This window comes from Kaistella sp. SH40-3 (assembly GCF_030686865.1).
Lineage (GTDB): Bacteria > Bacteroidota > Bacteroidia > Flavobacteriales > Weeksellaceae > Kaistella.
Map to the genome: position 1 here is coordinate 1 of NZ_JAQYUS010000005.1, position 57,671 is coordinate 57,671.

At 35.4% G+C, this 57,671-nt stretch carries 47 protein-coding genes and 1 pseudogene (1 of these 48 running past the window's edge); 34 read left to right on the forward strand and 14 right to left on the reverse strand.

All coding sequences use genetic code 11. The features are described 5' to 3' along the window. Window positions 1-533: 533 nt before the first annotated feature. Window positions 534-1,577 carry a site-specific tyrosine recombinase/integron integrase gene (gene xerA / locus PUH65_RS09205; protein WP_305519718.1) on the reverse strand — a complete coding sequence of 348 codons (1,044 nt, stop codon included), beginning with the start codon at window positions 1,575-1,577 and terminating at the stop codon, window positions 534-536. 1,378 nt (window positions 1,578-2,955) lie between these two features. Here xerA and PUH65_RS09210 point away from each other — a divergent pair. The 14 genes from PUH65_RS09210 (at window position 2,956) to PUH65_RS09275 (ending at window position 18,930) form a co-directional block, all read left to right on the forward strand. Further along, window positions 2,956-3,357, forward strand: a complete 402-nt coding sequence (locus PUH65_RS09210) for a hypothetical protein (protein ID WP_305519719.1) — start codon at window positions 2,956-2,958, stop codon at window positions 3,355-3,357. 19 nt (window positions 3,358-3,376) lie between these two features. After that, entirely contained in the window at window positions 3,377-3,994 is a 618-nt protein-coding gene (locus tag PUH65_RS09215) for a DUF3347 domain-containing protein (RefSeq protein WP_305519720.1), read from the forward strand. 14 nt (window positions 3,995-4,008) lie between these two features. Continuing rightward, the gene (locus PUH65_RS09220; RefSeq protein WP_143852155.1) at window positions 4,009-5,292 is read left to right on the forward strand and encodes an efflux RND transporter permease subunit; all 1,284 of its coding nucleotides are present in this window, start codon (window positions 4,009-4,011) and stop codon (window positions 5,290-5,292) included. Window positions 5,293-5,294: 2 nt separating this feature from the next. Further along, window positions 5,295-7,253 (forward strand): efflux RND transporter permease subunit, encoded by a 1,959-nt coding sequence (locus PUH65_RS09225; RefSeq protein ID WP_305519721.1) that lies wholly within the window; start codon window positions 5,295-5,297, stop codon window positions 7,251-7,253. Between the two features lie 19 nt (window positions 7,254-7,272). Continuing rightward, entirely contained in the window at window positions 7,273-8,520 is a 1,248-nt protein-coding gene (locus tag PUH65_RS09230; protein ID WP_305519722.1) for a TolC family protein, read from the forward strand. Further along, a complete protein-coding gene (locus tag PUH65_RS09235) occupies window positions 8,517-9,755 on the forward strand; it encodes an efflux RND transporter periplasmic adaptor subunit (RefSeq protein ID WP_305519723.1) in 1,239 nt (412 codons plus the stop codon). Before PUH65_RS09230 ends, PUH65_RS09235 begins: the two co-directional genes overlap by 4 nt. An 11-nt stretch (window positions 9,756-9,766) precedes the next feature. Beyond that, entirely contained in the window at window positions 9,767-10,963 is a 1,197-nt protein-coding gene (locus tag PUH65_RS09240) for an efflux RND transporter periplasmic adaptor subunit (RefSeq protein ID WP_305519724.1), read from the forward strand. A gap of 18 nt (window positions 10,964-10,981) precedes the next feature. Next, the gene (locus tag PUH65_RS09245) at window positions 10,982-11,422 is read left to right on the forward strand and encodes a heme-binding domain-containing protein (protein WP_305519725.1); all 441 of its coding nucleotides are present in this window, start codon (window positions 10,982-10,984) and stop codon (window positions 11,420-11,422) included. A 3-nt stretch (window positions 11,423-11,425) separates the two neighbouring features. Continuing rightward, entirely contained in the window at window positions 11,426-11,992 is a 567-nt protein-coding gene (locus PUH65_RS09250) for an AraC family transcriptional regulator (RefSeq protein ID WP_305519726.1), read from the forward strand. 272 nt (window positions 11,993-12,264) lie between these two features. Then, entirely contained in the window at window positions 12,265-12,735 is a 471-nt protein-coding gene (locus tag PUH65_RS09255) for a DUF3347 domain-containing protein (protein WP_305519727.1), read from the forward strand. Between the two features lie 180 nt (window positions 12,736-12,915). Continuing rightward, window positions 12,916-15,411 (forward strand): heavy metal translocating P-type ATPase, encoded by a 2,496-nt coding sequence (locus PUH65_RS09260; RefSeq protein ID WP_305519728.1) that lies wholly within the window; start codon window positions 12,916-12,918, stop codon window positions 15,409-15,411. A 10-nt stretch (window positions 15,412-15,421) separates the two neighbouring features. Next, window positions 15,422-15,904, forward strand: coding sequence for a DUF305 domain-containing protein (locus PUH65_RS09265; RefSeq protein ID WP_143852139.1), 483 nt, complete (start codon window positions 15,422-15,424; stop codon window positions 15,902-15,904). Window positions 15,905-15,980: 76 nt separating this feature from the next. After that, on the forward strand, window positions 15,981-18,398 hold the full coding sequence (locus tag PUH65_RS09270) for a multicopper oxidase domain-containing protein (protein ID WP_370692035.1): 2,418 nt from the start codon (window positions 15,981-15,983) through the stop codon (window positions 18,396-18,398). A 283-nt stretch (window positions 18,399-18,681) separates the two neighbouring features. Further along, on the forward strand, window positions 18,682-18,930 hold the full coding sequence (locus PUH65_RS09275) for a (2Fe-2S) ferredoxin domain-containing protein (protein WP_147757017.1): 249 nt from the start codon (window positions 18,682-18,684) through the stop codon (window positions 18,928-18,930). A gap of 233 nt (window positions 18,931-19,163) precedes the next feature. Here the strand turns inward: PUH65_RS09275 and arsB are convergent, their stop codons facing one another. From arsB to PUH65_RS09300, 5 genes and pseudogenes are all read right to left on the reverse strand, one after another. Further along, on the reverse strand, window positions 19,164-20,210 hold the full coding sequence (arsB, locus tag PUH65_RS09280; protein ID WP_305519730.1) for an ACR3 family arsenite efflux transporter: 1,047 nt from the start codon (window positions 20,208-20,210) through the stop codon (window positions 19,164-19,166). A gap of 3 nt (window positions 20,211-20,213) precedes the next feature. Next, on the reverse strand, window positions 20,214-20,846 hold the full coding sequence (locus tag PUH65_RS09285; protein WP_305519731.1) for a protein-tyrosine-phosphatase: 633 nt from the start codon (window positions 20,844-20,846) through the stop codon (window positions 20,214-20,216). Window positions 20,847-20,860: 14 nt separating this feature from the next. Further along, complete coding sequence (locus tag PUH65_RS09290; RefSeq protein WP_305519732.1) at window positions 20,861-21,328, reverse strand: DUF6428 family protein; 468 nt, start codon at window positions 21,326-21,328, stop codon at window positions 20,861-20,863. Window positions 21,329-21,376: 48 nt separating this feature from the next. Continuing rightward, window positions 21,377-21,709 (reverse strand): helix-turn-helix transcriptional regulator, encoded by a 333-nt coding sequence (locus PUH65_RS09295; protein WP_305519733.1) that lies wholly within the window; start codon window positions 21,707-21,709, stop codon window positions 21,377-21,379. Window positions 21,710-21,803: 94 nt separating this feature from the next. Then, a pseudogene (locus tag PUH65_RS09300) lies at window positions 21,804-22,175 on the reverse strand (phosphatidylserine decarboxylase); the annotation flags it as partial. Between the two features lie 777 nt (window positions 22,176-22,952). Between PUH65_RS09300 and PUH65_RS09305 the strand changes: the two are divergent. The 9 genes from PUH65_RS09305 to PUH65_RS09345 all read left to right on the forward strand — a co-directional run bounded on the left by PUH65_RS09305 (window position 22,953) and on the right by PUH65_RS09345 (window position 34,557). Beyond that, complete coding sequence (locus PUH65_RS09305) at window positions 22,953-27,350, forward strand: CusA/CzcA family heavy metal efflux RND transporter (RefSeq protein ID WP_305519734.1); 4,398 nt, start codon at window positions 22,953-22,955, stop codon at window positions 27,348-27,350. A gap of 23 nt (window positions 27,351-27,373) precedes the next feature. After that, on the forward strand, window positions 27,374-28,570 hold the full coding sequence (locus PUH65_RS09310) for an efflux RND transporter periplasmic adaptor subunit (RefSeq protein WP_305519735.1): 1,197 nt from the start codon (window positions 27,374-27,376) through the stop codon (window positions 28,568-28,570). 87 nt (window positions 28,571-28,657) lie between these two features. Continuing rightward, entirely contained in the window at window positions 28,658-29,380 is a 723-nt protein-coding gene (locus PUH65_RS09315; protein ID WP_076387896.1) for a ZIP family metal transporter, read from the forward strand. 142 nt (window positions 29,381-29,522) lie between these two features. Further along, entirely contained in the window at window positions 29,523-31,481 is a 1,959-nt protein-coding gene (locus PUH65_RS09320; protein WP_305519736.1) for a heavy metal translocating P-type ATPase, read from the forward strand. Between the two features lie 88 nt (window positions 31,482-31,569). Further along, window positions 31,570-31,944: a metalloregulator ArsR/SmtB family transcription factor gene (locus PUH65_RS09325; protein ID WP_076387892.1), complete on the forward strand. Its 375-nt coding sequence runs from the start codon at window positions 31,570-31,572 to the stop codon at window positions 31,942-31,944. Further along, entirely contained in the window at window positions 31,941-32,540 is a 600-nt protein-coding gene (gene merTP / locus PUH65_RS09330) for a mercuric transport protein MerTP (RefSeq protein WP_076387890.1), read from the forward strand. The genes PUH65_RS09325 and merTP overlap by 4 nt, the downstream gene beginning before the upstream one ends. A gap of 1 nt (window position 32,541) precedes the next feature. Next, window positions 32,542-32,748: a GDCCVxC domain-containing (seleno)protein gene (locus PUH65_RS09335; protein WP_076387888.1), complete on the forward strand. Its 207-nt coding sequence runs from the start codon at window positions 32,542-32,544 to the stop codon at window positions 32,746-32,748. 662 nt (window positions 32,749-33,410) lie between these two features. Next, window positions 33,411-34,037, forward strand: coding sequence for a trans-aconitate 2-methyltransferase (locus PUH65_RS09340; protein ID WP_076387886.1), 627 nt, complete (start codon window positions 33,411-33,413; stop codon window positions 34,035-34,037). Between the two features lie 394 nt (window positions 34,038-34,431). After that, on the forward strand, window positions 34,432-34,557 hold the full coding sequence (locus PUH65_RS09345) for a hypothetical protein (RefSeq protein WP_262493368.1): 126 nt from the start codon (window positions 34,432-34,434) through the stop codon (window positions 34,555-34,557). 123 nt (window positions 34,558-34,680) lie between these two features. Here PUH65_RS09345 and PUH65_RS09350 read toward each other — a convergent pair whose 3' ends face one another. The 5 genes from PUH65_RS09350 to PUH65_RS09365 all read right to left on the reverse strand — a co-directional run bounded on the left by PUH65_RS09350 (window position 34,681) and on the right by PUH65_RS09365 (window position 38,528). Further along, window positions 34,681-35,658 (reverse strand): type II toxin-antitoxin system HipA family toxin, encoded by a 978-nt coding sequence (locus PUH65_RS09350; protein WP_305519737.1) that lies wholly within the window; start codon window positions 35,656-35,658, stop codon window positions 34,681-34,683. Next, window positions 35,645-35,980, reverse strand: a complete 336-nt coding sequence (locus PUH65_RS09355) for a HipA N-terminal domain-containing protein (protein WP_076387882.1) — start codon at window positions 35,978-35,980, stop codon at window positions 35,645-35,647. Before PUH65_RS09355 ends, PUH65_RS09350 begins: the two co-directional genes overlap by 14 nt. Next, window positions 35,980-36,189 (reverse strand): helix-turn-helix domain-containing protein, encoded by a 210-nt coding sequence (locus PUH65_RS09360; protein ID WP_076387880.1) that lies wholly within the window; start codon window positions 36,187-36,189, stop codon window positions 35,980-35,982. Before PUH65_RS09360 ends, PUH65_RS09355 begins: the two co-directional genes overlap by 1 nt. A gap of 852 nt (window positions 36,190-37,041) precedes the next feature. Then, on the reverse strand, window positions 37,042-37,233 hold the full coding sequence (locus PUH65_RS14925) for a hypothetical protein (RefSeq protein WP_370692033.1): 192 nt from the start codon (window positions 37,231-37,233) through the stop codon (window positions 37,042-37,044). A gap of 17 nt (window positions 37,234-37,250) precedes the next feature. After that, a complete protein-coding gene (locus tag PUH65_RS09365; RefSeq protein ID WP_305519738.1) occupies window positions 37,251-38,528 on the reverse strand; it encodes a T9SS type A sorting domain-containing protein in 1,278 nt (425 codons plus the stop codon). 99 nt (window positions 38,529-38,627) lie between these two features. On the opposite strand from PUH65_RS09365, the gene PUH65_RS09370 reads away from it, so the two are divergent. The 7 genes from PUH65_RS09370 (at window position 38,628) to PUH65_RS09400 (ending at window position 49,138) form a co-directional block, all read left to right on the forward strand. After that, window positions 38,628-40,730, forward strand: a complete 2,103-nt coding sequence (locus tag PUH65_RS09370; RefSeq protein WP_305519739.1) for a TonB-dependent siderophore receptor — start codon at window positions 38,628-38,630, stop codon at window positions 40,728-40,730. A 2-nt stretch (window positions 40,731-40,732) separates the two neighbouring features. Beyond that, complete coding sequence (locus tag PUH65_RS09375; protein ID WP_305519740.1) at window positions 40,733-41,830, forward strand: HmuY family protein; 1,098 nt, start codon at window positions 40,733-40,735, stop codon at window positions 41,828-41,830. Between the two features lie 36 nt (window positions 41,831-41,866). Continuing rightward, complete coding sequence (locus PUH65_RS09380; protein WP_305519741.1) at window positions 41,867-42,769, forward strand: DUF6607 family protein; 903 nt, start codon at window positions 41,867-41,869, stop codon at window positions 42,767-42,769. A gap of 251 nt (window positions 42,770-43,020) precedes the next feature. After that, window positions 43,021-45,195, forward strand: a complete 2,175-nt coding sequence (locus PUH65_RS09385) for a TonB-dependent siderophore receptor (RefSeq protein WP_305519742.1) — start codon at window positions 43,021-43,023, stop codon at window positions 45,193-45,195. A gap of 11 nt (window positions 45,196-45,206) precedes the next feature. Continuing rightward, the gene (locus tag PUH65_RS09390) at window positions 45,207-45,830 is read left to right on the forward strand and encodes a hypothetical protein (protein WP_305519743.1); all 624 of its coding nucleotides are present in this window, start codon (window positions 45,207-45,209) and stop codon (window positions 45,828-45,830) included. Window positions 45,831-45,989: 159 nt separating this feature from the next. Next, complete coding sequence (locus PUH65_RS09395) at window positions 45,990-47,141, forward strand: PepSY domain-containing protein (RefSeq protein WP_305519744.1); 1,152 nt, start codon at window positions 45,990-45,992, stop codon at window positions 47,139-47,141. Window positions 47,142-48,196: 1,055 nt separating this feature from the next. After that, complete coding sequence (locus PUH65_RS09400) at window positions 48,197-49,138, forward strand: hypothetical protein (RefSeq protein WP_305519745.1); 942 nt, start codon at window positions 48,197-48,199, stop codon at window positions 49,136-49,138. On the opposite strand, the gene PUH65_RS09405 is transcribed toward PUH65_RS09400, so the two are convergent. Both PUH65_RS09405 and PUH65_RS09410 read right to left on the reverse strand, forming a co-directional pair. Further along, window positions 49,130-50,347, reverse strand: a complete 1,218-nt coding sequence (locus PUH65_RS09405; RefSeq protein ID WP_305519746.1) for a DNA cytosine methyltransferase — start codon at window positions 50,345-50,347, stop codon at window positions 49,130-49,132. The two genes, PUH65_RS09400 and PUH65_RS09405, sit on opposite strands and share 9 nt — an antisense overlap. A gap of 147 nt (window positions 50,348-50,494) precedes the next feature. Beyond that, on the reverse strand, window positions 50,495-51,478 hold the full coding sequence (locus PUH65_RS09410) for a hypothetical protein (RefSeq protein ID WP_305519747.1): 984 nt from the start codon (window positions 51,476-51,478) through the stop codon (window positions 50,495-50,497). A gap of 222 nt (window positions 51,479-51,700) precedes the next feature. On the opposite strand from PUH65_RS09410, the gene PUH65_RS09415 reads away from it, so the two are divergent. Beyond that, complete coding sequence (locus PUH65_RS09415; protein WP_305519748.1) at window positions 51,701-51,958, forward strand: SemiSWEET transporter; 258 nt, start codon at window positions 51,701-51,703, stop codon at window positions 51,956-51,958. A gap of 30 nt (window positions 51,959-51,988) precedes the next feature. On the opposite strand, the gene PUH65_RS09420 is transcribed toward PUH65_RS09415, so the two are convergent. Further along, complete coding sequence (locus PUH65_RS09420) at window positions 51,989-52,750, reverse strand: helix-turn-helix domain-containing protein (RefSeq protein ID WP_305519749.1); 762 nt, start codon at window positions 52,748-52,750, stop codon at window positions 51,989-51,991. A 61-nt stretch (window positions 52,751-52,811) separates the two neighbouring features. Here PUH65_RS09420 and dinB point away from each other — a divergent pair, with 61 nt between their 5' ends. The 3 genes from dinB to PUH65_RS09435 form a co-directional block, all read left to right on the forward strand. After that, window positions 52,812-53,960: a DNA polymerase IV gene (dinB, locus tag PUH65_RS09425; protein WP_305519750.1), complete on the forward strand. Its 1,149-nt coding sequence runs from the start codon at window positions 52,812-52,814 to the stop codon at window positions 53,958-53,960. Window positions 53,961-54,250: 290 nt separating this feature from the next. Continuing rightward, complete coding sequence (locus tag PUH65_RS09430) at window positions 54,251-57,310, forward strand: DNA polymerase III subunit alpha (protein ID WP_305519751.1); 3,060 nt, start codon at window positions 54,251-54,253, stop codon at window positions 57,308-57,310. Window positions 57,311-57,354: 44 nt separating this feature from the next. Then, window positions 57,355-57,671 carry the beginning of a M28 family metallopeptidase gene (locus tag PUH65_RS09435; protein WP_305519752.1) on the forward strand. Its footprint extends 694 nt past the window's final position, so 317 of the gene's 1,011 nt are visible here — the first part of the coding sequence; its start codon is at window positions 57,355-57,357; its stop codon lies beyond the right edge, outside the window.

Below are 57,671 nucleotides of genomic sequence, written 5' to 3' on the forward strand. Positions count from 1 at the left end.
GATAGGCGCAGTTGCCTGTGTTGCGCCTGCGGCAGGCAATTGTGCTTATCGCTTGTTATGTGTTGTTTTATTCTTTGCTAAGATAATAAAAGCAAGCACAGTTTGAGGCATGAGGATCTTAATAAATGATTTAAAAATATTGCTCCTATCAGACCGTAATGATAGGTGCCGTTTTTTTAAATCCAGTCTAAATAAATCACTCTAAAACATGGGTTTTGAAATAGTTATAATAAAAAACTTGACTTTGTCATTTTTTTCTCATAACTTCACCAAGCCTTAAAGCGGCTTCGCTTTGAAAATAAAGTTTTCCGCAAATCTCATTTGTAAGGCTTGAAGAAAATACATCTATTTTCTTATTTCAAAACCCACCTTTTTACGTTTCATTAAAGACTGCTTTTATAAGAAGCCGAATCTCAAATTGCACATAACTTGTTTATATGTCTTACTTCGTCAGACAAATACAACGGATTTCGTAGGGATTTGTCTGATATTGGTGAGACTTATTTCTGATCACTAAGTTATATTTTTTTTCGTTACAAATCATCAAACGGACTTTTTATGTGTTGTAAACTTTTGGTGCTTACATGGGTGTAAATTTCCGTTGTTCTGCTGCTGTTATGTCCAAGTAATTCTTGAATGTAACGTAAATCTGTTCCGCTTTCTAATAAATGAGTTGCATAACTGTGTCGCAGCCAATGTAATGTAACTGGTTTTTTAATGTTGCATTTCTCTAAAGCTTGTTTTAGTACACTTTGAAGACTTTTCGCAGAATAAATAGTACCCGGTTCTTGGCCTTCGAATAAATACGTTTTGGGCTTGTAAATCTGGTAATATACCCGCAACGAGTCTAAAATCTTTAATGACAAAGGCGTAATTCGGTCTTTTTTTCCTTTCCCTTGTCTGATCAAAACAATATTCCTTTTCGAATCAATGTCAATCGGTCGTAGTTGAAGTAATTCACTACATCGCAAACCACAACTGTAGATCAATGACAGCATCATTTTGTGTTTCATATTCGCATGTGCTTCTAGGATATTCTTTACTTCTTCTTTGCTCAAAACATTTGGTAATGTTTTAGGCTTTTTGGGACGTTCAATTTTATCTACTTCTATTTTAGTTTTGCGAATTGTTCTAAAGTATAATTTTATAGCACTAGTGACTTGGTTTTGGTAAGATGCTGATAATTTCTTTTTCAAAATATAATCATTATTAAAGTCAAGTACATCTGCATTGGTGAGTTCACAAATATCATTCGCCTGATTATAAACCAGAAATGATCTTAATGCCTCCGAATAAGTTTTGATTGTATTTTGGCTATATCTTTTAGAAGAGAGCCAGCGAATGAATTGATTAAGATGTTGTTGTCCATCTTCGGAAAGTGTGGTGTCTTGTTTCTGTATGATTTTGAACCGTTCTCTATTTTCTCGCGTGTCCGGAATATGCCATAGTTTTTTCTGCTGACTCCATCGCGCTCCACTAATTAGTTTTATCCGTTGGATCATCTCTTTATCCTTCTCGAATTCTACACCAATTCGGTCTTCCTCTCTATGCTTTATTAATTTTGCAGACCAAATCATAATGCTCTGATTTTTAAAGATAAAGATATATAATTAATCGTTGTAAATTAAGTTTTATGTAGAATTGTAGATTTACTGATAAAGAAATCTGTTTCAGTTCCTCGAATATGTTATATTGGAGAGCGGAATCCGTAATAAATTTATCACACCTTAATAATCAATTTATGATCATTAGTCCCTATTTGTCTATAAGTTTTTGATTGTCAATTTTAAACACTTGAATATGACCGGATTAGGCAATCATTATAAAAGCCATTGAAAAAAAGAGAGACTAATATACGAAACCGTAATGTTTCCCATAAATTTGAATAATAGAATTAATTGAATAAAAATATTCTTTTTTTAATTGCCTTTAAACGGATTTTCTGTATTGATGGTTGAAATATTATATCGCAAAAATGAGGTCGTTGATTTCTCTTTATTAATACTAGTGGATTAATTGAACTTTTAAATCATTACCTTGTAAATTATAGGTTGCGGTTCTATACCAAAAAAAAAGTAGTCCTAATTTTTCGATCATTTTAATAGGATTAAAAATAAACTAGCATCAAAAAGATCACTTTTTTATTGGCAGTTAGTTATTTAATTATGATTTTTTATACATAAGAAGTTGCGGATCAAGTAGATTTACCTGTCTCCCTATTTTTGAAACTTTAAATTTTTATAGAATCCTTTTTTAAAAACTGATTCCTATCATAAAACAATCGTAGATTATGGTCTTTCAATACATTAAAATAACTATATTTGTAACGGATTACTAATAAATGCATATTAATTCTAAAATATTATTTTCCTGTTTTATACTGGTTTTATTTCTAGTACCTAATTTTGTATTCGGGTGCGTCATAAATAATAAGGCTGATAAAGTAGAAAAATCGTTGGTTGCATTAGAGTTCAGACAGTCATTCGTCGAGATACAGCCGGAATGTTCCAGCGGAGACTGTGAAGATGAATGTTGCCATCCTAAATCCCATCAATGTTCAACAGGCGATTGTTCTGGTAGTTGTAGTGGGAATACCTGCAATTCCTTTCAATTTCCAGTATTTGTTGATGGTAGTAAACTGATAAATTCTCAAAACAAGTTTGATTTTACTTCCAAAAGATCGCAATTCTATTATCTTAATCCGTTTTATTCTAATGGATTTCACACCATTTGGCAACCGCCAAAAATAGGTTAAATACCGTTCTTACAGCCCGAGTTATGCGATGTTCTAAAGTGCGTTTGTCCTTTATTAACTCGTTATACTTCTTGTGCTCAACTTTTTGATCCACCGAAATGCTACTATGGTCATATTCATAATAGTATACGATTAACTCGTAGAGCCAGTCTATGCGTCACGCATCTTCTAATTCAATCTTAATCTTAAATCTAAATTTCATGAAAAATTTGACATTTGGAATAATGGCCGTATTGGCCTTGTTTCTCTATTCTTGTAACAGTCCTGAAACCGGAAAAAACAATGCTGTGGTAAATGCTGCTGTTGTTAACAATCAGCCCAAAGTTGGCGACCTTCTTCCAAACGATGAAGTATGCATGGTGAATAATGCCTACATGGGTAAAAAACAACTGGAAGTAAAATATGACGGCAAAGTTTATTACGGCTGTTGCGCAGATTGTCAGGAGAAGATCCCGACTCAGGAAAGCGCACGTATTGCTTTGGATCCAGTATCTAAGAAACCTGTCGATAAAGCAACTGCGATTATTGCAAAGGCAGACGAAAATGATAATGTATTGTATTTCGAAAACCAATCCAACTATGAAACTTATTTCAATAATTAATAACTTAAAAATCAAAACAATGAAAATAGCAGTAATAGGTCTTTTGACCCTTGGCGCATTAACAGTAAGTGCCTGTAAAGAAAACAAAGAACAAACCGCTAATACCACCATGCAGCACGATATGAACGGCATGAAAGATGGCGAAACGATGGAGGGTATGTCCATGAATGAAAACATGACCGTTGTTGAAGCCAAAAAATCCTCCGCCAATCTGGATGATCTCACTTCAAACTATATGCAACTAACTTCAGCGCTCGCAGATGATAATGCTGGGGAGGCAGCTTCTTCCGGAAAAGATATGGTACAGTCGCTAGCGAAAATTGACCAAACCAGTTTTTCGACGGAGCAAAACAAAGAATACGCAGATATCGTCGCTGAGATTAAAGAACATGCAGAACACATCGCGGAAAATGCTGGAAATATCGAACATCAAAGAGAACATCTGGATTTGTTAAGTGCAGATTTTTATGATTTGGTTAAAGATTTCGGCGCTTCAAAGCCGGTTTATAAAGTCTTCTGCCCAATGTATAATGACAGCAAAGGTGCTTTCTGGTTAAGTTCTTCTAAAGACGTTAAAAATCCTTATTACGGTAAAGGAATGCTTACCTGTGGGGAAGTGCAGGAGGAAATTAAGTAAACTGATAAAATATCATGATTCAAAATTTAATAAGATTATCTCTTAAAAACCGATACTTTGTACTGCTGATTGCAGCAGGTCTGTTTATCTGGGGGATCTTTGCCGTCCGAAATAATCCGATTGATGCGATTCCTGATTTGAGTGAAAATCAGGTAATCGTCTTCACGGAGTGGATGGGAAGAAGTCCACAGATCATCGAGGATCAGGTAACTTTTCCCTTGGTCAGTAATCTGCAGGGGATTCCGAAAATTAAAAATATTCGAGCGTCCTCCATGTTTGGGATGAGTTTCGTGTATGTTATTTTCGACGATGATGTCGATATTTATTGGGCAAGAACACGGGTCATGGAACGGCTCAATTATGCACAGCGATTACTTCCACAAGATGTTACTCCAACGCTCGGGCCCGATGGTACAGGCGTAGGTCATGTGTACTGGTATCATTTAGATGCACCAGACATGGATCTGGGCGATCAGCGTGCCTTACAGGATTGGTATATCAAATTTGCCCTACAAACAGTACCTGGCGTTTCAGAAGTCGCCTCTTTTGGTGGGTTCGAAAAACAATACCAACTGGTGATCGATCCGGTAAAATTGCAATACTACAATATTTCCTTATTAGACGTAATGAAGGCGGTGAAGACCAATAATAATGACGTCGGCGGCCGAAAATTCGAGATGGCAGATATGGCTTACATCATTCGCGGTCTTGGTTACATCAATAATATTGAAGATATCGAAAACATTGGCGTCGGCAATAATCAGGGCATTCCAGTTCGTGTGAAAGATGTTGCATCAGTGCAAATGGGTGGCGATCTGCGGACGGGTATTTTTGATGTTGACGGCAAAGGTGAAGTAGTGGGCGGAATTATCGTTGCGCGCTACGGTGAAAACGCCGATAAAGTGATCAATGATGTAAAAGAGAAAATGAAAGAGGTAGAAAAAGGACTTCCGGAAGGGGTTACTCTAAAAACATCTTATGATAGAAGTACTCTTATAGAAGCAGCAATAGATAATATTAAAACCAAACTCGTTGAAGAAATGATTGTGGTGGCTATTATTGTCATTGTTTTTCTTTTTCACTGGCGCAGTGCTTTGAGTATTATTATTCAAATCCCGATCACTATTGCGATTGCCTTTATTTTGCTCAATGCTTTTGGACTTTCCTCCAACATCATGTCGCTTACAGGAATTGCCTTAGCAATTGGGGTTATCGTAGATAACGGAATTATAATGTCTGAAAATGCGTACAAAAATCTGTCGGATTGGCAGAATCATAATCAAAACAAAAACTCCTAATAATGAAGACCAATTGGTTTAAAAATATATTCCGGAAGAAAAGTAAAAAGCCGGATAGTTATAAAAAAATACCCGAAGATATTCGGATGAGTATTATTGAGAAATCATGCAAGCAGGTCTCAAGAGGCGTATTTTTTTCTACAGTGATCATTGTGGTTTCATTTCTCCCCGTATTTATGTTGACTGGGCAAGAAGGAAAACTGTTTCATCCTTTGGCTTATACTAAAACTTTCATACTGATAGTTGATGCGTTTTTGGTTCTTACTTTGGCACCAGTGCTCATATCCTTTTTTATGAAAGGAAAGTTTAAAGATGACAGTACGAACCCTATTAACAGAGGCTTGGAAAGGTTTTACGAACCTTTGATCAGATGGTGTATGAAGTGGCGAAAAACAACGCTGGGCATCAATCTTCTCGCTCTTTTAATTAGTATTCCGATGGTGCTGAATCTCGGTCGGGAGTTTATGCCGCCTTTGGATGAAGGATCGATTCTTTTTATGCCCGTAACACTGCCCGATATTTCGAATTCAGAAGCCAAAAGACTGCTGCAGGTTCAGGATAAAATTATTAAAAGTGTTCCAGAGGTAGATCATGTTTTAGGTAAAGCCGGTAGAGCGAATACTGCGACCGACAATTCGCCCATTTCCATGATTGAAACCATTATTTTATTAAAACCTCAAGATGAATGGAGAGACGGAACAACCAAAGAAAGTTTGATCAATGAATTGAATGCTAAACTTCAGATTCCAGGTGTCACTAATGGCTGGACAATGCCTATTGTCAACCGGATCAATATGCTTTCCACTGGAATCAGAACTGACGTTGGTGTTAAAGTATACGGTGAAAATTTAGATAGTATTTACGCCTTATCTCAACAAATTAAAAATGAACTTGTTGGTATCGATGGTATTCAAGACATGTTTGTAGAACCAATCACTGGTGGTAAATACATCGATATTGAAGTTAAAAGAGATGAAATCAGTAGATATGGTTTAAGTGTGGATGATGTAAACGCCGTGGTAGAAAGTGCTTTGGGTGGTATGAAACTGACCACGACCATCGAAGGTCGGCAGCGTTTTTCGGTGAATGCACGCTATGGGCAAGATTTTCGGAATAATATAGAATCGCTCCGCAGATTGCCTTTACAAACCATGAAATTTGGTTCGATCCCTTTAAATAATGTAGCAGATATACAACTCTCCGAAGGCCCTCCCATGATAAATTCAGAAAACGCCATGTTGCGTGGCGCAGTTTTATTCAATGTGCGAGACCGGGATTTGGGAAGTACAGTAGAAGAAGCCAAGAAAAGGATAGATACCAAAATGGCGAAAATGCCAAAGGGATATTATGTTGAGTGGAGCGGTCAATACGAGAATCTCATCCGTGGTGAGCAAACGCTCAAAATGATCATGCCACTCGTTTTAGTGGTCATTTTCCTCTCCATGTATTTTGCCTTTAACTCTTATCGCGAAGCCTTTTTTAATCTCATCAGTATTCCGTTTGCCCTAATTGGCGGCGTCTTCATGATTTCGATTTGGGGCGTAAACCTTTCAGTAGCAGTTGCCGTAGGATTTATCGCACTTTTCGGGCTCGCCGTAGAAACCGGAATTGTAATGGTCATTTATCTTAACGATGCCATGGTGCAATTGGTGGCTAAGAATGGAAACTCTCGGGAAACCATAACCAACGAAGAACTGCGTGAATACGTTATTTTCGGTGCTGCGAAAAGATTGAGACCCAAAATAATGACTGTTTGTGTCACACTTTTTGGTCTGGTTCCTATTCTTTGGAGTCATGGCGTAGGTAGTGATATGATGAAGCCCATTGTTTTGCCAATGGTAGGAGGTGTTTTCACTTCAGCGATTCATATTCTTTTGGTAACGCCTATTATCTTTTTGATGCAGAAAGAATGGGAACTGAATAAACTTGGGAAAATAGATGTGCTTGATGCTTCCCATTAAAACTTTAATGATAATTAAAATGAAGAAAATAACACTCCTACTAATAATTGCAATTTTTTCTGGCAAAATGGGAGCACAGCAAATGCCCTTGTCTGAAATTTTAGACAGTATTGCCGCCAACAATCCAGTGGTGAAAATGTATGATGCAGAAGTGAGATCAATGGATGCAGCCGCGAAAGGTGCCAGAAGTTGGATGCCACCGACGGTTGGTGCAGGTCTTTTGATGACTCCCTATAATCCACAGCGTTGGAGCAGAAAAGGCGAAATGCTGGGTATGGGTTCTTTTGCGGTTTCTGTGGAACAGATGATCCCGAATAAAAAGAAAATGGATGCCAATGAAAATCTAATGCTGGCGTTGTCATCTGTCGAAAGAGAAAAATTGACAGCCACTTTGAATGAAAACTTTCAGGATGCAAAAAAACTCTACTACGACTGGATCGTCTTGGACAAGAAAATTAAAGTGGTTAAGGATAATAAAAACATGCTGGACTTCATGATACGGAATGCAGAAATTCGGTATAAAAACGGCCTCGGTAAAATTTCCGCCTACTACAAAGCCAAAGCAGCACTCGGTTCCGCAGATAATATGCAACTCATGTATGAAAATGACATCAAGGTGAAACGAATTCGCTTGAATGCTTTGATGGGAAGAAATGCAATGGAAGAACTGGAAGTAGAGCCTGATTTTAATTTAAATGAATATGGATTGGAACTTTTTGATCCAGAACTTTTTTATCAAAACAGAAGCGATTTGCGTGGTATTGACAAAGAAATTAACATCGCAAAATTGAAACAGGATCTGGAAAAACAAAATTTGCGACCAGAATTCGGTGTAAAATTCGAAAACATGTTTGCATTTGGAGGTCAGCCGATGCAGTATACCCTTATGGTGATGGCAAAAATTCCGCTGGTCCCGTGGGCTAGAAAAATGACCGACGCCAATATCGAAAGTTTACAGATCAAAGAAGAAGCATTACTTGCCCAAAAAGCCGTCATGGTGAATGAATACAGCGGTCGAGCATATGGAATGCGAAATGAATTGGAACTAAATAAAAAACAGATTCAATTGTATGAAAATACCATTATACCGGCCTTAAAAAATAATTACAAATTAATGCAGTTGGGTTACGAGCAAAATACGGAAGACCTTTTTACACTTTATGATGCGTGGGAAAAACTCAATATGACGCAGTTAGAATATTTTGATATTCTGACAAAAGCGCTCCAAGCCCAAACTGAATTAGATCGATTACTTGAAAGAAGATGAAAAAACTAATACTATTCACGCTCATGCTGTTCACTTTATCAGCGTGTGAAAAACTAAAATTCTGGGAAGACACCAATTCGCAAGCAGCAGAAATGCATACTTATACGTGTCCAATGCATCCGGAAATAATTTCAGATAAACCTGGAAAATGCCCGAAATGCGGAATGGATCTGGTGCTGAAAGATGCGCCTGCACAAAAAGAAGATGGTATCAAACTGGACGATCTTTTACAACCCACCAATAACTATGTGGTTTCTCAGTTGCCCGTTACTCGTCTCGCAAAGGAAAATGTCCCAACCACCGTTGAGGCATTGGGCATCGTAGATTACGACACGCGCCAGATCGGAACGATCTCTTCCCGAATTGCCGGAAGGATCGAGAAATTGTATGTTCGGTACAAATTCCAAAAAGTTTCCAAAGGTCAACGGATTTTGGACATTTACAGTCCAGAGTTACTCACGGCACAGCAAAATCATTTATTCGTGTTGAAAAATGACCGTTCAAACGCTATGATGATCAATGCATCCCGACAAAAATTGCTTCTTTTGGGAATGCCGGCGTCGCAGATTCAAAGTATCAGCAGGAAAGGGAAACCAGATCTGAGCGTTCCTGTCTTTAGTAATTACAGCGGATATATTCAATCTGCCGGAGGTATGGAAAACCAGTCACAACCGAATGAAGTAATGCAGGCCAATTCAGTAACTGCAGAATTGCCACTTAAAGAAGGCATGTATCTGCAAAAAGGAGAAAATATATTTACGGTGTACAATCCCAGTCGAAGTTGGGCACTCCTCAATATTTTTGCAGAAGATATTGCTTTGGTGAGCAAAGGACAGTCGGTTACAGTTATTCCGCAAAACGATCCTTCAAGTCGGTTTAAAGGTACCATTGATTTTATTGAACCTTTCTTCCGTCCAGATAGCAAAACAGTTACAGCAAGAGTTTATTTCGACAACAGCGTAGCGAAAATACCGATTGGTACTCAGGTAAATGCCGAAATTTCAAGCCACTCTAAATCAGCCGATTGGCTACCAAAAACAGCCGTAGTTTCTTTGGGTATTGATAAAATTGTCTTTAAGAAAGCACCTGGCGGTTTTACTGCTCACAAAGTCGGAACCGGCGCTATCGTAAAAGATAAAATTGAAATTGTAAGTGGGTTGAAACCCGAAGACGAAGTAGCAGAAAATGCTCAATATCTCATGGATAGCGAAAGTCTGATTAAAGTAAACAAGTAAATAAACAAAAAATGAAATTCAATATTCTACTAATGGTACTGTTGGTTTTTCTTTTTTCCTGTAAAAAAGAAGAAGATCCACACGCGAACCACGATATATACTACACCTGCTCAATGCATCCACAGATCGTGGCAGACAAACCTGGTAAATGTCCCATTTGTCATATGGATCTGGTGCCTGTAGAGAAGAAAAAAAATGATGACCCGAACGCACTTGTCCTGAATGATGAGCAGATCAAACTGGGCAATATCAAAACAGTCAGTCTCGGAAATGATGAATTGTCCGACAAGCTGACGCTCACTGGAACACTCAATTTCAATCAGTATAAAATGCATTCTGTCAGTTCCCGCGTCATGGGCAGAGTGGAAAAATTATATTATAAAAACATCGGTGAATACGTGCCTCAAGGTTCTCCTTTAATAGAAATTTATAGTGAAGAACTGAATAATGCCAAACAGGAATATCTTTTGGCATTAGAGCGGCAACATCTTTTTAAAGGAAACACCTCCATCGATTTCGATCAGTTGCTCCAAAGTTCCCACAATAAACTTTCGCTTTGGGGAATGTCGCAAGGACAGATCCGTCAATTAGAAAGAACGCGAAAAGCACCGCTCACTACAACAATATATAGTACTGGGTCAGGATTCATCACAGATTTAAATATATCAGAAGGTGCATATCTGTCAGAAGGTGGAACCATTTTGACGCTTGCCGATCTTTCTACACTTTGGGCAGAAGCTCAGGTTTACTCTTCCCAAATGGCACTGATCCATCGGGATACAAAAGTGATTGTTTCCATCCCCGATATGGATAATTTGAAAATTGAAGGAAAAATCGATTTTACCAATCCAGAAATAAATTCCGCCAGCAGAATCAATCTGGTGCGGGTTTCCATTCCCAATAAGGATAATTTGCTAAAACCCGGAATGCCGGTTTATGTTTTGGTAGAAAATGAGTCTCGCAAAACGCTCACTTTGCCAACAGACGCTGTGATTCGAGATGGAAAAATGGCGACGGTTTGGGTAAAAACTGCAAAAAACACCTTTGTCAATAGAATGGTAAAAACAGGTTTAGAAACGGACGACCGTATTGAAATTTTGTCGGGCGTAAAAGAAGATGATGAAATCGTGATTTCGGGAACTTACCTGCTCAATAGCGAATACATTTTCAAAAAAGGTGCAGATCCAATGGCGGGTCACGATATGTAGAAGATATAAAACTAAAATGTGAAAAAATTAGCAATCATATTCATTTCAGTAGTCATTCTGTTTTTGGCCGTGCAGGTTATTCCTGTGCAAAGAAATGAATTGCCAATTCCTGCAGGTAAAAGTTTCGTAATTAAATTTAATGTTCCTGATAATGTCAACCTAATCCTGCAAAAATCCTGTTACGATTGTCATAGCAACCATACCAATTATCCGTGGTATGGAAACATTCAGCCAACTGCTTTGCTTTTAGAAAAGCATATTTCGGAGGGTAGAACGAAACTTAATTTTGATGAATTTAAGGACTACGGTGAACGGCGACTTCGTTCTAAATATACAGAAATAGTAAAACAGATTGAGCAGGATAAAATGCCCTTAACCTCTTATCTCTGGCTTCATCCCGAGGCCCAACTTTCTAAGTCAGATAAAACATTATTGATCCAATACTTTCAAATACAATAAACGATGATAAAAAATTTCTACATAAAAAATATGGTTTGTGACCGGTGCATCAAGGTGTTGCGTGAGGAGTTACAGAACTGCGGCATAGAAGTTTTGCATGTCGAACTGGGTGAAATACAGCTTTCTATGGAAAATCCTGAGGACGAAACAAACCTCCATTCAGTCTTAGAAAAAAATGGATTTTCCCTCATTGAGAGTCCGGAAAAACAACTCGTGGAACAGATTAAAATAGAACTCATCAAACTCTTGAATGATTTGCCGCTTGAATTAAACCAAAATCTTTCTATTTATCTTGAAGATTTAATGCACACCGAATATTCTAAAATAAGCAAACTGTTTTCAACAACTGAAGGAATCACAATTGAGAAATATTTCATAAAATTAAAGATTGAGAAAGTAAAGGAACTCATTCAAAATCAAGAATATAACTTTACGGAAATCAGTCGGTTGCTCAATTATAATAATGTGAATTACCTGAGTAGACAATTCGCAAGCGAAACGGGAATGAGTTTGACTTTTTATAAATCAAATAACGCTAATAACAGAAATCCATTAGACCGAATTATATAGATTTAAACCAATATTATGATACAAAAAAAATGAATATCGCCGTATCATTACCTAATTATTAATGCTCCAATTTTAGGATGAAGGAAGATAAAGCTAGTCAGAACGAAAGCCTTCTTGAATGGAGGAAAACGCTCTTTTTAACAAACTTTCTAAAGCTTACTACTTGGTAAGATATTTGAGACATAAGGATCTGCAATGGAAAAAATGAGGACAAAGTTGAAATCATACCATTCAAAACTTATTATTTTAAAAACAATTTAAATTTTATTACAATGAAAAAATTAATTTTCACAGCCCTATTTTCAGTATTTTCAGTTCTAAACTTGTCGGCTCAAAAAAGCGATGCGGCAGTTTCTAAACTTTATGAAAATTATTTGGGAATTAAAACGGCTCTTGCTACAGACAATTCAGATGCGGCTTCAAAAGCTGCCGATACTTTTATTAAATCTGTCTCCATGGTAGATTACAAAGTATTATCGGAAGGGAATCTGGATGTTTTGCGTAAAAACGCAACAAAAATCGCAGAGAGTCGCAGCATCGAAACTCAGAGAGAATCGTTCAATGGTCTTTCAGGCAGCATGATCGCTTTAACTGAGAAATTCAAATTGGCTGACCAATCTGTTTTTGTTCAGTATTGTCCAATGGCAGATGCTTCTTGGTTGAGTGCTGAAAAAGAAATCAGAAATCCTTATTACGGTGCCTCTATGTTGAAATGTGGAAGCGTAAAATCAGAAATTAAGTAAACTGATGATCTGTAGCTACGTCGAGATTACATGAATATGTTAATTTTAACTGTAGCTAAATTTTATCCGTAATTACATGAACCTTGAATAAACTAACAATCAAGAACTTATAAAGATTTGATTGTTGGTTATCGGGGTTTAGAGAATCAATTCACTACAAATCAATTCAAACATTTAATAATGAAACACATCTATCACATTCAAGGAATGACTTGCGGCGGCTGTCGCAGCCACGTAGAAGAAACACTTTCCGAGGTAGAAGGTGTTTCAAAAGTTCACGTTGATCTAGATAAATCAGAAGCTACAATCGAAATGGGTTCTCATATTCCCCTCGAAAAATTTCAGGAAGCTCTGAAAAAAGATGGTGATAAATATACCATCCATAATCCCGGTGAACATCACCATATTGAACCGAAAGAAGAAAAGCCGAAAGAAAAAGGAAACGGAACTTTCTATTGCCCAATGCATTGCGAAGGGGAGAAAACCTACGATAAAGCGGGCGATTGTCCGGTCTGCGGAATGGATTTGGTAGAAGAACAAAAATTAAGCAGTTCGAATTCGGAACAATGGACTTGTCCAATGCATCCAGAAATTATAAGAGATGAACCGGGAGCATGTCCGATATGTGGAATGGATTTGGTGCCGATGGAACCTGATATTTCTGCGGAAGAGAAAACCTATAAAAAATTACTAACAAAATTATGGATTGCCAGTATTTTTACTTTACCCATTTTCTTAATGGCGATGAGTGAAATGATTCCAAACAATCCACTCTATAATTTGATGGAACAGAAATACTGGAACTGGGTGCAATTTGCTTTGTCGATTCCAGTTGTATTTTATGCGACCTGGATGTTTTTTGAACGTGCCTATAAAAGCATCAAGACGTGGAATCTCAATATGTTTACACTAATTGGAATTGGTGCTGGAGCAGCTTTCCTTTTTAGTGTTTTTGGAATGTTTTTTCCGGATATTTTCCCAGAACAATTTAAATCGCATACTGGAGCAGTTCACGTTTATTTTGAAGCTGCGACAGTGATTTTGACTTTAGTTTTATTGGGACAGGTATTGGAAGCAAGAGCGCACAGCAAAACAAATTCCGCGGTTAAAGAATTATTAAAACTCGCACCAAACCGAGCGATTAGAGTTAAAGACGGCATTGAAGAAGAAGTAACGATTGAACAGATTGTGATTGGTGACATTCTGCGTGTAAAACCTGGCGAAAAAATTCCCGTGGATGGTGCAATCACAGAAGGCGAAACCTCTGTAGATGAATCGATGATTACGGGTGAACCTATTCCCGTAACCAAATCAATAGATGATAAAGTAAGTAGTGGCACCATCAATGGCAACCAATCCTTTTTAATGAAAGCAGAAAAAGTGGGGTCAGATACGTTACTTTCTCAAATTGTGGAAATGGTTAATAACGCCAGTCGAAGTCGCGCACCTATTCAAAAGTTAGCTGATACCGTTTCAGGGTATTTTGTACCGATTGTTGTACTCGTTTCAATTATTACTTTTATTGTTTGGGCGGTTTTTGGACCACAACCGGTTTATGTTTATGCTTTCGTCAATGCGATTGCAGTTCTTATTATAGCCTGTCCCTGTGCTTTAGGATTAGCCACACCAATGTCTGTAATGGTGGGTGTGGGTAAAGGTGCTCAAAACGGAGTATTGATAAAAAACGCCGAGGCTTTAGAAAAAATGGATAAGGTGGACACTTTGATTATTGATAAAACAGGAACCATTACCGAAGGAAAACCAACTGTTGAAAAAATAGGAGTTTTCGGAGATCACTTTACGGAAAAAGAAGTTTTACAGCTCATTGTTTCTTTAAATAAAATGAGCGAACATCCATTAGCAGATGCAACCGTAAAATATGGAAAAGAACAAAATACAGAAATTATAACTGCTGAAAATTTCAGTGCAGTTACAGGCAAAGGTGTTGAAGGAAAGGTCAACGGTAAGAAAGTCGATTTGGGTAATGCTAAAATGATGGAATATGCCAAGGCTGAAATTACTTCTGAAATGGAAACAGAAGCCCAGAATTTTCAGAAACAGGGAAAAACGGTTTCATATTTATCTATCGATGGAAAAGTTGCCGGATATGTGGTTATTGGTGACAAAATAAAACCGACCAGTGCAAAAGCAATTAAAGAATTAATGGAAAAAGGCATTGACGTGATCATGCTCACAGGAGATAACCATGATACTGCACAAGCGGTCGCGAAAGAACTCAATCTTGTCCATTTTAAAGCTGGAATGCTACCTGAAAATAAACTGCAGGAAGTAGAGAAACTTCAGAAAAACGGAAAGATCGTAGCAATGGCTGGAGACGGAATTAATGATGCACCTGCCTTGGCAAAAAGTGATGTTGGAATCGCGATGGGAACCGGAACTGATGTTGCCATTGAAAGTGCAATGATCACTTTGGTGCAAGGCGATTTGCACGGAATTGTAAAAGCAAGAAATTTAAGCGACGCTGTGATGAAGAATATCAAACAAAACTTATTTTTTGCTTTAGGTTATAATATACTAGGAATTCCAATTGCAGCGGGAGTTTTGTTTCCAGTTTTCGGAATCCTTTTATCTCCGATGATTGCAGCGCTGGCAATGAGTTTCAGTTCCGTATCAGTGATCGGTAATTCACTACGTTTAAAAAACATTAAAATTTAAAAATAAAATTATGGAAAATTCAATGGACCACTCAAAAAGTAACGTGTACACCAAATTTGTTTTAATGCTTGCGGCTTCATTTGTAGCGATGTACATTACCATGTATCTCAATACCTACGAACTGGATCATGTTTATTTCAGCATGACCAGATTTTATATGGTATGTCTTGGAATCTCTGCTATGGCTTTGATCATGTTCTTTTTTATGCGAAAAATGTATCAAAATAAGCAGAAAAACCTTGGAATAATAGTGGGAAGTGTAGGTTTGTTTTTCGCTGCACTCGGTTTGGTTCGTGAGCAAAGTCCTATCGTAGGTGATGTTCTTTGGATGAAAGGAATGATTCCTCACCATTCGATTGCTATATTAACAAGTGAGCGAGCCGATATCAAAGATCCTGAAGTAAAAAAATTAGCCGAAAGCATCATTTCTGCGCAAAGAAAAGAAATTGAAGAAATGAAAACAATGATAAAAAGATTAGAGAATGAAAAATAAAATACCCAACTTTTTAAAATTATGCACGCTGCTCTTCCTTGTCGTGTCGGTTCAGGGATTTTCGCAGGACCATAACATGCACATGCAGAAAAAAGAGACTACAAAAGAAGATGGCAAAATTTCTTTTGGCGGAAAAACAGTTCGGTATGATCTGTATGTAAAAGACACGCTCGTAAATTTCACCGGAAAACCAGCCAGGGCAATTGCCATCAATGGCAAATTAATGGCGCCAACTTTATATTTTACAGAAGGTGATACGGCCGAAATTTACCTTCACAATCAATTGAAGGAAAATACAGGTCTTCACTGGCACGGCGTAATTCTTCCCAATGAAATGGATGGTGTTCCGTACTTGACTACGAAAGAAGTGAAACCTGGTGAAACGCATCTTTACAAATTCCGTATTTCTCAAAATGGTACTTATTGGTATCATTCACATGAGGGAACTCAGGAACAGATCGGGATGAATGGTATTTTGGTTTTTAATAAAAGAGATACTCAGCCAAGTAAAAAGTTCGCGGCAGACATTCCGGTGATTTTGGGAGAGTGGACCGATGAAAACCCAAAACAAATTATGCGAAGATTGCACATGGATCGTGGAGATTACTGGGCCATCAAAAAAGGTACTGTTCAGAGTTATTCTGAAGCCATCGGAAAAGGACATTTCGGAACCAAATTGCTTAATGAGTGGAAAAGAATGGAAGCCATGGACGTGAGTGACGTTTATTACGATAATTTCCTCATTAATGGACAAATTTCGTCTAACTACAAAAACTTAAAAGCCGGTGATAAAGTACGGCTTCGAGTAGCAAATGGTGCATCTTCCTCTTATTTTTGGCTGAATTATGGGGGCGGGAAAATCACCGTTATTGGAACTGATGGCAATGAGGTAGAACCTGTGGATGTTGACCGTTTAATTGTAGGTGTTTCCGAATCTTATGATATAGAAGTTACTGTTCCGGAAAATAAAAGTTTTGAATTCCGTGCAACTTCGGAAGACCGGCAAGGTCATGCCTCACTTTATTTAGGAGACGGAGCAAAAGTGGATGCGCCTAATCTGCCAAAATTAATGCTGTTTGAAGGCATGAAGATGATGAACGACATGATGTTAATGAGCGGCGACATGAAGCCGATGAGCATGACGATGGGTAACCAGGTGATGGATATGAATGAAGTGATGTATCCGGAATTGTCAGAAAGCCAGCGCATGAAAACCATGCAGCACATGATGGAAATGATGGGAACGAAATCTGACATGAAAATGAAGGATGGAAAAATGGAAATGGATCACAGCAAAATGGACATGAAATCTGACATGAAAATGAATGATGGAAAAATGGAAATGGATCACAGCAAGATGGAAATGAAAATGAAGGATGAAAAAACGGAAATGGATCACAGCAAAATGGACATGAAATCTGACATGAAAATGGATGATGATAAAATGAACATGGATCACAGCAACCATGACATGGGATCTTCAGAAGAAAAAACCATCAAGCGTCTTAACTATAATATGTTAAAATCTCCCTTCAAAACTATTTTGCCCAATGATAATGTAAAGGATTTGAAGTTTACTTTGGAAGGTAACATGCGTAATTATCTCTGGACATTAGATAATAAAACCGTGGCTGAAAGTGATAAAATTTTGATTAAAAAGGGGGAAGTCGTAAGAATCACCATGTACAATAATTCCATGATGCGTCATCCGATGCACCTCCACGGTCATGATTTCCGCGTAATTAACGCTAAAGGGGAATATGCACCTTTAAAAAATGTAATTGACATTGCACCTATGGAAACTGTGACGATAGAATTTGCCGCGAATCAAGATGGAGACTGGTTTTTCCACTGTCATATTTTATATCACATGATGAGTGGAATGGGAAGAGTTTTCAGTTATGAAAATTCAGCACCAAACCCACAATTACCGAATAAAGAAGCATCATACAAACAGTTTCTAAACAAGAACCGAATGATTAATACTACTGCAATGTTGGATGTAGCGTCTAATAAATTTCATTTTGAAAACATGACGATGTTAGGAGCGAGATGGTTGAATGTGAATGAATTACACAGTAATTATGATTTTACACATTACGAAGGAAGTGTAAAAGTGGGTCGGTTTTTAGGAAAATACCAATGGGCGATGCCTTATGTCGGTTTTAGAAGTAACAAAAATCATGATATGGCAAAAACCTGGTTCGGGCAAAATGTAATGCCGCAGAATCAAAATGTAGCCATTGCCGGAGTTCGCTACCTTCTTCCATTCTTGGTGATGGCCGATGCAAACATAGACCATAATGGAAAAGTACGTTTGGAATTAGGCCGAGAAGGAATTCCAATTTCACCCAGAATTCGTGGAAATTTTGCCGTTAATTCAGACAAAGAATTTGATTTTGGCTTAAAATATATCCTTCAAAAATGGGTTTCAGTTTCCACAAATTACGACAGTGAATATGGATTTGGAGCGGGTTTAACCTTCATGTATTAGATAAAAAATATCCAATAAAATTTTTAAATCCGTCTCCTTTTTAAAGTGGGACGGATTTTATTTTTAATGTTTTTGTATTACTTAAACAATTATAAAAATATAAAGCCTTGCGGTGAAGTAAAAATTGGGTGCAAAATTGTTATTAAGACGCTATGAAAACTTTTGAGGGCATTAATTATATTATAATATGAACTTAAAAAAAATTGCAAACAAAGCGCTTATACATTACAACCGACAAATTAATCTAAATGACTAAAAATCAATTACAATAAACAATAACACTATGGAAGATTCTAACAACAGCAAGCCCATTATTTATTGGTGTAATGGCGTAAATTGTAGGAAGAAAAAGGGGAAACTTTTAGATTTCTATGTAAAGAAATATAATCTGAAAAATATAATCGAAATTGAAAAAATGGATTGTAATAATAGATGCCAACAAGCTCCCGTTCTTCATCTTCATCCCGAAGATATATGGTTTTCGGAGAAAGATTTGGGAACAATCATCAAAAGGAATATTTTAAATAAATAAAATTTTCTCGTCTTTTTTTCCAAGAGACTTAATGTATCGTAAGAAGATTTTAGTTCCTGAAGGTGATGCTGAACAATTGTCGTCTGTGAATGGTAATACTTTGATATTGTGGACTCCAGTTGTATAATTAATTCATTCATTATAGATTGGCCTTTAATAGCGGTTTATTCTTTTTCTGAAATAGAAAATTTATCTACTAATGATTTTGATACAATTCTCTAAACCCTGCAGACCTAAATATTATTTTTTGTGAAATATTTTTGCCGCAACCAGAATGAAACCCGAACCAATAAAATTAATGCAGGAACTTCAACTAAAGGACCAATTACGCCTGCAAACGCTTGTCCGGAATTTAATCCGAAAACTGCAATCGCTACAGCAATCGCTAACTCAAAATTATTCCCTGCTGCTGTAAATGCTACCGCTGTCGTTTTATCATATTCTGCTCCTGAGGCTTTGGTAAAGAAAAATCCAATGATAAACATTAAGGTAAAATATATTAATAATGGAATTGCAATAATCACAACGTCCATTGGTATTTCCACAATCAATTCTCCTTTTAGCGAGAACATTACTACAATGGTAAATAAAAGCGAAATTAAAGTTATTGGCGAAATTGTCGGAATGAATTTGTTGGTGTACCAATCTTCTCCTTTAAATTTTACCAATATTAGTCTACTTAAAATTCCCATTACAAACGGAATACCTAAATAAATGGCGACACTTTCTGCAATAGTTCCGATTGAAATATCCACAATTGCACCATCAAAACCGAAATATGGCGGTAGAACTGTTATAAAAATCCAGGCATAAAAACTATAGGCAAAAACTTGAAAAATACTATTTAAAGCGACTAAACCTGCTCCATATTCACTACTTCCCTCCGCAAGGTCGTTCCAAACTAGGACCATTGCTATGCAACGAGCCAGACCAATTAAAATAAGACCAACCATATATTCGGGATGATCTCGCAAAAATGTAATTGCTAAAACAAACATTAAAACGGGACCAATTATCCAATTAAGAATGAGCGAAATAGAAAGGATTTTTGTGTTTCTGAAAACCTTTGGCAATAATGAATAATTGACTTTTGCCAATGGTGGATACATCATCAAAATCAAACCGATTGCAATCGGAATATTTGTAGTTCCGCTACTAAATGAATTGATGATGTTTGGAAATGTTGGAATAAAATATCCAAGTCCAACTCCTATTGCCATTGCGACAAATATCCAAAGCGTTAGATTTCTATTTAGAAAACTTAATTTTTTTGAAGCCATTTTTTATGAATTTATTTGAGAGAAAACGTAAAACATTTCAGTTGCTATTTGCAGACTTCTTTCACTGTACTTTTCTGCTTGTTGTGGCGTATCGTCAAATGCTTTTGGGTCTTGAAAAGTGATAGGAATTCGTTTTTCTGCGCCAAACACAATTGGGCAGGCTTCATTTGCAGAATCACAAGTAAGAACTGCACAAAAACCAGATTTTGGGTTAAAATCATCATTCAACTTCTTTGAAAATCCAATTATTGGATGCTCGTTATCTGCATATTTAATGGAATAAACAGGATTATCATTTTTAGAAATTGTGTTTATCTGAAAACCTGAATTTTGCAAAGTTTCTGCAACCATTGGAAAAAGTGCGGTTGCTTCTGTTCCGCCTGAATAACAAAATACATTTTTAATATTGAAGTAAAATGCCATTGTTTGCGCCCAAACTTGTGATAAATGGCTTCTTCGTGAATTGTGAGTGCAGATAAAGTTGATACGAATTTCTTGATTTTTTGAAACCTCTGCCTGAATAAAATCAGTTAGCGATTGTAAAATTGCTTTACGTTCGCTTGAAATTGTTTGAGGATTTAATTCTTTGATTAAATTTTCTATTTCTAAAAATAGAATTCGCTTTGTTGTCATCATTTTTTTGATTTTTTTTAGCAACAACCGCTTCCGGGTTCACAAGAAGTTGCAGTTTGAATTTCAGATAAAATGTTTTTAGCTTTTTCAGCGGGAATGCCACATTGGTCTTTAGCCAAACAATCAGTTTGTTTATTTGTCAATAAGAAATGTTGCCCGTCAAAATCAAGTCCGAATTTTCCAATCGTATCTGCTTGATATTCTACTTCGATTTCTAAATCTGCTATTTTCAAAACTTTTTCCGAAAGTTCAATGATCTTCAACAACTTTTCTGGATGCAATCTGTGGTCGTAATCATTTGCATTCCATAGTTGGAAGTTTACGACTTCTTCTTTTCTTTCAGTTCCACCACAATCCATAAAATGTTTTATGATTTTACCGACTTCTGTAACGTGAAAGTGATTTGGTACTAATTCTCCGTTTGGTAATTGAAAACCTATACGTTCGAGTTCTTTTAATACTGATTTTACTTGTGATAATTTCATAACTTTATTTGTTTATTGCGATTATACGATTAATTCGTTCAAATTTTTTTAACAGCAATCTTGGTTTTCGATTAAGTCTTGGTTTAGAAATTCAGTGATTACAGTTTTCATTGCTAACCAATTTTCATTATTAATACAGTAGCAAACACTTGTTCCTTCCACGGTTCCTTTGATCAAACCTAAAATTTTTAGTTCTTTTAAATGTTGCGAAATTGTTGGTTGGGCCAATCCAATTTCGTTTACCAGATCTCCGCAAATGCAAGAATTAATTTTAAACAAATGTTGTAAAATCGCTACTCTTGCAGGATGTCCGAATACTTTCGCAAATAATGCAATTTTATTTTGCTCTTCCGTAAATTTTTCTGTTTTTGAACTTCCCATTATGTTTTGTTTATTGCAATATTACGATTAATATCAATAGTCTGAAAACTAAAATTAGAGGTATATTTTTTATACTTCAAATAAATGTAGTTTTTTAAAATTTTTCTCCAATACTTTCACCGATTTTTATGGTCGTTTCAAGACCTTTCGAGGTATTAACTAATAAATCATGATCAATTTTAATTTTGTTTTTCTCAAATAACAGGACAACTGTCGAACCTCCAAATTTAAAATAACCTTTTTCTTCCCCTTTTTTTACATTCGTACCTTGATAAGTTTGAATCATACTTCCAACCATTGTTGCCCCAACTTCGATCATGACAACATTGCCGAAAACCGGATTTTTTATAACGCAGTACTCGCGCTTATTCAGCCAGAAGATTTCTGCTTTTTCACGCAGAGCCAAAGGACTTACCGAGTAGTAATTACCGTCAATTTTAATATTTGAACTTGCCGTGATTCCACTTACCGGAAAATGTGTTGGTCAGAATCCGAATGCGATTTCTCACTATCATAATGATTTTTCACAAAACCTAAAAATGAAAGAGAGTGTTCTGTCTTATTCGTACTATGCTTTACAAAATGCTGTATCAAGTTTGGAAATTTCAACATTTCACCCAATTCTGTATTGGCACACACAAAAATAAGTAGAAATGATATCGAAATTATTTTCTTCAAGATTGTAAAAGAACAGATTTAATTATAGAAGATGAAATAATATCAGGTAATTTTTTAGAATTTATTGAAAGATTTACTCTTTTTCGGATTGTCGAAAAATCAAGAATAATATAATTTCCGGTAGCAATTTTTTATTTAACTTTGCAAAGGTGAAGATTTTCAATTATATATTAACAATTTATTTAGCCGTGCTATTTTGTATGCCTTGTTCGGATAATGAACAAAGCACTTTTGAGGTGGTTACTACTAAAATTGAAAAAGTACAGAACGAACATTCACAAAAACATAAAGACGATTTTTGTTCGTCTTTTTGTATGTGCAGTTGCTGTGGTAGGAATGTTGTAGTATATCAACAAATTCCTGCAAACTTTATTGGTCATTTTTCAAACGAATTCTATTCATCAGAATTTTTTCATATTCCAAACCCATACTCCAACTATTTCGGCAGTATTTGGCAACCGCCTCAATTAGGTTAGTATTATTAAATAAAATTTACGGTTTTGCTTTTCTGCGAACGCGTACTTTTTATTATCTAAATTTTACTTTAATCTAATTTTCTTTATCAATGCTAAATAAAATCATTGAATTCTCCATCAATAATAAATTGGTGATCGGAATTTTCACTATTGCGCTCATTATTTGGGGCGTCATGTCCCTTCGAACCCTTCCTATAGATGCCGTACCAGATATTACAAATAATCAGGTACAGGTAATAACATTAAGTCCATCACTGGCAACACAGGAAATAGAACAGTTTATTTCTTATCCTATAGAACAGACAATGTCTACTATTCCTGAAATTCAGGAAGTGCGATCTATTTCCCGCTTTGGTTTATCTGTTGTAACCATTATTTTTCATGATGACATAGATATTTACTGGGCACGCCAGCAAGTCTCTGAACGGCTTCCTGAAGCAAAAAGTTCCATTCCTGCAGGACTTGGTAATCCTGAAATGGCACCGGTTTCTACTGGTTTAGGTGAAATTTACCAATATACGGTTCATGCTAAACCCGGCTTTGAGGATAAATACGATGCTACAAAACTGCGAACCATACAAGACTGGATTATTCGAAAACAATTATTGGGTACGCCTGGAATTGCGGAAGTAAATAGTTTCGGAGGTTTTTTGAAACAGTATGAAATTGCACTAAATATTAATCAATTACGGAGTTACAATTTATCTATTTCGGATGTTTTCACAGCATTGGAAAAAAATAATCAGAATACCGGTGGTTCATATATTGATAAAAAACCCAATGCCTATTTTATCAGAAGCCAGGGCTTGATCACAAGTCTTGGAGATATTGAAAGGATTGTAGTTAAAAATTCGGAGAGTGGTCTGCCTATTACCATCAGAGATGTTGCAAAAGTTCAGTTTGGGACTGCTACCCGATACGGTGCACTTACCAGAAATGACAAAGAAGCGGTCGGCGGAATTGTAATGCTATTAAAAGATAATAATGCTTCTGAAGTAGTTGGACGAGTAAAAGATAAAATAGACCAAATACGGAAAACTTTACCTGACGGAGTAGAGATAGAACCCTTTCTGGACAGAAGTGAATTTGTAGACAGAGCCATGAGTACTGTGCAAAAAAACTTAATAGAAGGGGCGTTAATTGTAATATTGGTTTTAGTTCTTTTTCTCGGGAATATTCGTTCAGGCTTAATTGTGGCTTCGGTTATACCTTTAGCAATGCTATTTGCCGTAGCATTGATGAAAGTTTTTGGCGTATCTGGAAACTTGATGAGTCTTGGGGCGATCGATTTTGGACTTATTGTGGATGGTGCTGTAATTATCGTGGAAGCAACCATGCACCACATGAGGAAGTTGAAAACAGGAAAAATTTCGCAGGCAGAAATGGATATTCAGGTTTCCGGTTCTGCAAAAAAAATGATGAACTCCGCTGCGTTTGGTCAACTTATTATTTTAATTGTCTATTTACCAATATTGGCTTTGGTAGGAATTGAAGGCAAAATGTTTCGCCCGATGGCACAAACGGTTTCTTTTGCAATATTTGGAGCATTAATTCTTTCGCTTACTTATGTACCGATGATCAGTTCACTTCTATTGAGTAAAAATATTAGTCATAAAAAGAACTTTTCTGATAAAATGATGGAAAAATTTCAGCGCGTTTATGATCCGTTGATTAATGGTGCACTGCGATTTAAAAAAACTGTCTTGATTGTTGCAATTGCGCTTCTCGGATTGTCAGCAGTTATCTTCAGTTCTCTTGGAGGTGAATTTCTACCAACGCTGGAGGAAGGAGATTTTGCTGTAGAAACAAGATTATTGGTAGGAAGTTCGCTGGAGCAGACCGTTGAAAAAATAGAGCAGGCATCAAGTTTATTAATGAAAACTTATCCGGAAGTGAAGGAAGTTGTGGGCAAGATTGGAGCATCCGAGATTCCTACAGATCCAATGCCGATAGAAGCCACAGATATAACGATATTATTAAAACCTAAAAAAGACTGGACGAGTGCAGATACCCGGGAAGAATTAGCGGAGAAAATGCAGAAAACTTTAGAACAGGTTCCGGGAGTTACGTTCGGTTTTTCGCAACCTATACAATTACGGACCAACGAATTAATTTCTGGTGTACGACAGGATGTAGGTATCAAAATTTTTGGCGATGATTTAGAAACGCTTTCAGATTTAGCGAAGAAAATAGGTGGATTAATTCCCTCAATAGATGGTGCAGAAGATTTATATATAGAACAGGTGAGTGGTCTACCGCAAATTTCAATCAAATTGAACCGGGATAATATCGCGCGATATGGGTTAAATGTTGAAGAAATAAATAACGCTATTAACACTGCATTTGCTGGTGGTGTTGCCGGAACGGTATTCGAAGGAGAAAAACGTTTTGATCTGGTAGTTCGGTTAGAACAAGGAGAACGCCAAAGTATTGAAGATGTAAAAAGGCTCTTTGTTACTGCCAGTAATGGAAACCAGGTTCCGTTGGAGCAGGTTGCAGAAGTAAGTTATCAATTGGCACCTAACCAAATACAGCGTGAAGATGCCAAAAGAAGAATTATTGTTGGCTTTAATGTTCGGGGTAGAGATATTGCCTCTGTAGTAAAAGACGTTCAGGCAAAAATTGACGAAAAAGTAAAAATGCCGACAGGCTATTTTATAACTTATGGTGGCCAATTTAAAAATTTGGAAGAAGCCAACAAAAGACTGTCTATAGCCGTGCCGATTGCATTGGGATTAATTCTTTTGCTGCTATATTTTGCGTTTGGTTCCTTAAAATACTCACTACTAATTTTCACCGCAATCCCGATGTCTGCCATAGGTGGAATATTTGCCCTTTGGTTAAGAGGTTTACCTTTTAGTATTTCGGCTGGTGTAGGCTTTATTGCTCTGTTCGGTGTGGCTGTTTTAAATGGAATCGTATTAATAACAGAGTTTAATCAACTTAAAAAACAAGGAATGAAAGATATTAAGCAAAGAATTCTCGCAGGTACTGCTATAAGATTAAGACCGGTTTTAATGACTGCTACCGTTGCATCATTAGGATTTTTACCTATGGCATTGGCAACCGGAGCAGGAGGAGAAGTACAAAAACCATTAGCAACAGTTGTTATAGGTGGTTTGTTCACCGCAACATTTCTTACACTTGTACTTTTGCCGGTACTTTACTCTTATGTGGAGAATATAAAACCTTCCCGACGTAAGTTGAAAAAGACAAAAATTGCAGGATCAGCAACGATTATTATTTTGTTTTTACTTTCAGGTTTTAATAATGGAGTTAAAGGTCAGATTACGACAAATCCATCTTCCTCTGTAGGGACCATAGATTTGAATTCGGCAATTTCTGCTTCCCTGAATTCCAATCCAAACACAAGGGTTGCAAAATTAGGAGAGGAATACCAGTCTGCATTAAAAGGTTCTGTGAGAGATTACGGAAAAACAAATATCAATCTCACTTTTGGACAATATAATAGTCTTATTGCTTATGATAACAATATTACCATAAGCCAAAATATTCCGAATCCGGTTTATTTGAAAAGACTGACAGAACTTGCAGATGCCAATATAAACGCATCCAAAATGCAGGCAGGAATTTATAAAAATCAGATAACCTATCAGGTAAAAAGTATTTATTATAGTTTACTCTACAGAAAAGAGCAAAGAACATTAAATGAGGAATTAATCGCCCTTTATGAAAAAATACTTCGTGCCGCAGATATAAGATTTCAGACAGGTGAAACAAATATTTTAGAAAAATACAATGCCAATACCAGATTGCAGGAAGCGATTTCTCAAAAATTGCAGACGGAAGAATATATAAAAATTCATCTGGAGCAATTGAAAAGGTATACCGGAAATCAAACCATCGAAGATATTATGGAAACAACGCTTATCGAAAAGTTTTTAGATGTATCACCACAGAGCGCAATTTTTAATAATAATCCAGACTTGCTTGCTTTGAAAAGCCAGATAGAAGTCGCTAAAGAAGAAATCAGAGTTGAAAAAAGCAGGTTACTTCCCGATTTTAGCGTCGGTTATTTTAACCAATCGTTGGTAGGTAATTTCGAGAAAAATGGAGTTTCGAAGTTTTACGGAGTAGGAAAAAGATTTCAGGGTGTAGAATTGGGAATTAGCATACCCATTTTTGCAAAAGCGCAAAAAGCAAAAATCAAAGCCGCAGAAATTAACCAGCAAATACAGGAAGCAAAAGTAGATGCATTTTCTTTCAGTCTTTCTCAACGGGGTTCTACACTGCTTTCGGACCTAAAACGGTTGCAAATCCAGATCAATTTTTATAGGGAAACAGCATTGCCACAGGCAAAGTTGCTTATTACAAAATCACAGCGTGCCTTTGAGGTTGGAGAAATGGATTATTACCAGGTTAGTCAATCCATAAACAACGCCGTGGAAGTCCAAAAACAATACATCGAAAGTTTAAATCAATATAATCAAACAGCCATCGAACTGGAATTAATTTCTGGTTTATAATAAATAATTAAAGTTCCAAAATCATGAGTAAATCAAAATATTTATATATCATCGTCTTAAGTTTTATGTTGTCAGCCTGTAATTCCGATAAAAAGGAAGAAACAGCAGTCACGGCAAATGTAGAAGTTCCGCACGATGCAAACAGCGTAGAATTTAGTGAAGCGCAGTACAAAAGTGTGGGAATGGAATTGGGAAATATAACCAATACTAATCTTTCCAATTATATCAAAGCCTCTGGAGCTATTGAAGTTCCACCGCAAAATCTGACCAGTATCACCTCTTCTTTTGGAGGTCATGTAAAATCCATGAACGTAATCGAAGGAAAATATATTGGAAAAGGAACCGTGGTGGCAACGATAGAAAATCCTGAATTTCTACAGATACAGCAGGATTACATGGAAAGCAATAGTCAGATGTCTTATTTAAGACAGGATCTTACACGCCAAAAAGAACTGGTAAAAGAAAATATTGCAGCCAGAAAATCTTTACAGCGGGCGCAAAGTGAGTATAATAGTATGTCTGCACGAGTTGCCGGATTACGGGCAAGACTTCAGGTTGCGAACATCAATCCTGCTTCTGTTGCAAGAGGTAACATATCTTCGCGCGCCAACATTTATGCACCACAAAGCGGATACGTAACAAAAGTATATACCAATATTGGAAAATATGTTGGAACTAATGAGGTTGTCGCAGATATTGCAAATACAGGTAATATGATGGTAAAAGTGCAGGTTTTTGAAAAAGATGTTGCAAAAATAAAAGTTGGTCAAATTATTCGATTTCAGGCTACTGGTGACGCCGAGGAAAAAACTGCTAAAGTTTATCTGATAGGGAAAGATATACACGGAGACAGAACTGTAGATGTTTTGGCAAGAATTCAGAATGTATCTCAAAATCTGTTGCCGGGAATGTTTGTAAATGCTATCATAGAACTTGGATCTGTGGAAACACCAGCATTGCCAGATGCGGCAATTGTAGGTTCCGGAGGTAAGAATTTTATTTTTATTTTAGAAAAAACTTTAGAAAAAACTAAAGATAAAGATGGGAAGGAAAAAGAAAAACAATATATCTTTAGGAAGGTAGAAGTGCAAACCGGTGTAAGCGAAAATGGTTTTACTGCGGTTACTTTGCCTGCAAAATTTAATGAATCCGATAAAGTAGTTTTAAAAGGGGCATATGACCTGCTTTCTAAAATGAATAATATGGAGGAAGAGGAGTAATCTTGGGATAATTTTAAAACCTTAAAACCTATTTACAAACCATTTGTTTCCATAAAAAGTTGCCAAAACTAGCATCAAAATATTTTTATGATTTCAATTTATTTATACGCCTTAATTCCAGTTGTTTCCATTTTATTGGGCGGGATTACCGGATTATTTAAAAAACCAAACGCGGGTTTTCGGAGTTCTGTGTTGCATTTTGCGGGCGGAGTGGTTTTTTCAGTTGTTGCAGTGGAACTTCTGCCGGATATTATTAAAAATCACAGGCCTATTGAAGTGGGAATTGGTTTCGGACTGGGCATCGCGACGATGTTGGCTGTAAAATATTTTTCAGAAAAATTTCAAAAAAACGCTGAAAAATCGGCAGTAAAAAATTCTTTGCCGATGGGACTTCTGGTGGCATTGGCCATCGATTTACTAATAGATGGCGTGCTTCTCGGCGTTGGTTTTGCGGCTGGAAGCACCGAAGGAATTCTGCTTTCCATCGCTTTGGCTCTCGAAATTTTTTCTCTGGGATTAGCAGTAGTTTTGGCTTGTATGGATTTAAATTTTTCAAAACAAAAAAGCCTGACTATTTTATTAGTTTTGGGTGCCTGCTTCTTTGTCGGAGCCGTTTTAGGAATTACATTATTAGCAGGATTATCACAGGAATGGCTGGAATTGGTGCTGTCTTTCGGTCTCGCTGCTTTATTATTTTTGGTAACTGAAGAATTATTGAAAGAAGCGCACGAAGAAAAAGAAACACTTTTGCAGACGAGTATGTTTTTTGTAGGATTTTTAATATTTCTACTGGTAGGAATGGTAGTTTAAATTAATTAAGATTAAAAAAATAAGCATAATCGTAAAGTTCAAAAAATGAATTTTAATTTAAAATTTTTAGGTTCAAAAATTAAACTTGATAAATTATTATAATAAGATACAAACGATATATTCAAAAATTAAAATATAAAAAATGGCAAAAAAGAAATTAAACTTAAGGGATATTGGAACGGAAAAACATGCCGGAGAGCATTCCCACGATGCTGGACATAATCACGATAATACGGACAAAACAACGTTACAAATGTTTTTGCCCGCCATTATATCATTCACATTATTAATAATTGCTATTGCTTTAGATAATTGGATTACCCAAAATTGGTTTAATGGATGGGTAAGGATTGCCTGGTATGTTGCAGCGTATATTCCCGTGGGATTACCAGTTTTAAGAGATGCGTTTGATAGTATAAGAAAAAGTGATTTCTTTTCAGAATTTTTTTTGATGAGTATCGCTACGATTGGTGCGTTCGCCATTGGAGAATTTCCTGAAGGTGTAGCAGTGATGCTTTTCTATGCTGTGGGTGAAGTTTTTCAAACACTTGCAGTACAGAGAGCAAAAACTAATATAAAAACACTATTAGACCAAAGACCAGATGAAGTTACCGTTTTAAAAGATAACCAAGCAACAACTGTGAAGGCAGAATCTGTAGAAATCGGAGATATTATCCAACTAAAATCTGGCGAAAAATTAGGTTTAGATGGAGAATTGATTTCAGAAAAAGGTTCATTTAATACAGCGGCGCTCACAGGAGAAAGCAAACCAGATTCTAAAACTAAAGGTGAAACTGTTTTAGCAGGAATGATAAATCTAAATACCGTAGTAGAAGTGAAAGTAACTACCGCATATAAGGATAGTAAACTTTCTAAAATATTAGAATTGGTACAAAATGCAACTTCACAGAAAGCACCCACAGAATTATTTATAAGAAAATTTGCAAAAATCTACACACCAATCGTCGTACTATTGGCTGTTCTCATTACCATAGTTCCAATGTTTTTCGTACAGGATTATACTTTCAGCAAATGGCTTTATAGAGCACTGGTTTTCTTGGTAATAAGTTGTCCTTGTGCATTGGTAATTAGTATTCCACTAGGATATTTCGGAGGAATTGGCGCTGCAAGTAAAAACGGTATTTTGTTTAAAGGCAGCAACTTTTTAGACGTTATTGCTACTATAAAGAATGTTGTGATAGATAAAACAGGCACAATGACGGAAGGTGTTTTCAAAGTTCAGGAAGTTATTATTCATCCAGATTTTGATGAAAAAACAATTTTGGCGATGGTCAACAAATTGGAAAGTCAAAGTACACATCCGGTAGCAACTGCGATTCATAATTTTGTTGGAGAATTGGATTCAAAAATAGCATTGGAGAATGTAGAAGAAATTTCAGGTCACGGTTTAAAAGCAAACGTAAACGGAAAAGAATTATTAGTCGGTAATTTCAAATTATTAGACAAATTTTCTATTAAATATGATTTAGACCCAAGTTCAATTGTTTATACTACCATCGCAATTGCGTATGATAATAAATTTGCCGGCTATTTGACCATCGCAGATTCGATAAAAGAAGATGCGCAAGAGGCGGTTACTAAACTGCATAATCTTAATGTGAAAGTAACGATGTTAAGCGGTGACAAAACCAACGTCGTAGAACTTGTTGCAAAAGAATTAGGGATTGATACGGCTTTCGGAGATCTACTGCCCGAAGATAAGGTAGAAAAATTGAAAGCAATTAAAAGCAAAGGCGAGAGTGTAGCATTTGTGGGCGATGGCGTAAATGACGCTCCGGTCGTCGCACTTTCAGACGTAGGAATTGCAATGGGTGGATTGGGAAGCGATGCTACTATTGAAACCGCGGACGTTGTAATTCAGGATGATAAGCCGAGTAAAATTGCAATGGCCATAAATATTGGAAAGCAGACAAAAAAAATCGTTTGGCAAAATATCATTCTGGCATTTGCCGTGAAAGCCGTTGTTTTAGTTTTAGGAGCAGGAGGTTTGGCAACAATGTGGGAAGCGGTTTTCGCGGATGTTGGTGTGGCATTATTGGCAATTTTAAACGCTGTAAGGATACAACGGATGAAATTTTAACGAATGCATCGAGTAAAAAATTGACCACTTTATTATAAATCCTTATTTTAGCATTTGCTTAAATAAACAAATTGACTATCTTTGTGCGATGGACAATAATTCTTGCATACGACAACAGGCAGACATTAAGCAAATTAACCGTTGCAAAAGCCGAGTCTCTGAGCTTAACGATTCGTTTGATTACTTATCCAACGGACTTGAATTAGCGGGAAACAATGTAAGACTGAGAATTCTCTTTCTGCTTTATGAAGAAAAACGACTTTGTGTTTGCGACATCAGCGACATTCTTGGTATGAAAATTTCGGCAATTTCTCAACACTTGCGAAAACTTAAAGACCGAAAACTAATTGAAACCGAAAGAGAAGCACAAACCATTTTTTACTCTTTGACAAAAGAATATGAAAAAATGCTAAAACCGTTTTTTAAAATACTTGACGAAAACAAAATTTTAGAAACAATATGAAAACCGACAACAAACTAATCGGAACAGGAATTTTCACAGCTATTGCAGCTTCACTTTGTTGCATTACACCAATCTTGGCTCTTATTGCAGGGACAAGCGGACTTGCTTCAACCTTTTCTTGGCTCGAACCTTTCAGACCATATTTTATCGGCTTGACAATTTTAGTGCTTGGTTTTGCTTGGTATCAAAAATTGAAACCTAAAAAGCAAATTGACTGCAACTGCGACACGGAAGAAAAACCAAAAAGCATTCAGTCAAAAATGTTTTTAGGAATTGTTACGGTATTTGCAATTGTTATGCTTGCCTTTCCATATTATTCAAGCATTTTCTACCCAAAGACAGAAAAACAAATCATAGTAGTTGATAAATCCAATGTCCAAAAAGCAGAGTTTACAATTAGCGGAATGACTTGTACGAGTTGCGAAGCAAATGTAAATCACGAAGTGAATAAATTGACAGGGATAATAAATTCAACTACTTCTTACGACAACGGAAAAACAGTTGTAGCGTTTGATAATTCCAAAACCAACATTGCTGAAATTGAAAAAGCAATTAATTCAACAGGATATTCTGTAACCAACAAAAAAGAAAATTAAAATGGAAGTTATATTACAATCAACAATCACTTGCCCGAACTGCGGACACAAGAAAGAAGAAATAATGCCGACAGACGCTTGCCAATATTTTTACGAATGTGAGAATTGTAAACAAGTTCTTAAACCAAAACAAGGCGACTGCTGTGTATATTGCAGTTACGGAACAGTTGCTTGTCCGCCAATTCAACAAGACAACAAATGTTGCTAACGAAAAGAATGCAAATGGTCTAGAAACCATCGACAGTTGATATAATATCAATTTTTTAAAAATCACTCCAATGTTTCTTATTCTCGAAATAGACATTATTCGTAGTTTTTCACCAAACTAAGTTTGTATTAAAAAAAATAGATAATTAATCATTGACGTAAGCTGTAGAGCAATATATAATTAAATGTTATGAAAGAAATAGAAATCATTTTGGTTCAAAGAGGCATAAAAACCAATAGCAATGACATTATTGGTAGCAGAAAAATTATTAGAATAAAAGTATGCGATCAGTCATAAAGATTTATCAAAACAATTCGAAAAAGCAGATAATGTTACTTTATTTAGAACACTTAAAACATTTTTAGATCATAAACTAATACATACCATTGATGGAGGTGCATTTGGATAAAGATAACTATCATTCTAATCCTATCTAAATACTGTTATGATTAATCTATTCGAATCAGCATAAAATTAAATGATTTATTATAACGTAAATAATTTTAAAATGAACAACCACCTAAACTGTTGGAAATGTGTAGTAATGCTATCCTGTCTATTAAGTTGGCTACGGGTTTTTCGGCATACATTTAACAATAAAAAAATGAACAGGGTTATGGATGGAAAAACATTTATGACCCTTTCTGTTATTAATTAAAAAAATGAATCAGAATAAACAACACTGGGAAAAAGTATTTTCAACCAAAAACCCAAATGAAGTGAGCTGGACACAAGAATATCCCAAAACTTCAATAGATTATTTAGAAAATTTGAATTTGCCTAAAACTACCATTATTATTGATATTGGCGGTGGCGATAGTAATTTCGTTGATGCACTTTTAGAAAAAGGATATGAGAATATTTGGGTATTGGATATTTCTGCTACTGCATTAGAAAAAGCTAAAAAACGATTAGGGGATAAAGCAAAATTGGTACATTGGATTGTTTCGGATATTACAGCATTTAAAACCGATATACAATTTGACTTTTGGCACGATAGAGCCGTTTTTCATTTCGTAACAGATGATGAAAGTATTCAAAAATATGCACATTTAGTAAGTCAATCTATCAAAGAAAACGGTCATTTTTTATTAGGCACATTTTCAGAAAATGGACCTCTAAAATGCAGCGGATTAAATATAAAACAATACGATGAAATTACGATGAAAGCTACATTTAGCAAAAATTTTGAAGCCGTAAAATGCTTTACAGAAAATCATACAACACCTTTTAACACGACACAGAATTTTCAATTTTGCGGATTTAAAAAAAATAATAGTAATAGATGATATTTTATTTAAAACCCTTACCCATTTTTATACTTGCAGGATTTTGTGAAATTGGCGGTGGTTATTTGGTTTTGGTTAAAGGAAGATAAGCTTGTTTGGTATGGCGTTTTTGGGGAATTATTTTAGCTTTGTATGGCTATGTATTGACGCTACAAGTCATTCATTTGGAAAATCCTATACCGTTTATGAAGGAGTATTATAATTATGTCTATCCTTTTTGCGTAGAAAATTGATGGTGTTAAACCCGATAAATATGATATAATAGATGCTTCAATTTGCTTTATATTTGTATTATCCTTTTTATGCCCAAAAAATAAAAATTAATTATTATTTCGCTACTATATCACTGCGCTTTAAATATTCTACATCCGAGTATCTCAAGCCGGTAAAAACATTGAAACATAAAAACGTCACTGGATATGCAGATAAATTGATAAAACTTTTTGGAGTTGATAGTGAAAGCAAAGAATATGATGATTTAGAAAAAGACAGTCCAGAAGATGATTTTCTCAGAACATGATACTTTCAAAAAGTTCAATTGATATTTGGAACAGCTTACAATAAAGGTAGATGTTATTATTTTTAAGAAATTGCTATTAGGTAAAGAATTACTATGTAATAAAAATCATCTGATTGATTCTCTTCAAGAGATTTTCTTTAATCTCGTCTGATAACTCTGTATAAAATTTCTTTTAAGTTGTTCACTGAGAAAAGAACGGCTAGTCAATTCAATGACTTCATTCTCGTGAGAAGTTAAATTTTTGAAAATTTTGGATATTATTTTTTCTGGTATTTCAGCTTTTTGACCCAACAAAATAAACTGCTCTTTTATTTTTCCTTTGGCAATGGATTTCGGTAAAAGAACGTCGCTTAAAGCAAAATCAGCATCTTCAATATGAATCTTAGTGTTGAGTAGATCATAAGCCGGACTTAATTTAAAATCACCTTGCTCTGTTTCTATTAGAGAAAAGTTTTTTAGATGAGCATCTCCATTTGAAAATAAATAATTGAAAAGAATTAATGTGAAAAGTTTTGGTGCTTCTACTTTTGAGGCAGGTACAAATTTTTTCAATGTTTCAAAAAGTTCCAAGCAATTTCCTTGGTATTTGTACTGTTCACCGTGTGTTGCAGGTGATTTTTGTAATAGAGAAGCAAAATCCTCAACAGCTAATTTTTCCCCGTTTTTTTTGACATCAAATCTTTTAGTAAGATAGGCGGGTTTTCCATTTTCAAAGAACGTCAAAGCATTTTCCGCAGTTTCTATTTTAAAAATTTGCTGTGCGATTTGCATCGTGAGATGTTCGTTTGCTGGTGCAAACTCATAGTTTTTTGGAAGGTCTGAAATTGGTTTCAAAATATATTGTCCGCGCTCGTCTTCAGTCGTTAACCGTAATTTTGAATTTTCGATGAGCAATGAGTATTTTTCCTGAAAACCTGAAATAGAAATATGCAGTTGATTTTCATTAAATACCGACCGCTCTTTGGAATCTGATGGCGATGTGTAGGGCAGAACAGGACTGATTTTTTTACCGTCAAACATTTTCTTTAAAACAATCGGACTGTAAGTATCAAAACCTTCTGTGAGTTTTCCTGGACAATATTTTATTTTATGCTGATCCATTTTTAATTCTTTCAATTGTTATAGCTCCCACTGTATCTGTGTTTGCAGTAGTTAAAAGAATTCCGAAAGCATCGGATTCATCAATTTTGTAAGTTTGGCAAACCATTCTTTTATTAATTCCTTCTGGCAAAAGATGGTAGAAAAATGGGAATAATTCTTTAGAGACGAATTCTTTCTGTGTTTTAGGGAGCGTTAGGCTTATGGGAGGTTTATTGGTGTCCAACAGCCAATCCTGATCATATTGAAAAATGAAACTACCATCATCATTCTGCTTCAGTACTCCGGCTGGTTGACCTTTGTATAAGACTTTTGCGGATCTCATTATTTAATGTTTTTAATTTCCAATTTAATTTCCAAACCTAAAGCATCGCAAATTTTTTGCAATGTTTCTAGCGTTGGATTTCCTTTTCCGCTTTCCAATTGTTTCAAGGTACGAAGTCCTACACCAGAAATTTCCGCAAGTGTTTCCTGCGTTACATTTAAAATTTTTCTACGTTCTTTGATGGGTACTATTAAATTACTTAGTGTCATATATTGCACTTTAAGTACAAATATACATCATTATTTTAATAATTAAATCATAAGTGTTATTTAATGCACTTTTTTAAATTTAATTTGGAAATTTTTACAGTTTAGACATTAAAGAGCTATTTATTGCACTTTTATTGGTTTCTAAAAATAAAATCCTGTGATCTGCACATTGAAGCCGATTATTCAATTAAAATTAGTTGTTTTGTTAATTACGCCTAGGTTGCCTTGAGCTTTAAATTTTTTTGGAAAGAGAGTAATACATTTAAGGTTGATATTTTTGTAAGTGTGAAAAAAGAAGTAACTTTGATAAATAAACCAATCAAAACCAACATTTTTTCAAGGTGAGTAATTAGGTGAGTAGCTGAGAAGTAATCTTTGAAAAGGCGTATGAATAGAGATATTTAAAGAGCATGTGACGGTTCCTAGTTCTCCGCCCAATAATAAGATAACCCGTTGTATTACAGCGGGTTATTTTTTTGTGCAATTTAATCACTATCTCTTTCCCCGCAGGTGAGATTTATCTTCAACTCAATTCTATTTTTACAACATTGAAATCGTCAGTTTTAATTCTGCTACGAGTAATATTATGATGGGGAATTGTTTTTATACGGGCGTTTCAAACACATATTGAAAACATATAGTTATGCATTAAACAGATTATTAAAAGATTCAGGTTGTTATTTTAGGAGTAATAATGTTTAGGAGAATTTTATTGAATTTAAGTATTTAATCTTGTAACACTGTTAACATACATTTTTACCCAAATTTACTTTAGTTTGTGATACCTGTTATTGATAAAAAAAGGATCGAAATCTTGCGATTCCAACCCTTCTCATTCTAGAAAAATTCTGTCTATTTAACTTTTGAGAGATTACCTATTTCTATAAACTGTCTTTTAATCGTATAATTTTTCAGTAAAAATTCAATAACATAATATCCAGATTTTAACTCTGAAGTATCCAAATTTTGAATTCCTTTCATGGTTTTCATTAGAAGACCTTTCGTATTATAGATTTTAATAGTTGTGATATCAGAATTTTTCATCTCAAAAAGTACATCAATTATTTCAAAATTAATTTTTTAGTTTCTGTATAAGATCCCACGTTAAGTTTAACAAGATAGACTCCTGATTGTAAACGGGATAAATCTAGATCTTTTTTGAAGAATCCTTGTGTTTTAGTAATTTCTGTTTGGTGAACTAATTTACCAGAAAAATCGTAAATACTGATGTTTCCTTTATTATCGAAACCAGTTTTTAAATCATACAAAAGAGTTACTTGTTTGTTCGGTGCAGGATTAGGATAAAGGCCGAATGAAACTTTAGAGTTTACCTCATTACTTCCTAATAAATCGGTAATGTCTTTATATTTGAAATACATATTTCCTGTCGTTGCACCACCATTCTCAGTAAAATACATTCTGTAGTATTTATTGTCTTCTTTGATATAGTAGACCATATCAGCAACCAATCCTGAAGTTGGTTTCCAAGAGTGTCCAATTGTGGTAATTCCTTTTTTGAAAGCAGTTTCAGTAGGTAAATTAATCGAATTTGTTGCCTGTGTTTCGGTCGCTTTAGCGACGGTAATTCTTGGACTTTGAATAATTCCGGAAAGTTGATACATCATTACGTTATTGTAGAAAGTCCAGTATTTGGTCAACATGAAGTCCCATTCTGCTTTCGGAGGTTCTACATTATTTACTTCCTGATTATTTAAAAGTGAAAAATAATTGAAGTAAGAATCTGCAGTTCCGTTAGCGATGGTTTTTGTTGTAGTTGCTTCCCAAGCAGCGCCATTCCATTTTGAATATTTAAAGGTATAACCACCAAAATAATCCGTAATCATGAATTTGATATACGTGTCATTTGGATATTTTAAAACATAGATTGTTTTTCCATCAATATGATGTGACCCGATGTTATAACAACCCCAACCTGTGGAAAGAATATTACACGTTAGATCAGCCTGTTCGAAAGCGCCTTCTTCTAAAGATTCGGTAAGGTCTGGATTGTAAAGAGGTTCTCCCCAGGTTGAAAGATTTGCGATATTGATATTGTCCCATTGTGTAGGATCTGTAGAGGCTTGATACGTATCTATTCCTTGTGCATCGTTAACTCTTGTTCCGAACGCGGTGGTTCCGTTTCTGTAAAATGCGACGTCCCAAATTTTTGCGTCTTGAGAAGTTAGTTTATTTTCCGATAAATCGAAGAATACCTGATTTTTATACGCAGCACCTGTGGTTGCATTTACTTGAGTATAACCGTTAGCATCTGTTTGTGCATTGACGTTGTTCATTATTCCTGCGGTTAGGAATGCGGAAAAAATAAATAGTGTTTTCATTGTTTTTATTTAGAATAATTAAAATTAATTTTGGCAAATGTAATCTTTATTTAGAATAATTAAAAATAATTTATTAGTTTTGCCACATAATTTTTAAAAATGAGAAAAACACTACTTTCTATAATTACAATATTTCCTTTATCGGTCGGGGTTTTAGTGCTTGCACAAAAAGATTCGGCAACTATTCAGGAAGTTGTTATTACCGGACAGTATAGCCAGCAATCGATTAAAAAGTCACTTTATAAAGTGGAAGTGATCACCACTGAGGATATCCAAAGGATGGCGGCGAACAATGTTGCCGAAGTTTTAAATCAAACTTTAAACATTTTAATCATTCCGGATAAAAATTCTGGTGATTCAAAAGCCAACATTTTAGGAATGGGCGCAGATTACACTAAAGTGTTGATCGATAATATTCCAGTAATTGGCGATACCGGTTTAGGAAGTAACATTGATTTAACCAAAATTAATCTGGATAATATCGAGAGAATAGAAATTGTAAAAGGTTCTATGGGAGTTGAATTCGGAAACAATGCAGTTTCTGGGGTGATCAATATTATCACCAAAAAATCATCCCAAAAGAAATGGAATGTGAGAGGTTCTATTCAGGAAGAAACGGTTGGCAAAGAATACGATTGGGTAGATTACGGCAAAGGAAGACACGTACAATCATTAAGTGTTTCTCATAATATTTCGGATAAATGGTTTGCAGATTTATCTTTAAACAGAAATGATTTTCAAGGTTTTTGGGGAGATAAACAAGGTAAGAATTATTTTGAACAAGATGGAAATCGAGGTTACGAATGGCAACCGAAAGAACAGTGGAATCCGGCATTTTTATTGAAATTTTCTTCACCGAAGACTCAGTTTTTCTACAAAGGAGATTATCTTTCAGAGGAAATAAATTATTATAATCCTGTCGTTGAGCAAAAATATCTGGGTGCAGGTGAAAGAACATTTGTCGCAGCCGACCGGGATTATTTAACCAAAAGAATGTTGCATCATTTCAATATTCAAACTGAATTATTTAAAAAATCAAAATTCTCTGGTGATTTGTCTTATCAAAAACAAACCAGAAAAAACAAAGACTATATTTTCGATATTCCGGCAAGAGAAACCATTTCCACCAATGATGAAAATGTGTATTATCAAGCAGAAACTTTCTACTCCAGAGGAACGCTCAGCAATTTTTTGGATTCTGAAAACACAAATGTTCAAATTGGTTACGAAGGAGATTACACCAAAGGTTTTGCAGGATTTACAACCGGAAGTTTTGCCGGTAATAACGTGATAAAAGATGTTTTGAGTGGAGGAGTTTTTGCGTCGGCAGAATTTAACCTTAGTGAACATTGGTTCTTACGACCAGGTGTGCGGGTTAATTTTTCCGATACTTTCAGTACAAAACCTAATTTCTCTTTGGTCTTTAAAAATAGAATTAGCGACCAGTCAGAATTTCGTGCGATTATAGGATCTGCGAATAAAAACCCAACTTTCGAACAGTTGTTCACTTATTTCGTTGACAGTAATCACGATGTTCGTGGAAATGAAGATCTTAAGCCTGAAAATTCTTTCTCAGGAACTTTATATTATACGAGAACGAGCAAGCCTGGAACAAATTTGAAATGGACATTGGATGTAAGTTCCATGTATTTACAAGTTCAGGATCGTATCGAAATGGCTTTGGTTAATGAGTCGCCTTTGCAGTATAAATACATTAATATTGACACCGATCAAACTTGGTTGAATACTGTTTCAGGTAAAATCTCCAATCAGAACTTTGGGTTTAATTTAGGATATTCAATCTTAGGGAGAGCCTTGCAGTTTGCTGGAAATACGGATAATACGTATCGGTTTTCTTCAGAAATTAACTCTTCGTTCTATTATAATTTGTTGAAACAAAGAACTTCATTTTCCATCTTCTTTAAAGGAATAGGAAAAAGCGACCGAATTGTAGAAGACAAAACTTTAGGAATTAATCAATATCTATTAACGGAACAAAAAGCATTCTCTTTGATGGATGCCTCGATTTCTCAGAAAATCTGGAAGAACCATTTTACTTTAACTGTTGGAGCGAGAAATATTTTAGATGTTTCTGAAGTTCAGAATACCTCAACAACTGGCGGTGCTCATAGTGGCGGAAGTTCTGCAGACCGACTTTTTTATGGAAGAAGTTATTTCACTCGTTTAAATTTTAATTTTTAAAAATGAAAAAAATAAAATACCCTTTTATCTTATTGCTGGTTTTGTCTGTTTTTACCTCGTGTATTCGGGAAGATAATACGCCGGTGAAAATTGAACCGATCAGTGGTGCGGTTGTAGATCCTGATATGGGCGGACCTACAGAAAAAAATCAGGTTTGGATCGAATTAAGTACTGGAACCGTGAAAACCACTTTGCGTGAAAACTGGGATTTAGGTTTCTATTCCGGAAATGAATTTCGTGTTATTCTTAACAGTTCATTGGTAATGGCTGCCGGAAAAATAGAAAACAGTTTCAATATTGATGCGGTGAATTCGGCCTCAGTGAAAAACTTGAAACCTTTGGTTCAGGTTGCGAATTTTACCGATAACTCCAAATATATTGATGATCCGAGTGGTGATATTTTAAATCAAACTACAGGTATTGAGGACATCAAAGCAAATGACGATGAGAATAATGTTTACTTAATTAATATGGGTTATAGCACTTATAATGGAGCAACAGTTCCGGGAAGTGTTTATACTTTGGGCGACGAAAGAGGTTGGAAGAAAATCAAGATTGTAAGATTCCAGGACGGTTATAAAATTCAGTATGCTAATTTGGATGAGACTACTCACAAAGAATATATCATTACTAAAGATTCAGAATACAACTACAAATTCTTCTCTTTCTTTAAAGGAACAGAAACAGAGATTCAACCTAAAAAGAAAAACTGGGATTTATGTTTTACCGTTTTCACCAATTTGGTACATAATCCAGATAACAATCTTCCGACTTCCTATATTTTCCCGGATGTTGTGCTTCATAATATATTGGGGAATGTAGGTGCTTATGAAATCACTACCGCAAACGGACAAGGTGAAGTAGACTATAACAAGTTTACCAAAGAAAATATTGATCATTCTCAATTTGTTTTTAATGATCAGCGAACCATTGGTGGAAATTGGAGAACTACGACTGGCGCAAACGGTGCTGAAGTTTACAGCAATAAATTTTATATCGTTAAAAATAGCGATGGCTTCTACTTTAAACTTCGTTTTTTAAGAATGAAAAATCAGGAAGGATTTAGAGGTTATCCTCAATTCGAATACAAGGCACTTTAAATAAAAAGATAAAACAAAACTTTAATAAATACTATTATGAATTCAAAAAAACTGTTTTCAGTTCTTGCAATTGGAGCGGCAATGTTTGTTCAGGCACAAAGCCAGCAAGATGTAAAAGCAATTAAGGCAATGACCGGTTGTTATGAAGTAAGTTTCAATTTTGCTGAAACCTTCTCACCTCAAAAAGATTACGAAAAGAAAAAAAATTACAGATCTGGCGCTTTGGAGTGGATTACTGTTGCTGAAGAAAGTCCTAAGAAAATCGAACTTCAACATATTTTGATCGTGAATCCACAAGGTTCTGGTAAAGATGCAGTTGTAAAACACTGGAGACAAGATTGGGTTTATGAAAATACTGATCTTCATACTTTTAATAAGGACAGCCACTGGAAATTTACAAAACTAGATCCGGTAAGCGTGAAAGGACAATGGACACAAATTGTTTATCAGGTTGATGATGCACCAAGATATTCTGGTAACGGAACTTGGGTTCATGTAGATGGTAGAAATTATTGGGAAAGTACAGCAGATGCTCCGTTGCCAAGAAGAGAATATACAACCAGAAAAGATTATAACGTAATGGTTCGTGGTAATCACCAGGAAATTTATGACTGGGGATGGATTCATGACCAGGACAATAAAAAAGTTTTAAGAACTGACGGTTCAAAAGACGTAACCATCGTTGAAGAAAAAGGCCGTGAATATTACACTAAAGTAGAAGACGGAAAATGTATCGTTGCCCAAAATTACTGGAATGATTATGCGCCACTTTGGTCAACAGTTCGCCAAACTTGGGATGAAGAATTGGCGAAAAAGAAAGACTTGAATGTTTTACCAAACGTTGAAGATATTTATTTGTACAAAGATTTAATGGAACTTACTCCAAAGCAAACGAAAGAAGCGAAGGAATTAGTGAAGAAATATATTGTTACTAAATAAGGAACATTAATAAAAAAGAGCATTAATTTTTTAGACTGAATGATGCTTTATTAGAAGCCTCGATCTCCGGATTGGGGCTTCGTCAATTTACAAAGGTTGTTTAAAAACGATCTTTCATTAGTTGTTATTTACAGTTTTTTACCATTATGATTGTACGGGTATTCATTCTTTTTAATTAGGTGATAATTATCATGTTACTATTCTTATTTAGAATCAATAAAAACAATAGTTTTGCTGAAAATTAAAAAACAATGAAACAGAAAATTGCAGTATCCGCTTTAGTATTAGGTGGTTTTTTCGCGCAAGCACAACAAGATTCCATTAGGAGAACGGTAAGCGTAGAGGAGGTAGAACTTTTCGGCGAAAGAAACAAAGTACAGGAAGGTTTACAAGTTATTACCAGATTGCCTTTAAAAACAAGAGATCAAATTCAAAGTATCTCTGTTGTTTCTGCTAAAGTAATCGAAGAACTTGGTGGACTTACCGTAACAGATGTTGCAAAAAACATTCCGGGAGTTACCCAGTTTGGCAGTTATGGTGGTACCAAAGAAAGTATGTCTATTAGAGGTTACCGAGGTGTTCCAGTTCTTAAAAACGGTGTGCAGATGGATTCTGATTTCCGTACAGGTTCTATGTTAACCGATATGCAAGGTGTTGAAAGTATTCAGGTGATTAAAGGTTCTGCTGCAGTTACGCAGGGAATTGGTAACGGACTTGGAGATGCAGGTGGTGTAATTAATATCGTAACAAAAACGCCAAGATTTTTTAATCAAACGAATGTTGGCTTCAGATACGGAAGTTGGGATTTTTACAGACCAACAGTAGATTTTCAAAGAGTTTTAGATAGTAATGGTAAGGTAGCGGTTCGTTTTAATGGCGCTTATCAAAATAGTAACAGTTTTAGAAAATATGTAAATACGGATCGTATCTACGTGAATCCTTCTATTTCTTACCGACCGGATGACAAAACAGAAATCATCGTCGAAATGGATTACATGAATAATAATGTAACCCCAGATCGAGGAACGGTGAATTTAGCAGATGGCGATACAGAAGCATTATACAGAATGCCAAAAGATAAATTCTTAGGATTTGCTACGGACAATGCCCATACTGAAACTTTCAATTTTGCGACTTCAGTGAATAGAAAATTGACTGATAAATTAAAGTTAAGAGCGGCGTTCATCAGTTCATCTTACGAATCAGAAACAATTGGTGCTGCTTTGGCAAAACCAAAAGATAAAGGTTGGGAATATAGAAACAGAACATTAACAAAATCAGGTCGTGAAGATTTAAACAAAGTATTCCAGTTTGATTTTATTGGTGCCGATGTAATGACAGGACCTTTGAAACATACCTTCCAAGTTGGTTTTGACTGGAAAGAATCGAATGTAACCACGACTTCTTACATTGCAAAAAATGTAGATCAAATTAATGTTTTAGAAAATATTAATAATTTCCTGCCGGCTGGTATTGATGGTGAGAATTTTACCTTAGCAGCAGCAAATCCTATTGTGAATACCAAAACGCCAACTTATGGATTAATGGCGCAAGATGTGATTACGATTAACAAATATGTTAAAGCGCATTTAGGGATTCGATACAGTAGAATCAACGGTTCAACTGAAGAAACAGATATCGATGCTTGGAATCCATCATTAGGTTTAATGATTTCACCAATCGAAAATATGAACGTTTTCGGATCATATACAAGTACAACTTCTTTGCGTTCTGCAAAAAATCCTTTGATTGAAGGTGGAGTAGTAGGAGCATCGAATACCAAACAATTTGAAGCGGGTGTTAAATCGGATTGGCTTAATCAAAAATTACGTTTCAACGTTACTTTATTTGATATTAAAACCGATAATCTTTCTTACTCTGTTTTAAATGATCAAGGAAACGCAACAGGATTCTTCGGTCTTGCCGGTGAATTAAGAAGAAAAGGAGTTGAAGTAGAATTGATTGGAAGAATTTTACCCAACTTACAAGTGATGACTGGTTATGCTTATTTAGATGCGCAATACCAAAACAGTCCGGCTTATGTTGATGGTTCTGCGCCAATGAACAGTCCGCATCATACCGCAAACGGTTGGTTAAATTATAAATTCAATACCGGAGTTTTAAACGGTTTAGATTTCGGAGCGGGAATTTATTATGTAGGAGAAAGACCGGTAGATGAATTCACCCAGAAAACAATTATTACAGGACACGCAAACAGCGTAACTCCAGGAATGAAACCTTTCGACATGCCGGCATATACTACGGTTGATGCGCAAGCAGGATATACTTTCACAAACGGACTTGGTCTAAGAGTATTTGTTAATAATATCTTTGATGCCATCGGATACAGTTCTTACTTCAGAGGTGGATATATCGATCAAATTCAACCAACCAATTTCTCAGCACAAATTAATTATAAATTCTAAAAATCAAAAACATGAAGAAAATAGTAATGAAATCATTTTTCGCCATAGCGCTTTCTTTAGTCGTAATGTCTTGTTCGAAAGAAGAAAAGAAAAGAGGCGTAGATTATGCACAATTCAAAACAGAAGTAACCATGACTCCTGAACAGGAAAAAAGTTACGATGAGATTACGAAAAAATATGCAGATTTAGGAGCCCAAAACTTTGAAGCAGCAAAAGCACAGGGCGCACAAATGGATCGCGTGGCTTTATCAATCAAAAATGAAGAACTTCGTGCAAAACAAAGCGAAGAAATGTCAAAGGTTTTAGACGCTCCCCAAATGGAAAAATTCAACAAGTTTGTCGATTCTAAATCTAGAAAAAGACCAAGATATAACAATGAACTTCTAGAGAAAATTAAAACAGAATTGGCTCTTTCTGAAGATCAGTTTGCAATGTTAAATGCAGCAAACGACGCTTTCGAAAAATCATTCTTTGATGCTCATGATATTTACCACGGTAATAATGACTTAGCAAAAGAATACTGGACAAAATTCGATGCTCAAAGAAAAGAGGCAGTGAAAGGAGTTTTCACCCAAGAACAAAACGAGAAATTCTTAGACTTAGTTAAAGATCAAAAACTAAAAGAAAGAGAATAAAGAAACATTCATATCAACACTTTTTTTATTATTGAAAAGCATTAAGACCAGTTGATCTGTCTTAATGCTTTTTCCTATTCTATAATTATGAAAACCTCCCGTACACAGAAAGTCCTTTTGAGAAAAAGGAGAAAAAAAGAATCGCTCTTTAAATATATAATGGGCCTCATCCATCTTTGGTTCGGGTTGCTTTCTGCTTTGGGCATTATTTTGGTGTGTTTGTCGGGATGTATTTATGCCTTTAAAAATCAGATAACGGATCTTCTGAACAGTGATATTGTCTTTGTTGAAAAGAAATTAGAACCTCGAAAAACACCGCAGGAACTTCAGAAAATGTTGTTGACTGAAGAAAAGGTTTTAAACAGTATTGTAATTCCGGTAAATAAAGACAGAAGTTATGTCATTTCTTACACTAAAAACAATACAGATTTCACGAGTTATTTTAATCCATATTCCGGAGCAGATTTAGGAATGCCGGCCGTAAGTACGAATCGGTTTTTTGAAATCATTCTCGATCTTCATCGTAATCTGTTGATGGGAAATGTAGGCAGACAAATTAATGGTGCAGGAATTTTGATGTTTTGCGTTTTAATATTTTCCGGATTTATTCTCTGGATTCCAAAAAAATTAAAACATTTGAAACAAGCCTTAACGGTAAAATTCAGTGGAAAATTTCAACGTATTAATTATGATCTCCACAACACGCTTGGTTTCTATGGAGCGATCTTGCTTCTTTTTATGGCGGCGACTGGTTTATATATCACCTATCCCTGGGTGAAAAATGTGATGATTGTTTCCCTTGGTGGTGAATCTATTAGTAATATCGCAGAAAGTTCTTCCACAGAAAATGATGCTTTTGGAGATATCTTTAAAGATATGCTCAATCGTCAGAAAGAGAAAACCAATTTGAAAGATGAAAAAGAAGTTTCCTTACAAGAGATTTTGACTTCTACAGATAAAATCCTTCCGTACAATGCAGTCACAACTTTGGAGTTACCGACTAAGGATAATCCGCGCTTTGTGGTTACCAAAATAAATACCGATAACTGGTTGGGTGCCATGTTGCCAGATCAAATTACTTTTGACAAAACGGGAAACTTTAAATCAAAAGAATTGTTCAGCGATAAACCATTGAATAAACAATTTACATCATTATCCAAACCTCTGCATACCGGAGAAATATTGGGATTAAAAAGTGTTATTCTCTATTTCATTGTTTGTTTCATCGGCTTCTCTTTACCGATTACCGGATTTATTTTTTGGTTTAATCGATTTAAAAAAAGCAAATCATCAGTAAATAAGAAGGGCTAGAATATATTTTCTGGGCAAAAAAAACTGGATTAAACCAAGTATCTTAAATTCAAAAGTTATTTCACATAAAAGAAAACTGGATGTACTAATTTAGTATATCACTAGTTCATCAGTTGATATCCTTACATCACTACTTAACATTAAAATATGAAAAAACAAAACTAAAGGCTGTTGGTTTAAGGCAACGAGTTATTGATATAAAATAACTTAAATCAATTATTATGGAGTTTGTAAAGACCAGTTTTTGAAGCCGACAGAAATAGCACGAAGATTATTTAAAATGACAGTTACGATTAAAAATAGAGAATTCGAGCGTGCTGTGAAATTGTAAAACTTTGTTAAGGCTTTAATATTTAATTACTTTTGCAACAACAATTTGGCAAGCATTTTTGTCATTTTCAATGAATTTAAATTTAACAATTCGATTAGTGCAATTGAACTTTAGTCAATTTATAAAATAAAGTTATGAAATCAACTGAAAACTTTACCACTATTCAATTTACTCAATGAAAACTTAATTGGAAAAGATGGAAAATCATTATTATCACATCTATTATTATGTAGGTCAGGCCTTACGTCGCCCTGAATTTGTATTGTATTTTCACCAGGATTGAAAGAGCAATTAGTATTAACTACACCGTCTGGTCGCATAGATCGTTTTTGATAATTGATTTCTGATTCGTCGCAAAAGATATATTTAAGATCAAGATTATCAAATAGACTTACAGAGGTATCTTTTCAAGTTATTATCGCAGGTTAAATATTACTTTATTTAAAATTTAGTGACGTAAAAACATTGTTTTGAGTATAAAAAATATCAAGTTTTTTCATAGCCCTAAACATTCAGGTAATTTAATAGGCTGTTATCTGATTTTAACTTCTATAAACATATTTAAAGAGAATTGATAACGATTCCTAGTTTTCCGCTCAAAACTCTATAAGTTTTATACTTCTAGGGATTTTTTTGAAAATTTTGGATCAAGAACCTATTAATTTCAATTCAAAAAAAAACTATCTTTGTTTGATAATGCATCTTAAAATCAATCCTTTACCGTATGATCAATTTGCTCCAATCAAAAAAGAAAATTGTCATTAATTCTGATATTGATGGGATTTTGTCGGGTTTGATGTTGCAGGAATTTTTGGGATGCGAAGTGGTTGGATTTTCTAACAGTGCAGATAAATTGTGGATCAGCGAGGATCAGTATGAATATCGAAAGGAGTTTGTCTTTATTGATATGTTTGTGGCTCCCGAAAACCTTGCGTGTATCGACCAGCACATTGTTTCTTTTAATGAAGAACATAATAAACGATTGGCATTAAATCCCCAGAAAATTAATCCCAATATTATCCGTGGACGGTATTTCTCTCCTCAAAATTCTTATTTCTCCAAATACCCTTTTGGAACCGTTCATTTCATCATTGCGGAACTGGAGCGAAACAATATTGATTTAAGTCGCCTATCACTATTTAAAGAAGGTCATGAATTACATCCGATTGATTTCTTTCTACGTGCTGATGATGCTTTGCTGACTTCTGTGAAAAATTATCCACAGAATGCAAAGGATTGGTGGAATTGGCTATTAAAATATTCTGCACAAGGAAATACAACAAAACAATTTATTGATTACACTTATTCCCGCTTAAATGTGGAACAAAATAAACGAACTGTTACCCAAAAACTTAAAGGGGAACCTTTCTATTGTGAAAAATCAGATGGCGGTTTTGTTGAAATTGCTGATTCCGAAAATTCACTGATTCCGAATTTCAAATTGTATGTCGATTATTTGGCAGAAATTACCAATTTGTCTCCTTTACATATTCCAGAGAAATTTAAAATCGTAGAAGGAATTGCAGAGCGAACTAACTTTAATAATGAGCATTCCCAAACCTTTGTAAACGAATCCAAAATTTTGGACAAGAAAATATTTTCCTACGCTTTTGTAAAATCATTTGGACAAGAAAACTCATTGAGTTATACTCATTCATTAAAGTGAAGGAACTGATTTTGATTTCGAATAATGATTAATAACTTGTCGGTCACCAAAAAGAAATCTTGCGAAAAGCTGAACCACATCTACGTTTACGGCGTTCCCGAATTGTTTATACGCAACCCGATCGCTCTCGGGCAATTTGAAAGTGTCGGGGAATCCTTGTAATCTGGCACATTCCCTTGGCGTGATGTATCTTTTTCGTTCACCCACAATTGAAGTTTGCGTAATGGCAACCAAAGCAGGGAAGTGGCTCGGCTGTTTTACGCGTAATCCAGATGGGCGAAAATGCATTAGCGTATTCCATAAAGTGGGCTGATCAACTTTTCCGGCTTGCCATTCTAGTTTGGCTTTGGATCCTTTGAAAAGTTTGATGGTTTCTGCTTTTTGAAGCCATTGATTAATGAATTCCTTATTCGTTTCGTAGAGTTCGTTATTTTTGAGAATAAAGTTCTTTTTCCATGCCGGGAATGCTTCTAAATCTTCCTCCAAATCCAATTCTGTAAGTCGGTCTGCCCAAATGGGAAATCCGGGTAAAGGTTTTTTTATATTTTTAATGAATTCATCCCAGTAATTAATGAGTTGAATTTCATCTTTAGATAAGTGATAAGTTTCTAAATTGGTAATCTCCTCATTCTTTTGAAGAACCTCATCAGCATTGGCTTCTTTAATGTTGGTTTTGTCAAAATGAAATTCCGGAAGTTCACCCAAATCTGCCCTTTTACAAAGAATGAAAACACGCTCGCGATGTTGCGGATGTGCTAAAAAATGTGGACTAAAGATGATGGGTTTTTCATGAATATGGTAACCCAGATCTTTGATGTTTTCATAAATCGTTTTCCAGGTCAAGCCGTTATCGTGGGTAGCCAAATTCCGAACATTTTCCAGCAACATATATTTGGGTTGATGCTTTTTGGCAATTCGTAAAATGTCGTAAAATAAGGTTCCTCTTGGATCATTAATACCTTGTCTGTTCCCGGCTTTAGAGAAAGATTGGCAAGGGAAACCACCACAAATAACATCATGTTCTGGAATGGATTTTTCATCAACTTTAGTAATGTCGTCCGCTGGCAATAATCCGTAATTATTGAAGTAAACTTGTCGGCAGTTTTTATCAATATCTGAAGCGAAAACACACTCCCCACCTAATCGTTCCATCGCTTGATGAAATCCGCCAATACCACAAAAAAGATCTATAAATTTGAATTTCTCCAACGATTAATAATTTGAGTCCAAAAATAGCGAAAAAATACTCGGTCCTTAGGTTTCGTTAAGTGATTTCTAGATGAGATTACTGTGAGTTTTTCTAACTTAAAAACTTTAAGACAAAATTAATTTTCGCCCTGTTTTTTAATGAATTTCTTAAAATGGCAAATCAATATTTTCTGGATTAACGAAATCCTTGGAATACGGATTCTCCAGAAAACTTAGAAAAGGTTTTTGAAACTGAATAATATCTCCTCTTTCGATGCCATAAACCGACCAGTAATTGGTTAATAATTGTGCAAAAATTTCGTCATCCCAAAATCCGAAAACAGGACGATTTGCATTAGCTGTAATAGGAAGTGCTTCTATCGTAATTCCGTGATCGGTGTTTTCAATTTTATATTCTGGTTTGTACTGTAAAATATAATCTGAATAATGAAATCTTGCGAACAGTTCTTCAAACTGAATAGGATGTAAAACATGGCCTTTCATTTTTTCCAGAATATCTTTTTGCTTCTCGCCGATAACTCCATTATCCTGTAAACACGCAATAAACCCAAAACCATTCACGCCAAACTGGAACAATAAATTAACGGTATCATCGCGATAACTGAAAATATCGGCCGAATATTTTAATGGAAAAACGGCAATACTCCACGGTTTATTTCCCACAAAAGAAATTGGTTTTACAATCGATTGCATCATCAAATGGAAGTTTCCAAAACGTTCCCGCAGCGTATCAGACAAATCGAAATTTTCTCTCATTCTGAGTTTGCGTGCGCTTTCATACCGCATTTCGTAATACAACATTCCATAAACCATTCTTCCAGTCCAAAGGAAAAGCAATTGTTCATCGAGGGCTGCCATGCCTTCATATCCTTTTTTGTAAGCAACTTGAATTTTTTCTTCTAAGTCTTCAAACGCTTTTTTCACGCGTGGAGAACACGGTAATTGAAGATCTGCGTAAGTGTAAGATTTGGATTTATCCATCATTTCAATTCGGTCACCGCCAAATTTAAAATGATCCATTAACCAAACTGGATAAACAGACATTTTTTCGGTGGTTAAATCTCCGGTAAGAAAGCAGAATTGTTCGTCGAAAATTAAATCCTGAAAAGGATTAAAAAGTGATAAAGACATAAATGAGTAACAAATTAAGTTTTGAAAATTCTTGCAAAGTTAGCCATAATGGATGGATTTGTTTATTCAATTTTTATAGAAATTCCATCTTTAAACCAAAGAAAACTTATGATTAGAAAGAGAGTAGAGTATTATTAATCTAAAATTACATCCTTTGTATTATTAAAATCTTTTCAAATTATATAGGTTTCTTTCCTTAATTTAGTTTTTTAATAAATGAACATGAACGAAAATATTTTAGGTTTAGTCGCAGGTGGAATTACCTCAGTCGCCATGCTGCCTCAACTCATCAAAGTTTTAAAGGAAAAGGATGTAAAAGATTTGTCTTTATTAATGATTCTTTTCTTAATCACAGGATTGTCTTTGTGGGTTTGGTATGGTTTCATCAAAGACGAATTGCCTATTATTTTGTCTAATGCTTTTGCTGTATTGGTTAATGTTTCTCTGCTAATTTCTTATTTTATATATCGTAAAAAGTAGATTTCCATGTGGCAAAATTAATGGTTGATTTTATCTTTTTTTAATCAAATCAATTTCTTTCTTTAAACTCAAAAACATTTCCTTCACCGTCATCATATCCAAAGTCTCCGTCTCAAATTCTGCGGTATTAATACTGCATGCATATTCCCAAATTTCGACCAATTCAGAAAGTTTAATATCATAAGGTTTATACAACGGATTATCCGAACTCACCGTAATGCTTTTTGAAGTTTTCTTTTCAAATCTTTTATAAACAACACCTTCATTTTGGGTAATGAAAATATAAGTCTTGTCTTTCTTCAAATCACTCACATTTTCCACATATTTCCCCACGATGAATGTTCCGTCTTTAAAAGGCGGCATCGAATCTCCACTCGCCGGAAAAGCCCGAAACTTCCCGTTCCTCAAAAACGGTAAAGAAATGGTTTGTAGTTTTTCAATATATTCGGGATCGCTATACCCTTGCAAATAACCCATCTGGGCTTTTTCGGGAATAATTTCTATTTTGTTTTCGCCTTTTTCATCCACCATAATCGGAAGGATGGTACGGTTATCAGGAAGTTTCATCATCTTTTCTAATGAATATTTACTCAAGTCCAGACCGACCAATAAATCGATGCTTATTCGGTAATATTTCGACAGACGAATCAGGATTTCGATAGGCGGTTCACTGGAACCATCTTCATATTTGGCGTACCGTCCGCGCGTTATAAGAAGGTTATCTGCGATTTTCTGTTGCGAGTATTTTTGCTGACCTCTCAGATACCGCATGTTTTCTGATAAAATTGACATTGCTATAAATTATAGCAACAAATATACAAATAATTGATATAAATCATACTAATTTTGTACCATGGAAAGAGCAATTGCACATATGGATTTGGATACTTTTTTTGTGTCCTGTGAAAGATTACAGGAATCGAAACTCAACGGAATTCCCGTCATCATCGGTGGTGGTGACCGTGGAGTAGTAGCATCCTGTTCTTATGAAGCGCGTTATTTTGGCGTTCGTTCTGCCATGCCGATTAAAATGGCGATGAGGTTATGTCCGGAAGCAAAAGTAATTCGTGGTGACTACGAACGATACTCTAAATTTTCAAAAGAAGTCACCGAAATTATTCAGGAGAAAGTTCCTGTTTTAGAAAAAGCCAGCATCGATGAATTTTATATGGATTTATCCGGCATGGATCAATTTTTTGGCTGTTATCAATGGACCAGGGAAATTGCAGATTCTGTTACGAAAAATACGGGGTTACCGATCAGTTTCGCTTTGTCCACGAACAAAACCGTTTCCAAAATTGGGACCGGAGAATCGAAACCCGTCGGAAGATTAGAAATTCCGGCTCAAAATATAAAACCTTTTCTTAATCCTTTATCTGTCCGGAAAATTCCGATGGTTGGCGATGTTACTTTTCAATTGCTTTCCCGGGTTGGAATCAGAACAATTCAGACTTTAGCCGAAATGCCCGTTTCGGTTTTGCAGCAAATGATCGGTAAAAATGGTAGCGAACTTTGGAAAAAAGCCAACGGAATTGATTTGACTCCCGTGGTTCCTTATGCTGAAAGAAAATCACTCTCCTGCGAACATACTTTTATGAATGACACGATGGATATTTTCGAATTGAAAAGACTGATTTCAGGAATGGCAGAATCGTTGGCCTATCAACTCCGAAAAGAAAAATGGCTGACTTCCACAGTAGTTTTAAAAATCCGATATGCCAATTTCGATACCGAAACCAAACAGTGTAAAATCTCTTATACTTCTATCGATCATACTTTAGCCAGAGTCGCTTTGGATTTATTTGAAAAACTCTACACCCGAAGAATGCGACTTCGTTTGGTCGGATTACGATTTACCAATCTCGTTCACGGAACCTATCAAATGAATTTATTTGAAGACAGCGAAGAATTAATGAATCTCTACCAAGCCATGGACCGAATGAAAAACCGTTTCGGCAAAAATGCTTTAGGACGAGCGTCGGGATTTGAATTGGTTTCCTGAATCATAAAATTTTTCAACCACAAAGTTTTATTAACTACAAATCGAAGATTCAATGATTCCATTAAAAATAATAAATAAGAAGAAGTAAAAGTCACAAAAGTTTTATTTTTTTTAAGTTATGCAAAAGACCAAAAAAGGTGATGTTAACATTTCCCTTTGCTAAGTGTTAACGCCTTTGCGACCGTAATTTTTAAAGAGTCCTTTTGTCCAAATCTTTGCGTCTTTGCGTTAAATATTAAACGTAAGATCTAAAATCTAGAATTTAAAATCTATAATTCAAAATTAATATCGTGTTCCTCAATTCCCACACTTTTCACAGTCTCCGCTACGGCACTTTATCGGTTGAAGAACTGGTAAAGCAAGCCGCCGATTCTGGTGCGAAAAGTTTGGTTTTGACTGATATTAATACGGTTACGGCGATTTATGATTTTAAAAAAGAATGTGAAAAAGTTGGCATCAAACCAATTGTTGGAATGGAAATTCGTAAAGAAAACCAACTCCTTTATATTACGATTGCCAAAGATGAAACCGGAATTGCAGAAATCAACCGTTTGCTCACCAATCATAATTGCGATGGCGCAGAACTTCCTCAAGTTTCACCAAATTTTCAGAAAGTTTTTGTGATTTATCCTTTGGGAAATATTCCAGATGAATTAAAAGAAAATGAGTTTATCGGCGTTCGGGAAGAAGAATTGAATCTTTTGATTCGTCCGGAATGGAAAGGGTTTTTAGATAAAATGGTCATTCTGCATCCGATTACTTTTAAAACTAAAAAGGAATTCAATCTGCACCGAATTTTAAGAGCCATTGATCAGAATACTTTGATTTCAAAACTGTCGGAAACTGATTGCTGTTCACCGAATGAAGTTTTTGAACCTGTAGAAAGTATTCTTGAAAAATTCAAAAGATATCCAAAGATGATTCAAAATTCCCAATTCATTCTTGATCATTCTGAATTCAATTTTGATTTTAAAACGCCAAAAAATAAAATATACTTTACCGAAAATAAAGAAAGCGATGATTTACTTTTAAGGAAACTCGCTTATGAAGGTTTGGATAAACGATATCCGGAAAGAACTCAAATCGTTATTGATAGAATTGAGAAAGAACTGAAAGTCGTTACTGAAATGGACTTTGCTGGTTATTTTCTGATCACTTTGGATATTGTGAAATACAGCATGAGTCGTGGTTTCCTGCATGTCGGTCGTGGAAGTGGCGCAAACAGTATCGTAAGTTATCTGCTTGGAATTACAGAGATTTGTCCCATTGAACTGAATCTTTATTTTGAACGTTTTCTGAATAAACAACGTAAAAATCCGCCTGATTTTGATATTGACTGGAGTTGGCGCGAAAGAGATGAAATTTTAAAATATATTTTTGAGCGTTACGGAAAAGAACATGTTGCTTTTTGTGGAACGAATGTCGAATTTAAATACCGTTCTATTTTTCGGGAAGTTGGGAAAGCCTTTGGTTTGCCTAAAGAAGAACTCGATGTTTTGGCGAAAAACCCCATGGCAATTCACGATGATAATAAAGTCGTAAAACTCGTTCAGAAATACGGAATGTTATTGGAAAAATTTCCGAACCAAAGAAGTATGCATTCTTGCGGAATTCTAATTTCCCAGGAACCGATTACGAATTATACGGCTTTGGAAATGCCACCGAAAGGTTTCCCGATTGTGCAGTTTGATATGAATGTGGCGGAAGATATTGGTTTTGAAAAATTTGATATTCTTTCTCAGCGCGGATTGGGAACCATTAAAGATACTTTGGATCTCGTTAAAAAGAATCAGGGAATTGATATTGATATTCACAACACGACCCTTTTTAAAAATGATAAAAACTGCAATGATTATTTAAGTTTGGGAAAAACGATTGGGTGTTTTTATATTGAAAGTCCCGCCATGCGTGGATTATTGCGACGTTTGAAATGTGAAGATTATAAAACCTTGGTTGCGGCATCTTCGATTATTCGTCCCGGTGTGGCGAAAAGTGGAATGATGAAAGAATATATTTTCCGACATAATAATCCCACGAAGTTTGAATATTTTCATGATATTTTTAAAGAACAACTCGGTGAAACTTACGGAATCATGGTTTATCAGGAAGATGTGATTAAGATCGCGTTGCATTTCGGAGGAGTTTCTGCAGATGATGGCGATGTGTTGCGACGGGCGATGAGCGGAAAAAGTCGGTCAATTCAAAAATTGCAGGAAGTACGCGACCATTTCTTCGAATCCTGCGCAGAAAAAGGTCATCCCGAACAATTATCAAAAGAAGTGTATCGCCAGATTGAATCGTTTGCAGGTTATTCTTTTTGCAAGGCGCATTCCGCTTCTTATGCTGTTGAGAGTTATCAGAGTTTGTATTTAAAGGTGAATTATCCAATTGAGTTTATGGTTGCTGCGATTAATAATGGTGGCGGTTTTTATAGAACGGAAGTGTATGTCCATGAATGCAGAATGGGCGGTGGAAAAATTCATAATCCGTGTGTGAATAAGAGTTTATTTGAAACGACAGTTTACGAAGAAGATGTTTTTCTAGGTTTCATGCATATTGAAAAATTAGAAAGTAGAATTGCGAATTTTATTCCGGAAGAAAGAAAGAAAAATGGCGATTATATTTCTTTAGAGAATTTTATTAAACGTGTTCCGGTGGGAATTGAAACGTTGCAGACTTTGATTTTTGTAGGTGCTTTTCGATTTACGGGAAAACCGAAAAATGAACTTTTGATTGAAGCGCGTTTGCTCATGATTCATTTCAAACCTGAAAATCGATTACCTTCTTTTTTTGAAACTCCAGTTCAGGAATATCAACTTCCGGTGTTGAAAAGAAATCGGTTTGAAGATGCTTTTGATGAGATAGAAATTCTCGGGTTTTCCGTTTCTTGCAGTCCGTTTGATTTGTTGCAGACAAAATACCGCAGTATCATCATGGCAAGGCATTTACCGCAGTATCATAAACGACAAGTGAGAATGTTGGCGTATTTAATTTCCAGAAAACACGTTCCGACGAAAAAAGGAACCATGTTTTTCGGAACCTGGATTGATGCAGAAGGAAACTTTTTTGACACGGCACATTTTCCTGATAATTTACAGAAATATCCTTTTCAGGGTGGCGGTTGTTATTTGTTGTTGGGACAAGTAGAAGTTGATTTTCATTTTCCTACGATTACGATTTTCAAGATGGCAAAAATGCCTTTTATTCCAGATCCAAGATATGCCGAAGATCAGCAGAAAAGTTATGAAGTACACAAAAAAATAAATGAAGATGTGAGCATGACGACGAGAAATCCTTATCCGCAAGAACATGAAATTGGATTGCCGAGGAATAAAATGGTGGTGAAGTGATGTTTTAAAAATTAAAACTATCTTTAAACTTCAAAAAATTAAACATGAATAATTCTAAGTATTTTATACTTCCTCTGGCTTTTGCGCTTTTGCAAAGTTGTGCCGCCAATCTTTCTTATTCGGGTTCGCCATTTAAGAAATCGTATGAATCAATTACATCTGACGAACTGAAAACCCATCTCTATATCGTTGCTTCCGATGAAATGGAAGGTAGAGATACGGGAAGTGAAGGGCAGAAAAAAGCCGGACGATATTTGATTGAACAGTATCAGAAAATGGGTGTTTCTCATCCAAAATCGATGAGTTCTTATTACCAAACTGTGCCGAAAGAAGCATTAAATGGAAGAAGAGGAAGTTTACC

Bases quoted from the DNA above. Each gene is read 5' to 3' on its own strand.
- xerA (WP_305519718.1), bottom strand. From the start codon at position 1,577: ATGATTTGGTCTGCAAAATTAATAAAGCATAGAGAGGAAGACCGAATT.
- PUH65_RS09210 (WP_305519719.1), top strand. From the start codon at position 2,956: ATGAAAAATTTGACATTTGGAATAATGGCCGTATTGGCCTTGTTTCTC.
- PUH65_RS09215 (WP_305519720.1), top strand. From the start codon at position 3,377: ATGAAAATAGCAGTAATAGGTCTTTTGACCCTTGGCGCATTAACAGTA.
- PUH65_RS09220 (WP_143852155.1), top strand. From the start codon at position 4,009: ATGATTCAAAATTTAATAAGATTATCTCTTAAAAACCGATACTTTGTA.
- PUH65_RS09225 (WP_305519721.1), top strand. From the start codon at position 5,295: ATGAAGACCAATTGGTTTAAAAATATATTCCGGAAGAAAAGTAAAAAG.
- PUH65_RS09230 (WP_305519722.1), top strand. From the start codon at position 7,273: ATGAAGAAAATAACACTCCTACTAATAATTGCAATTTTTTCTGGCAAA.
- PUH65_RS09235 (WP_305519723.1), top strand. From the start codon at position 8,517: ATGAAAAAACTAATACTATTCACGCTCATGCTGTTCACTTTATCAGCG.
- PUH65_RS09240 (WP_305519724.1), top strand. From the start codon at position 9,767: ATGAAATTCAATATTCTACTAATGGTACTGTTGGTTTTTCTTTTTTCC.
- PUH65_RS09250 (WP_305519726.1), top strand. From the start codon at position 11,426: ATGATAAAAAATTTCTACATAAAAAATATGGTTTGTGACCGGTGCATC.
- PUH65_RS09255 (WP_305519727.1), top strand. From the start codon at position 12,265: ATGAAAAAATTAATTTTCACAGCCCTATTTTCAGTATTTTCAGTTCTA.
- PUH65_RS09260 (WP_305519728.1), top strand. From the start codon at position 12,916: ATGAAACACATCTATCACATTCAAGGAATGACTTGCGGCGGCTGTCGC.
- PUH65_RS09265 (WP_143852139.1), top strand. From the start codon at position 15,422: ATGGAAAATTCAATGGACCACTCAAAAAGTAACGTGTACACCAAATTT.
- PUH65_RS09270 (WP_370692035.1), top strand. From the start codon at position 15,981: ATGCACATGCAGAAAAAAGAGACTACAAAAGAAGATGGCAAAATTTCT.
- PUH65_RS09275 (WP_147757017.1), top strand. From the start codon at position 18,682: ATGGAAGATTCTAACAACAGCAAGCCCATTATTTATTGGTGTAATGGC.
- arsB (WP_305519730.1), bottom strand. From the start codon at position 20,210: ATGGCTTCAAAAAAATTAAGTTTTCTAAATAGAAATCTAACGCTTTGG.
- PUH65_RS09285 (WP_305519731.1), bottom strand. From the start codon at position 20,846: ATGATGACAACAAAGCGAATTCTATTTTTAGAAATAGAAAATTTAATC.
- PUH65_RS09290 (WP_305519732.1), bottom strand. From the start codon at position 21,328: ATGAAATTATCACAAGTAAAATCAGTATTAAAAGAACTCGAACGTATA.
- PUH65_RS09295 (WP_305519733.1), bottom strand. From the start codon at position 21,709: ATGGGAAGTTCAAAAACAGAAAAATTTACGGAAGAGCAAAATAAAATT.
- PUH65_RS09305 (WP_305519734.1), top strand. From the start codon at position 22,953: ATGCTAAATAAAATCATTGAATTCTCCATCAATAATAAATTGGTGATC.
- PUH65_RS09310 (WP_305519735.1), top strand. From the start codon at position 27,374: ATGAGTAAATCAAAATATTTATATATCATCGTCTTAAGTTTTATGTTG.
- PUH65_RS09315 (WP_076387896.1), top strand. From the start codon at position 28,658: ATGATTTCAATTTATTTATACGCCTTAATTCCAGTTGTTTCCATTTTA.
- PUH65_RS09320 (WP_305519736.1), top strand. From the start codon at position 29,523: ATGGCAAAAAAGAAATTAAACTTAAGGGATATTGGAACGGAAAAACAT.
- PUH65_RS09325 (WP_076387892.1), top strand. From the start codon at position 31,570: ATGGACAATAATTCTTGCATACGACAACAGGCAGACATTAAGCAAATT.
- merTP (WP_076387890.1), top strand. From the start codon at position 31,941: ATGAAAACCGACAACAAACTAATCGGAACAGGAATTTTCACAGCTATT.
- PUH65_RS09335 (WP_076387888.1), top strand. From the start codon at position 32,542: ATGGAAGTTATATTACAATCAACAATCACTTGCCCGAACTGCGGACAC.
- PUH65_RS09340 (WP_076387886.1), top strand. From the start codon at position 33,411: ATGAATCAGAATAAACAACACTGGGAAAAAGTATTTTCAACCAAAAAC.
- PUH65_RS09350 (WP_305519737.1), bottom strand. From the start codon at position 35,658: ATGGATCAGCATAAAATAAAATATTGTCCAGGAAAACTCACAGAAGGT.
- PUH65_RS09355 (WP_076387882.1), bottom strand. From the start codon at position 35,980: ATGAGATCCGCAAAAGTCTTATACAAAGGTCAACCAGCCGGAGTACTG.
- PUH65_RS09360 (WP_076387880.1), bottom strand. From the start codon at position 36,189: ATGACACTAAGTAATTTAATAGTACCCATCAAAGAACGTAGAAAAATT.
- PUH65_RS14925 (WP_370692033.1), bottom strand. From the start codon at position 37,233: ATGAAAAATTCTGATATCACAACTATTAAAATCTATAATACGAAAGGT.
- PUH65_RS09365 (WP_305519738.1), bottom strand. From the start codon at position 38,528: ATGAAAACACTATTTATTTTTTCCGCATTCCTAACCGCAGGAATAATG.
- PUH65_RS09370 (WP_305519739.1), top strand. From the start codon at position 38,628: ATGAGAAAAACACTACTTTCTATAATTACAATATTTCCTTTATCGGTC.
- PUH65_RS09375 (WP_305519740.1), top strand. From the start codon at position 40,733: ATGAAAAAAATAAAATACCCTTTTATCTTATTGCTGGTTTTGTCTGTT.
- PUH65_RS09380 (WP_305519741.1), top strand. From the start codon at position 41,867: ATGAATTCAAAAAAACTGTTTTCAGTTCTTGCAATTGGAGCGGCAATG.
- PUH65_RS09385 (WP_305519742.1), top strand. From the start codon at position 43,021: ATGAAACAGAAAATTGCAGTATCCGCTTTAGTATTAGGTGGTTTTTTC.
- PUH65_RS09390 (WP_305519743.1), top strand. From the start codon at position 45,207: ATGAAGAAAATAGTAATGAAATCATTTTTCGCCATAGCGCTTTCTTTA.
- PUH65_RS09395 (WP_305519744.1), top strand. From the start codon at position 45,990: ATGGGCCTCATCCATCTTTGGTTCGGGTTGCTTTCTGCTTTGGGCATT.
- PUH65_RS09400 (WP_305519745.1), top strand. From the start codon at position 48,197: ATGATCAATTTGCTCCAATCAAAAAAGAAAATTGTCATTAATTCTGAT.
- PUH65_RS09410 (WP_305519747.1), bottom strand. From the start codon at position 51,478: ATGTCTTTATCACTTTTTAATCCTTTTCAGGATTTAATTTTCGACGAA.
- PUH65_RS09415 (WP_305519748.1), top strand. From the start codon at position 51,701: ATGAACGAAAATATTTTAGGTTTAGTCGCAGGTGGAATTACCTCAGTC.
- PUH65_RS09420 (WP_305519749.1), bottom strand. From the start codon at position 52,750: ATGTCAATTTTATCAGAAAACATGCGGTATCTGAGAGGTCAGCAAAAA.
- dinB (WP_305519750.1), top strand. From the start codon at position 52,812: ATGGAAAGAGCAATTGCACATATGGATTTGGATACTTTTTTTGTGTCC.